Origin of the sequence: Lentzea atacamensis (assembly GCF_003269295.1) — a bacterium.
In the GTDB taxonomy this organism is placed as follows: domain Bacteria; phylum Actinomycetota; class Actinomycetes; order Mycobacteriales; family Pseudonocardiaceae; genus Lentzea; species Lentzea atacamensis.
The window spans coordinates 223,776-267,755 of record NZ_QLTT01000009.1; the positions used below are offsets into that span (position 1 = coordinate 223,776).

47 protein-coding genes and 1 pseudogene (1 of these 48 cut by a window edge) are annotated in these 43,980 nt (G+C 68.4%); 19 read left to right on the plus strand and 29 right to left on the minus strand.

The window, feature by feature from the left end:
* Positions 1 to 79 carry the end of a PheS-related mystery ligase SrmL gene (gene srmL / locus C8D87_RS34300; protein WP_109633928.1) on the plus strand. 950 nt of this gene lie to the left of the window's left edge, so the window shows 79 of its 1,029 coding nt (coding positions 951-1,029); its start codon lies beyond the left edge, outside the window; the stop codon is at positions 77 to 79.
* Here srmL and C8D87_RS34305 read toward each other — a convergent pair.
* Positions 52 to 903: an SAM-dependent methyltransferase gene (locus tag C8D87_RS34305; RefSeq protein WP_325049741.1), complete on the minus strand. Its 852-nt coding sequence runs from the start codon at positions 901 to 903 to the stop codon at positions 52 to 54. The genes srmL and C8D87_RS34305 overlap by 28 nt on opposite strands.
* Positions 904 to 1,004: 101 nt before the next feature.
* On the opposite strand from C8D87_RS34305, the gene lon reads away from it, so the two are divergent.
* Complete coding sequence (gene lon, locus C8D87_RS34310; RefSeq protein ID WP_109633930.1) at positions 1,005 to 3,353, plus strand: endopeptidase La; 2,349 nt, start codon at positions 1,005 to 1,007, stop codon at positions 3,351 to 3,353.
* A gap of 65 nt (positions 3,354 to 3,418) precedes the next feature.
* Here the strand turns inward: lon and C8D87_RS34315 are convergent, their stop codons facing one another.
* From C8D87_RS34315 to C8D87_RS34325, 3 genes are all read right to left on the minus strand, one after another.
* Complete coding sequence (locus tag C8D87_RS34315) at positions 3,419 to 3,889, minus strand: AMIN-like domain-containing (lipo)protein (RefSeq protein WP_112229882.1); 471 nt, start codon at positions 3,887 to 3,889, stop codon at positions 3,419 to 3,421.
* A gap of 64 nt (positions 3,890 to 3,953) precedes the next feature.
* Entirely contained in the window at positions 3,954 to 4,397 is a 444-nt protein-coding gene (locus tag C8D87_RS34320) for an AMIN-like domain-containing (lipo)protein (RefSeq protein ID WP_146771952.1), read from the minus strand.
* A gap of 25 nt (positions 4,398 to 4,422) precedes the next feature.
* Positions 4,423 to 5,079 carry a polysaccharide deacetylase family protein gene (locus C8D87_RS34325; RefSeq protein ID WP_407656873.1) on the minus strand — a complete coding sequence of 219 codons (657 nt, stop codon included), beginning with the start codon at positions 5,077 to 5,079 and terminating at the stop codon, positions 4,423 to 4,425.
* 201 nt (positions 5,080 to 5,280) lie between these two features.
* Between C8D87_RS34325 and C8D87_RS34330 the strand changes: the two genes are divergently transcribed.
* The 3 genes from C8D87_RS34330 to C8D87_RS34340 all read left to right on the plus strand — a co-directional run bounded on the left by C8D87_RS34330 (position 5,281) and on the right by C8D87_RS34340 (position 7,766).
* On the plus strand, positions 5,281 to 5,808 hold the full coding sequence (locus C8D87_RS34330) for a YbhB/YbcL family Raf kinase inhibitor-like protein (RefSeq protein WP_112229886.1): 528 nt from the start codon (positions 5,281 to 5,283) through the stop codon (positions 5,806 to 5,808).
* A 105-nt stretch (positions 5,809 to 5,913) separates the two neighbouring features.
* Positions 5,914 to 7,287 (plus strand): mycothione reductase, encoded by a 1,374-nt coding sequence (locus tag C8D87_RS34335; protein ID WP_112229888.1) that lies wholly within the window; start codon positions 5,914 to 5,916, stop codon positions 7,285 to 7,287.
* A 65-nt stretch (positions 7,288 to 7,352) separates the two neighbouring features.
* Entirely contained in the window at positions 7,353 to 7,766 is a 414-nt protein-coding gene (locus tag C8D87_RS34340) for an NADPH-dependent FMN reductase family protein (protein ID WP_112229890.1), read from the plus strand.
* Here the strand turns inward: C8D87_RS34340 and C8D87_RS34345 are convergent.
* Positions 7,763 to 8,167 carry a VOC family protein gene (locus tag C8D87_RS34345; protein WP_112229892.1) on the minus strand — a complete coding sequence of 135 codons (405 nt, stop codon included), beginning with the start codon at positions 8,165 to 8,167 and terminating at the stop codon, positions 7,763 to 7,765. The genes C8D87_RS34340 and C8D87_RS34345 overlap by 4 nt on opposite strands.
* 161 nt (positions 8,168 to 8,328) lie before the next feature.
* Positions 8,329 to 9,516, minus strand: a complete 1,188-nt coding sequence (locus tag C8D87_RS34350; protein WP_233442437.1) for an MFS transporter — start codon at positions 9,514 to 9,516, stop codon at positions 8,329 to 8,331.
* A 105-nt stretch (positions 9,517 to 9,621) separates the two neighbouring features.
* Here C8D87_RS34350 and C8D87_RS34355 point away from each other — a divergent pair, with 105 nt between their 5' ends.
* The 3 genes from C8D87_RS34355 to C8D87_RS34365 are packed head-to-tail and all read left to right on the plus strand — an operon-like array spanning position 9,622 to position 12,525.
* The gene (locus C8D87_RS34355) at positions 9,622 to 10,293 is read left to right on the plus strand and encodes a FadR/GntR family transcriptional regulator (protein WP_109635182.1); all 672 of its coding nucleotides are present in this window, start codon (positions 9,622 to 9,624) and stop codon (positions 10,291 to 10,293) included.
* Positions 10,294 to 10,336: 43 nt separating this feature from the next.
* Positions 10,337 to 11,440 carry an epoxide hydrolase family protein gene (locus C8D87_RS34360; protein WP_215732574.1) on the plus strand — a complete coding sequence of 368 codons (1,104 nt, stop codon included), beginning with the start codon at positions 10,337 to 10,339 and terminating at the stop codon, positions 11,438 to 11,440.
* Positions 11,437 to 12,525: a winged helix DNA-binding domain-containing protein gene (locus C8D87_RS34365; protein WP_112229894.1), complete on the plus strand. Its 1,089-nt coding sequence runs from the start codon at positions 11,437 to 11,439 to the stop codon at positions 12,523 to 12,525. Before C8D87_RS34360 ends, C8D87_RS34365 begins: the two co-directional genes overlap by 4 nt.
* Positions 12,526 to 12,536: 11 nt before the next feature.
* On the opposite strand, the gene C8D87_RS34370 is transcribed toward C8D87_RS34365, so the two are convergent.
* Positions 12,537 to 13,436: a LysR family transcriptional regulator gene (locus tag C8D87_RS34370; RefSeq protein ID WP_109633949.1), complete on the minus strand. Its 900-nt coding sequence runs from the start codon at positions 13,434 to 13,436 to the stop codon at positions 12,537 to 12,539.
* Positions 13,437 to 13,509: 73 nt separating this feature from the next.
* Between C8D87_RS34370 and C8D87_RS34375 the strand changes: the two genes are divergently transcribed.
* A complete protein-coding gene (locus tag C8D87_RS34375; RefSeq protein ID WP_112229896.1) occupies positions 13,510 to 14,403 on the plus strand; it encodes an EamA family transporter in 894 nt (297 codons plus the stop codon).
* Here the strand turns inward: C8D87_RS34375 and C8D87_RS34380 are convergent.
* Positions 14,327 to 15,826 (minus strand): cobyric acid synthase, encoded by a 1,500-nt coding sequence (locus C8D87_RS34380; protein ID WP_112229898.1) that lies wholly within the window; start codon positions 15,824 to 15,826, stop codon positions 14,327 to 14,329. The two genes, C8D87_RS34375 and C8D87_RS34380, sit on opposite strands and share 77 nt — an antisense overlap.
* Before the next feature lie 28 nt (positions 15,827 to 15,854).
* Between C8D87_RS34380 and C8D87_RS34385 the strand changes: the two genes are divergently transcribed.
* Positions 15,855 to 16,535, plus strand: a complete 681-nt coding sequence (locus C8D87_RS34385; protein ID WP_233439314.1) for an alpha/beta fold hydrolase — start codon at positions 15,855 to 15,857, stop codon at positions 16,533 to 16,535.
* On the opposite strand, the gene map is transcribed toward C8D87_RS34385, so the two are convergent.
* From map to dxr, 6 genes are all read right to left on the minus strand, one after another.
* On the minus strand, positions 16,522 to 17,379 hold the full coding sequence (gene map / locus C8D87_RS34390; protein ID WP_109635186.1) for a type I methionyl aminopeptidase: 858 nt from the start codon (positions 17,377 to 17,379) through the stop codon (positions 16,522 to 16,524). The genes C8D87_RS34385 and map overlap by 14 nt on opposite strands.
* A 62-nt stretch (positions 17,380 to 17,441) precedes the next feature.
* A complete protein-coding gene (locus tag C8D87_RS34395) occupies positions 17,442 to 19,232 on the minus strand; it encodes a penicillin-binding transpeptidase domain-containing protein (protein ID WP_233442438.1) in 1,791 nt (596 codons plus the stop codon).
* A gap of 18 nt (positions 19,233 to 19,250) precedes the next feature.
* Positions 19,251 to 20,102, minus strand: a complete 852-nt coding sequence (locus C8D87_RS34400; RefSeq protein WP_170154815.1) for a GNAT family N-acetyltransferase — start codon at positions 20,100 to 20,102, stop codon at positions 19,251 to 19,253.
* 240 nt (positions 20,103 to 20,342) lie between these two features.
* Positions 20,343 to 21,473 carry a flavodoxin-dependent (E)-4-hydroxy-3-methylbut-2-enyl-diphosphate synthase gene (gene ispG / locus C8D87_RS34405; protein WP_109635194.1) on the minus strand — a complete coding sequence of 377 codons (1,131 nt, stop codon included), beginning with the start codon at positions 21,471 to 21,473 and terminating at the stop codon, positions 20,343 to 20,345.
* Between the two features lie 45 nt (positions 21,474 to 21,518).
* Positions 21,519 to 22,730 (minus strand): M50 family metallopeptidase, encoded by a 1,212-nt coding sequence (locus C8D87_RS34410; protein ID WP_233442439.1) that lies wholly within the window; start codon positions 22,728 to 22,730, stop codon positions 21,519 to 21,521.
* A 5-nt stretch (positions 22,731 to 22,735) separates the two neighbouring features.
* On the minus strand, positions 22,736 to 23,866 hold the full coding sequence (dxr, locus tag C8D87_RS34415) for a 1-deoxy-D-xylulose-5-phosphate reductoisomerase (RefSeq protein ID WP_112229902.1): 1,131 nt from the start codon (positions 23,864 to 23,866) through the stop codon (positions 22,736 to 22,738).
* Positions 23,867 to 24,000: 134 nt separating this feature from the next.
* Between dxr and C8D87_RS34420 the strand changes: the two genes are divergently transcribed.
* A complete protein-coding gene (locus tag C8D87_RS34420; protein WP_109633961.1) occupies positions 24,001 to 24,267 on the plus strand; it encodes a GlsB/YeaQ/YmgE family stress response membrane protein in 267 nt (88 codons plus the stop codon).
* Positions 24,268 to 24,327: 60 nt separating this feature from the next.
* On the opposite strand, the gene C8D87_RS34425 is transcribed toward C8D87_RS34420, so the two are convergent.
* Both C8D87_RS34425 and C8D87_RS34430 read right to left on the minus strand, forming a co-directional pair.
* Positions 24,328 to 24,978, minus strand: a complete 651-nt coding sequence (locus C8D87_RS34425; RefSeq protein ID WP_109633964.1) for a response regulator — start codon at positions 24,976 to 24,978, stop codon at positions 24,328 to 24,330.
* Positions 24,978 to 26,576, minus strand: coding sequence for a sensor histidine kinase (locus tag C8D87_RS34430; RefSeq protein WP_146771953.1), 1,599 nt, complete (start codon positions 26,574 to 26,576; stop codon positions 24,978 to 24,980). The genes C8D87_RS34425 and C8D87_RS34430 overlap by 1 nt, the downstream gene beginning before the upstream one ends.
* A 202-nt stretch (positions 26,577 to 26,778) precedes the next feature.
* On the opposite strand from C8D87_RS34430, the gene C8D87_RS34435 reads away from it, so the two are divergent.
* Both C8D87_RS34435 and C8D87_RS34440 read left to right on the plus strand, forming a co-directional pair.
* Entirely contained in the window at positions 26,779 to 27,243 is a 465-nt protein-coding gene (locus tag C8D87_RS34435; protein ID WP_109633968.1) for a peptidase inhibitor family I36 protein, read from the plus strand.
* Positions 27,244 to 27,331: 88 nt separating this feature from the next.
* On the plus strand, positions 27,332 to 27,727 hold the full coding sequence (locus C8D87_RS34440) for a peptidase inhibitor family I36 protein (RefSeq protein WP_112229906.1): 396 nt from the start codon (positions 27,332 to 27,334) through the stop codon (positions 27,725 to 27,727).
* A gap of 6 nt (positions 27,728 to 27,733) precedes the next feature.
* Here the strand turns inward: C8D87_RS34440 and C8D87_RS34445 are convergent, their stop codons facing one another.
* The 4 genes from C8D87_RS34445 to C8D87_RS34455 all read right to left on the minus strand — a co-directional run bounded on the left by C8D87_RS34445 (position 27,734) and on the right by C8D87_RS34455 (position 30,445).
* Positions 27,734 to 28,147 carry an ArsR/SmtB family transcription factor gene (locus C8D87_RS34445; protein ID WP_170166691.1) on the minus strand — a complete coding sequence of 138 codons (414 nt, stop codon included), beginning with the start codon at positions 28,145 to 28,147 and terminating at the stop codon, positions 27,734 to 27,736.
* Positions 28,084 to 28,725, minus strand: coding sequence for a hypothetical protein (locus tag C8D87_RS46345; RefSeq protein WP_170166692.1), 642 nt, complete (start codon positions 28,723 to 28,725; stop codon positions 28,084 to 28,086). Before C8D87_RS46345 ends, C8D87_RS34445 begins: the two co-directional genes overlap by 64 nt.
* Positions 28,726 to 28,802: 77 nt before the next feature.
* On the minus strand, positions 28,803 to 29,609 hold the full coding sequence (locus tag C8D87_RS34450) for an ABC transporter permease (RefSeq protein WP_109633975.1): 807 nt from the start codon (positions 29,607 to 29,609) through the stop codon (positions 28,803 to 28,805).
* On the minus strand, positions 29,606 to 30,445 hold the full coding sequence (locus C8D87_RS34455; RefSeq protein WP_233439317.1) for an ABC transporter permease: 840 nt from the start codon (positions 30,443 to 30,445) through the stop codon (positions 29,606 to 29,608). Before C8D87_RS34455 ends, C8D87_RS34450 begins: the two co-directional genes overlap by 4 nt.
* Positions 30,446 to 30,489: 44 nt before the next feature.
* Between C8D87_RS34455 and C8D87_RS34460 the strand changes: the two genes are divergently transcribed.
* Together C8D87_RS34460 and C8D87_RS34465 are read left to right on the plus strand one after the other, a co-directional pair.
* The gene (locus C8D87_RS34460) at positions 30,490 to 31,035 is read left to right on the plus strand and encodes a TetR/AcrR family transcriptional regulator (protein ID WP_112229910.1); all 546 of its coding nucleotides are present in this window, start codon (positions 30,490 to 30,492) and stop codon (positions 31,033 to 31,035) included.
* Positions 31,004 to 32,137, plus strand: a complete 1,134-nt coding sequence (locus C8D87_RS34465; protein ID WP_112229912.1) for a cytochrome P450 — start codon at positions 31,004 to 31,006, stop codon at positions 32,135 to 32,137. Before C8D87_RS34460 ends, C8D87_RS34465 begins: the two co-directional genes overlap by 32 nt.
* On the opposite strand, the gene C8D87_RS34470 is transcribed toward C8D87_RS34465, so the two are convergent.
* Positions 32,124 to 33,263, minus strand: coding sequence for a polyamine ABC transporter substrate-binding protein (locus tag C8D87_RS34470; RefSeq protein ID WP_112229914.1), 1,140 nt, complete (start codon positions 33,261 to 33,263; stop codon positions 32,124 to 32,126). The two genes, C8D87_RS34465 and C8D87_RS34470, sit on opposite strands and share 14 nt — an antisense overlap.
* Entirely contained in the window at positions 33,256 to 34,395 is a 1,140-nt protein-coding gene (locus tag C8D87_RS34475) for an ABC transporter ATP-binding protein (protein ID WP_112229915.1), read from the minus strand. The genes C8D87_RS34470 and C8D87_RS34475 overlap by 8 nt, the downstream gene beginning before the upstream one ends.
* A 156-nt stretch (positions 34,396 to 34,551) precedes the next feature.
* Here C8D87_RS34475 and C8D87_RS34480 point away from each other — a divergent pair, with 156 nt between their 5' ends.
* Positions 34,552 to 34,809: a DUF2631 domain-containing protein gene (locus tag C8D87_RS34480; protein WP_109635199.1), complete on the plus strand. Its 258-nt coding sequence runs from the start codon at positions 34,552 to 34,554 to the stop codon at positions 34,807 to 34,809.
* Here C8D87_RS34480 and C8D87_RS34485 read toward each other — a convergent pair.
* The gene (locus C8D87_RS34485; RefSeq protein WP_112230090.1) at positions 34,806 to 35,711 is read right to left on the minus strand and encodes an NADP-dependent oxidoreductase; all 906 of its coding nucleotides are present in this window, start codon (positions 35,709 to 35,711) and stop codon (positions 34,806 to 34,808) included. The genes C8D87_RS34480 and C8D87_RS34485 overlap by 4 nt on opposite strands.
* Before the next feature lie 97 nt (positions 35,712 to 35,808).
* Here C8D87_RS34485 and C8D87_RS34490 point away from each other — a divergent pair, with 97 nt between their 5' ends.
* Entirely contained in the window at positions 35,809 to 36,177 is a 369-nt protein-coding gene (locus C8D87_RS34490; RefSeq protein ID WP_109635200.1) for a winged helix-turn-helix transcriptional regulator, read from the plus strand.
* A gap of 15 nt (positions 36,178 to 36,192) precedes the next feature.
* Here C8D87_RS34490 and C8D87_RS34495 read toward each other — a convergent pair whose 3' ends face one another.
* Entirely contained in the window at positions 36,193 to 37,767 is a 1,575-nt protein-coding gene (locus C8D87_RS34495; RefSeq protein ID WP_267899905.1) for a serine/threonine-protein kinase, read from the minus strand.
* Positions 37,768 to 38,030: 263 nt separating this feature from the next.
* On the opposite strand from C8D87_RS34495, the gene C8D87_RS34500 reads away from it, so the two are divergent.
* A complete protein-coding gene (locus tag C8D87_RS34500; RefSeq protein ID WP_233439319.1) occupies positions 38,031 to 39,098 on the plus strand; it encodes a ricin-type beta-trefoil lectin domain protein in 1,068 nt (355 codons plus the stop codon).
* A gap of 37 nt (positions 39,099 to 39,135) precedes the next feature.
* Here C8D87_RS34500 and C8D87_RS34505 read toward each other — a convergent pair whose 3' ends face one another.
* Positions 39,136 to 39,783, minus strand: a complete 648-nt coding sequence (locus C8D87_RS34505) for a hypothetical protein (protein ID WP_109633992.1) — start codon at positions 39,781 to 39,783, stop codon at positions 39,136 to 39,138.
* Between the two features lie 44 nt (positions 39,784 to 39,827).
* Entirely contained in the window at positions 39,828 to 40,934 is a 1,107-nt protein-coding gene (rlmN, locus tag C8D87_RS34510) for a dual-specificity RNA methyltransferase RlmN (RefSeq protein WP_109633995.1), read from the minus strand.
* A 77-nt stretch (positions 40,935 to 41,011) separates the two neighbouring features.
* Between rlmN and C8D87_RS34515 the strand changes: the two genes are divergently transcribed.
* The gene (locus C8D87_RS34515) at positions 41,012 to 41,515 is read left to right on the plus strand and encodes a PadR family transcriptional regulator (RefSeq protein WP_109633997.1); all 504 of its coding nucleotides are present in this window, start codon (positions 41,012 to 41,014) and stop codon (positions 41,513 to 41,515) included.
* A 1-nt stretch (position 41,516) separates the two neighbouring features.
* Here the strand turns inward: C8D87_RS34515 and C8D87_RS34520 are convergent, their stop codons facing one another.
* The 3 genes and pseudogenes from C8D87_RS34520 to C8D87_RS34535 form a co-directional block, all read right to left on the minus strand.
* Positions 41,517 to 42,494: an aldo/keto reductase gene (locus tag C8D87_RS34520; protein WP_112229917.1), complete on the minus strand. Its 978-nt coding sequence runs from the start codon at positions 42,492 to 42,494 to the stop codon at positions 41,517 to 41,519.
* 601 nt (positions 42,495 to 43,095) lie between these two features.
* Positions 43,096 to 43,758 (minus strand): polymorphic toxin-type HINT domain-containing protein, encoded by a 663-nt coding sequence (locus C8D87_RS34530; protein ID WP_109634004.1) that lies wholly within the window; start codon positions 43,756 to 43,758, stop codon positions 43,096 to 43,098.
* A gap of 17 nt (positions 43,759 to 43,775) precedes the next feature.
* Positions 43,776 to 43,980, minus strand: a pseudogene (locus C8D87_RS34535) (aldo/keto reductase); the annotation flags it as partial.

Here is a 43,980-nt window from a genome sequence, read left to right on the forward strand (position 1 = left end):
GGAACGCACCCTCACCGACCGCGAGACGAACGAGATGCGGGACCGCCTGCTTCAGGGCTTGCGGGCGACAGCGCCGTAGATGGCCGTGTGGTCCTCGAAGGAGTCCGGGCGCCAGTCGTTCACCGGCACGACGCCCGGTTCCAGCAGTTCGAGCCCGTCGAAGAACCTGCTCACCTCGGCGTGCGTGCGGATGGCGAGCTTGTTGTCGGAGCTGCTGTAGATCTTGGCGATCTCTCGGGCCTCCGCCCTCTCCTCATCGCTCAGGGTGTCCCAGGTGGCGTGCGTGATCGCCAGGTACGAGCCGGACGGCAGCGCGGCCATGTACTCGGCGACCTTGCCGTACGGATCGTCCTCGTCCGGAACGAAGTGCAGTGCCGCGATGATCAGCACGCCGACCGGGCGCGAGAAGTCGAGGTGCTCGCGGGCTCCGGCCAGCACCGTGGACGTCGCGCGCAGGTCGGCGAGGAGCGCGGTGGCATGGTCGTTGTCGGCCAGCAGGGCGTTGCTGTGCGAGACGGCGACCGGCTCGACGTCGACGTACACGACGCGGGCCGACGGGTTGTCCTGCTGGGCGATCTCGTGGACGTTGCCCACGGTGGGGATGCCGGAGCCCAGGTCGAGGAACTGGTCGATTCCCTCGGCGACGAGGTGGCGGACGACCCTGCGCAGGAACGAGCGGTTCGCCTGCGCGCTCTGCGCGACGCCCGGGAAGATCTGCTCCACCTGCTTGGCGGCAGCACGGTCGGCTTCGAAGTTGTGCGAGCCGCCCAGGTAGTAGTCGTACATCCGCGCCACGCTCGGACGTGTGACGTCGACCGTGGCCGGGACCCACTTCAGCTCTTCCATCACGGGCGCATCCTCGCTCGTGTGCACACGGGTGTCCACCGCCAGCCGAGTGTGCACGGATCGTGTCCTGGCTGCTCGCTGACAGCGAACACCTGAAGGGAACACCACCACGCTCCAGTTGGTTGAGCGGTACAGACTCAACTTTGGAGGGTGATGTGATGGGCGAGACGTTGGCCCTGCCGGTGCTGCCGCTCGACGACGTTGTGGTGCTCCCCGGCATGGTGGTGCCGATCCGCATCTCCGGTGCGGACGCCAGCGCCGAGGCCCGCGCGGCCGTCGACGCGGCCACGACCGCGGCAAATCATCAAGTGCTCCTGGTCCCGCGTCTGGACGGGAAGTACGCCTCGGTCGGCACACTGGCCGAGATCGAGCAGGTGGGACGCCTGCCCGGCGGCGAGCGCGCCGCCGTCGTGCGCGGCACCAAGCGCGTGCGCATCGGCACGGGCACGACGGGGCCGGGCGCGGCGCTGTGGGTGAACTCGACGATCGCGGACGAGTCCCCGATCACCGACCGGACGCGGGAGCTCGCGAAGCAGTACCGCGCGCTCGTGACGAACATCCTGCAGACGCGTGGCGCCTGGCAGATGGTCGACTCGGTGCAGCAGATCAGCGACCCGTCGGCGCTGGCCGACCTCGCCGGTTACGCCTCCTACCTCGACGAGAAGCAGAAGATCTGGCTGCTGGAGACGAGCGACGTCACCACCCGGCTGGAGAAGCTCGTCGAGTGGGGTCAGGCGCACCTGACCGAACTCGACGTCAACGAGACGATCGCCAAGGACGTCAAGGAAGGCGTCGAGAAGCAGCAGCGGGAGTTCCTGCTGCGCCAGCAGATGGCCGCGATCCGCAAGGAGCTGGCCGAGCTCGACGGCAAGCCGGCCTCCGAGCAGGAGGACTACCGGGCGCGCGTCGAGGCCGCGAGCCTGCCGGAGAAGGTCGAGAAGGCCGCGCTGGCCGAGGTCGACAAGCTGGAGCGCACCTCCGAGCAGTCGCCCGAGGTGGGCTGGATCCGGACGTGGCTCGACACCGTTCTCGAGATGCCGTGGAACGAGCGGACCGAGGACTCCTACGACATCAAGGCCGCGCGTGAGGTGCTCGACGCGGACCACGCCGGTCTGGACGACGTGAAGCAGCGCATCACCGAGTACCTGGCCGTGCGCAAGCGTCGTGCCGACCGCGGCATGGGCGTCGTCGGCGGACGTCGTTCCGGCGCCGTGCTGGCTCTCGTCGGCCCTCCCGGCGTCGGCAAGACGTCGCTCGGCGAGTCCGTGGCACGGGCGATGGGTCGCAAGTTCGTCCGCGTGGCGCTCGGTGGCGTGCGCGACGAGGCCGAGATCCGCGGTCACCGCCGCACGTACGTCGGCGCGCTGCCGGGCCGGATCGTCCGTGCGATCGGCGAGGCCGGTTCGATGAACCCGGTCGTGCTGCTCGACGAGATCGACAAGGTCGGCTCCGACTACCGCGGCGACCCCACGGCGGCGTTGCTCGAGGTGCTGGACCCGGCGCAGAACCACACGTTCCGCGACCACTACCTGGAGGTCGAGCTCGACCTCTCGGACGTGGTGTTCCTCGCGACCGCGAACGTGCTGGAGTCGATCCCGGCGCCGTTGCTCGACCGCATGGAACTGGTGCAGCTCGACGGCTACACCGAGGACGAGAAGGTCACGATCGCCAGTGAGCACCTGCTGCCGCGGCAGATCGAACGCGCCGGCCTCGAACCCGAGGACGTCACGTTCGACAAGCCCGCGCTGCACCAGCTGGCGAGCGAGTACACGCGGGAAGCCGGTGTGCGGCAACTGGAACGGGCCCTCGCGCGGATCCTGCGCAAGGTCACCGCGAAGGTCGCGCTGGGCGACTCGGAGCTGCCCGTCACGGTCGACCAGCCGTCGCTGAAGTCGTACCTCGGCAGCCCGAAGAACACGCCGGAGTCAGCCGAGCGCACCTCGGTTCCCGGTGTGGCAACGGGTCTGGCCGTCACGGGTGTCGGTGGCGACGTGCTGTTCATCGAAGCCTCGCTGGCCCCCAAGGACACCGGCGCGTCCGGCGTCACGCTGACCGGCCAGCTGGGCGACGTGATGAAGGAGTCCGCGCAGATCGCGTTGTCGTACCTGCGTTCGCACGACGACAAGGCGGCGGCCCTGGAAGGCCGTGGAGTGCACATCCACGTGCCGGCGGGCGCGGTGCCGAAGGACGGTCCGTCGGCCGGCGTCACGATGACGACGGCGCTGGCTTCGCTGCTGTCGGGCCGCCCGGTGCGCTCGGACGTGGCGATGACGGGTGAGATCTCGCTGACCGGCCGGGTGCTGCCGATCGGTGGCGTCAAGCAGAAGCTGCTCGCCGCCCACCGCGCGGGCATCACGACGGTGCTGCTGCCCCAGCGCAACGAGCCGGACCTGGAGGACGTGCCGGAGTCGGTGCGGGAGCAGCTGACCGTGCACTTCGTCTCGGACGTGGCCGAGGTGCTGGAGCACGCGCTCTCGAAGGAGGCCGTTGCCACCGTTGCGGCGTAACGGTTTCCAGCTGGAACCCCTCGTGGGGCAGTAGCGGCGACTACTGCCCCACGAGGCTTTTCCGCTTACAGGCCGACGTCGATGACGAGCCTGTTCGGGTTCGTCAGCGTGAAGACCCGGTGCCAGGCGTTGGCATTGGTGTAGCCGACGGCGATGCCCAGCGTGGCCTCGAAGTCGCACGTGAGCGCGACCCTGTTGACGGGGTTGAGGTTGGGCGTCGCGAAGTTCCGCGACCCGGTGTAGGTCGGGTTGCCGTTGTCGTCGTGCGCGGCGGCGCCGATGAGGGTGACCGCGAGGATCTCCGTGCTGCCCGGCATGTCGACCGGGTTGCCGGAACCGCAGTTCGCGACACTGGTGACCTCGCGGACCCGGTGTTCCGTCGGCAGGCCGGACAGGTCCAGCACCACCCGGCTGAAGCCGGGGTGCTGGCCGGTCCTGATGTTCGACAGCGTGGGCGTGCTCTGCGCCGACGCCAGCGGGACGAACGTGAAGACCGTCAGCACTGCCACCAACACCGCGACCAGACGTCTGTTCATCTTCGTGCCCCCTCTCAGGGCTCCTTGATACTCAATCAGACGTGTGACTCGGAACACAGTTGCGTCAGTGCTTGATGTCGACCACGTACCGGAGGGGGTTGTCCTGGAAGTAGGCCTCGTAGGTCGCGTTCCGGTGCCCCACACCGATCGCGATCGACAGGTCCGCCTCGAAGTCGCACGTGAACACGACGCTCTGCGCGGTCCCCAGTCCCGTCGTGATGTTGCGCGGCCCCGTGTAGGAGTGCCCGTCGGCCGGCTGCAGCCGCACCTCCAGGAACTCCACGCCCTTCGCCGTGATCGGCTTGCCGGAGCCGCAGCTCACCGGCTCGGCGATGGGCTGGACGCTGTCCTGCGGCTTGCCGCCCGTCAGGTCGAACACCACGCGGTCGAACGTCGGCTGGCGCTCCGTCCGGACGTTGGTCAGCTGTGCGTGGTCGGCCGCTGATGCCGCCGGAACGACGCTCAACGCCATCCCCGCGGCGATGAGCGCTGCTGCGATTCGCTTCATGAAGATCCCCCACTTCACGGTCCTGCTACCCCAGAAAGTCCTCCAGTGGCACTGGAGTCAGTCCATCTTGCTTGGCACGGTTCAGGAACGCGGTGAAATCCTCGACGAAAGTCGTGCGGAAGTGCATCAGCACGATGTCGCCCGGCTTGAGCTTGTCGCCCTGCTGGAACTGCACGCGCCCGTCGTTGACCGCGGCCGTCCAGTTGACCAGCGCCTTGAACCCGCAGCTCGCGGCGGCCTTGCGGGTGTTCTCGTCGTAGTTGCCGAACGGCGGCCGGAACAGCGTCGGGCGCCTGCCGTAGTCGGCGGCGAGGAAGTCGGCGTTGCCGCAGATCTCGTGCTTCTGGAACTCGAACGGCTTGCCCTGCATGTTCGGGTGAGTGGACGTGTGGCTGTGGATCGTGGCCGGCAGTTCCTTGAAGTAGTCCTTGTGCCCCTCGGCGTACTTCGTGTTGAGGAACAGCGACGGCCACACGCCCGCGTTGATCATCAGCTCGCGCGCCTTCGGGTGCTGCACCGCGCCGTCGTCGATCGTGATGAACACGTACGGTTTGTCGGTTGGAATGCGCGTGACCACGGGCACCATGCCGTCGACGGTCGCGGGCGCGTGGGCCTGCACCGTGCCGTAGGTGTACGGCGGCTCGAACATCCGCTTCGGCTTCTCGGACGTGGTCGTGGGCACCGGCGAGGACGTCGTGAGAACGGGCCCGCCCGGTTGCTCACCGGCCGGCTGTCCACATGACACCAGCCCGGCAACCAGCACAAACGCAGCAAAGAGCCGCAACCTGGACATCGAATTCCCCCTCCACGCGGAAGACGTCGCGCAGGTCTGCAAGGTTGCACGGGGATAGGCTCGAACTGATCACAAAGAGGAGGAGATCCGATGAGCCTCGAGCGCCCAGTCGCTCCCGACCCCTACCAGCTGCTCCCGAAGGTCGGCACCTTCGACGTCACCTCGGCGGACGTGCGCGACGGCGAACAGCTCCCCGACGCCCAGGTCTTCGAGGGCGGGAACACCTCACCCCAGCTCTCGTGGTCCGGCTTCCCCGCCGAGACGCGCAGTTTCGTGGTCACCTGCTTCGACCCCGACGCTCCCACCCCCTCCGGCTTCTGGCACTGGGTGGCCGTGAACCTCCCCGTCACCACCACCTCATTGGACACCGGTGCGGGCGCCTCGGACGCGACACTTCCGGGTGACGCCTTCCACGTGCGCTCCGACTACGGCACGCGCGCGTTCGGCGGCGCGGCACCGCCCAAGGGCGACCACCCGCACCGCTACTACTTCGTGGTGCACGCGGTCGACGTCGACAAGCTCGACGTGGACGGCGACGCCTCACCGGCGGTCGTCAGCTTCAACCTGGCGTTCCACACGCTGGCGCGCGCGATCATCACGCCGACCTACCAGCACTGAGCGGGCCGGTCCGGCGCACCTGCCCCGGTGCGCCGGGCCGCTCGTAAGGCCCGCGTAACACCTCATCCGGGAACACCGCCGCGGCCGAGGTGGTTGGATCGACACGTGAGGCACTTCGACCTGGTCATCATCGGTACCGGCTCCGGCAACTCCATCCCGAACGAGGCGATGGCGGACTGGCAGATCGCCATCCTCGAGAAGGGGACGTTCGGCGGCACCTGCCTGAACGTGGGCTGCATCCCCACCAAGATGTTCGTCCACACCGCCGACCAGGCCGCGGCGCCTGCGGGCGCGAAGAAGCTCGGCGTGGACGCCCACCTCGACGCGGTCCACTGGCCGCAGATCCGCGACCGCATCTTCGGCCGCATCGACCCGATCGCCGAGGGTGGCCGCAACTGGCGCGCCAACGAGAACGCGAACGTCACGGTCTACGAGGGCACGGCGAAGTTCATCGACGCGCACACGATCGACACCGGAACCGGCGAGACCATCACCGCCGACCGGATCGTCGTGGCGGCGGGCAGCAGGCCGACGATCCCCGAGATCGCCGACATCGAGACGACCGGCTTCCACACCAGCGACTCGATCATGCGGCTCGACGAGCTGCCGGAGAGCCTGATCATCCTGGGCAGCGGGTTCATCGCCGCCGAGTTCGCGCACGTGTTCAGCAGCTTCGGCGTGAAGGTCACCATGATCGCGCGCTCAGGCCTGCTGCTGCGGCACGAGGACCTGGAGATCGCCCAGCGGTTCACCGACGTCGCGAAGACGAAGTGGGACGTCCGCCTGCAGCGCAAGACGATCCGCGCGGAGAAGACCGAAACCGGTGTGCGCCTGCACATGGAGGGCCCGGACGGTGCGGAAACCGTTGAGGCGGACCAGCTTCTCGTCGCGATCGGCAGGCAGCCCAACACGGACCTGCTCGACGTGGCCAAGGCCGGTGTCGAGCTGCACGACGACGGCCGCGTCAAGGTCGACGAGTTCCAGCGGACCAGCCAGCAGCACATCCTGGCGCTGGGCGACATCAGCTCGGACCACCAGCTCAAGCACGTCGCGAACCACGAGGCGCGCGTGGTGCAGCACAACCTGCTCAACCCGGACGACCAGATCAAGAGCGACCACCGGTTCGTGCCGGCCGCGGTGTTCTCGAGCCCGCAGATCGCGAGCGTCGGGCTGACCGAGGAACAGGCCAAGGCGAAGGGAATCCGGTACGTCACCGCCAGCCAGGCCTACGCGTCCATCGCGTACGGCTGGGCGATGGAGGACACGACCGGTTTCGCGAAGCTGCTCGCGGATCCCGCCACCGGACAGCTGCTGGGTGCGCACATCATCGGGCCGCAGGCGTCGACGGTGATCCAGCCGCTCATCCAGGCGATGAGCTTCGGGCTGGACGCGAAGTCCATGGCACGTGGGCAGTACTGGATCCATCCGGCCATGCCGGAACTGGTCGAGAACGCTCTGCTCAACCTGCCGCTGGACTGAAAGGCCTTGCTCGGCAGGGACTTCCGCCGCTGCCGCCGGTCTCGCTGACCGAGCAGGATGCAGCGATGACCGACAGAGTCCTCGTCGCGTACACCTCGAAGATCGCCGCCACCGACGAGATCGCCCAGATCATCGGCACCGAACTCGCCGGCTGCGGGCTGAGAGTCACCGTGCTCTCCGTCGCCGCCGCCGACACGCTGCACGGGTTCGGTGCCGTGATCATGGGCGACGCCGCCGCACGCGATGCTCATCGGTTCGTGCGGCGGCACAAGGTTTCCCTCAGACGCACACCCGTGTGGTTGTTCCATCGCGGCATTCCGCCCGTACCGAACGATGTCACCCGCATGGTGCGGAAGCTGGGGGCCAACGGGCCGGTGAGCTTCGACGGTGCGGCACCGGACTGGAACCGGTCGAAGGCATGGGCCCGCTACCTCGCCGATCAGCTCACGGTGCTGCACCGCGGTTTCGCTTCCAACTAGACCTGGATGATGCGGACGTTGTTGCCGGCCGGGTCGCGGAACACGCAGTCACGCGCACCCCACGGCTGATCGGCCGGCTCCTGCACGACGTCGCCGCCGCCCGCCTGCAGCTTGTCGAACACGCCCTCGAGGTCAGGCGTGGACAGCTGGATGTAGCCGTACGAGCCGCCTTCGATCATCTCGGCGATGGCGGTCTTCTGCGCGTCCGTGAGGCCCTCGGCCATCGCCGGCGGTTCCAGCACGACGGAAGAGCTCGACCCGGCCGGGGCGACCGTGATCCAGCGCATCGTGCCCTTGCCGACGTCGCCGCGAACCTGCCAGCCGAGCAGGTCGCGGTAGAACGCCAGCGAGGCGTCGGGGTCGGTGTGCGGGAGGAACGTGGCGTGAATGTTGATGTCCATGCCGACAACGCTAGGACCAGCGCAGATGCGGCGCTTCTCGATTCCTGACCAGTGGCGCGTCCCGGAACGTTGGCGAGGTGATTCACGCTCAGCAGGGCACCTCGCGGCACCGATGCACCCGTCTGACCGCGAATTCCCCGGCAACGTTCCGGGCCACACCATTAGATGTACCGCGGCCGGCCGGCGATCATGCCCAGTCCGGTCAGCGCGGCGAGCAGCACGAGCTGCAGCACGAGCGAAACCGTCCACGAACCCGTGGCGTCACGCAGCAGGCCGAACGCGAACGGCCCCGTGGCCGCGATCAGGTAACCGAGGCTCTGCGCCATGGCCGAGAGCCGCGCGGTGTCCGAAGTGGACTTCGTGCGCAGCGACATCACGAGCAGGGCCAAGGGGAACATGCCCATGCCGAACCCGATCAGCACCACCCACAGGCCAGGAGCAGAAGCCGGCGCCACCAGCATCCCGAGCATGCCCGCAAACGACAGCACGCCCAGCGCCAGCACCATCGGCCCCTGGCTGGAGAAGCGCGCGGCGATCGGCGGCACGAACAGGCTGACCGGGACGCTCAGCAGCATCGAGACTGCGAGCAGCATGCCGGCGGTGTTCCGGTCCACCCCGGAGTCCACGAGCATGGCGGGCAGCCAGCCCATGACGGTGTAGGCGAACAGCGACTGCAGGCCGAAGAACACGGTGATCACCCAGGCGAGCGGGCTGCGCAGCAACGACCGCTTCCCGGCGGGAGCAACCGAACGGACCACCGTCGACTCGGCCCCGTGGCGGGCGCCGGCGAACCACACGACGATCGCGCCCAGCGACAGCAGCGCCCACGCACCGACAGCGAGGCGCCACGAGCCGAGCAGGTCCTCCAGCCGCGGCGTGAGAGCGGCGGCCAGCGCGGCACCCGCGGCGAGCGTTCCCGTGTAGACACCGGTGATCAGACCGACCTTGGTGGGGAAGGACGCCTTCACCACCACGGGGATCAGGACGTTGGACACCGCGATGCCCGCACACGCGATGAAGGTGCCGCCCAGCACGACCCACGGACCGTCGATCACGCGCAGCACCAGGCCGAGCGTGAGCACCCCCAAGGACAGTCCGATCGCACGTGCCATGCCGAGGCGGCGACCCAGCCAGGGGGCCGCGAACGCCGCGAAGCCGAAGCAAAGCGCCGGAACGGCCGTCAACGCGCTGGTCCAAGCGGCCGAAACCCCAAGGGCGGCGCGGACATCACCGAGCACCGAGGCCAGACTGGTCACCGCAGGGCGGAGATTCGCCGCCGCGAGGGCGACCCCGATCGCGAGCAGCGTGGACCCGACCAGCGGAACGTGACGATTCTTGACGACCGTCACCCTGCGACCTCGATCGGTGGCAGTCTGTGCGGCAACAGTCGTCTGTCGAATCGTCACGGGCACCACTATCGCAGACGTAGGATGTTCGGATGAAAGGATGACGCTGTGCCGTTGGCCACTACCCGGCGAGCAGGCCTCGTCGACCAGGTGATCGAGCAGATGAGGGGCGCGATCACCAGCGGCGAATGGCCCGTCGGGCAGCGCATCCCGCCCGAGCCCGAGCTGGTCACCGCGCTCGGGGTGGGTCGGAACACGGTTCGCGAGGCCGTGCGGGCGCTGTCGCACGCCGGCCTGCTGGAGGTGCGCCAGGGCGACGGCACGTTCGTCCGCGCGACCAGCGAGATCTCCGGCGCGGTCCGCCGCATGTGCGGGACGGAGCTCAAGGAGGTGCTCGAGGTCCGGCGCACCCTGGAGATGGAGGGCGCGCGCCTGGCCGCCAAGCACCGCACCGACGCCGAGCTGGCGCGCCTCACCGAGCTGCTGCACAAGCGCGACGCGGCGATGGAGGCCGAGCGGTGGGCCGAGGTGATCGAGCACGACACCGCGTTCCACGTGCTGCTCGTCCAGTGCTCGCACAACACGCTTCTGGCCGAGCTCTACCAGGGCTTGACCGAGGCGGTCAAAGCTTCGGTGGCGGCATCTGTCGACACCAGCCAGCCTGGACGTGACCAGGTGTCGCACACCGGGCTGCTGCACGCGGTGCGGGACGGCGACCAGGAGAAGGCGGCGATCGAGGCGGGCGGGTTCTTCGAGGAGCTGATCGAGAAATTCTGCTGATCGCGGACTGAACCTGTCCGCATGAGCTCATAGCGTGGGGGCCATGGAGATCACGCCGTTCCGCATCGAGATCCCGCAGGCCGAGGTCGACGATCTCCGCGCACGCGTGAGCAACACGCGGTGGCCGGAGGAGGACCTGCCGGGTGCCGGCTGGTCCTACGGCATCCCGCTGACCTACCTGCGCCCGCTCGCCGAGTACTGGGCGAACGGGTTCGACTGGCGCGCACAGGAGACGCGGATCAACTCCTTCCCGCAGTTCACGACCGAGATCAGCGGCCAGCGCGTCCACTTCCTGCACGTGCGGTCGCGAAAGCCCGACGCCTTGCCGTTGCTGCTGATCCACGGCTGGCCGGGCTCGTTCGTCGAGTTCCTGAACGTGATCGGGCCGCTGTCGGAGGACTTCCACCTGGTCATCCCGTCGCTTCCCGGCTTCGGCTTCTCGGGTCCGGTGCGGAAGACGGGGTGGAACGTCCTGCGCATCGCGTGGGCGTTCGCGAAGCTCATGGAGGGCCTGGGCTACGAGCGGTACGGCACGCAGGGCGGCGACTGGGGTTCCGGCATCGCGCAGGAGATCGGCCGGGTGTTCCCCGAGCAGGTCGTGGGCGTGCACGTGAACATGCTGCAGACGTTCCGGCCGCAGGGGGTCAACGACCTCACGCCGGAAGAGCTCAAGGCGCTGGAGTCGCTGGACCGCTACCAGAAGGAGCTCTCCGGCTACATGCACGTCCAGCGCACCCGGCCGCGCACGCTCGCTTACGGGCTGACGGACTCGCCGGTCGGGCAGCTGGCGTGGATCGCGGAGAAGTTCCACGACTGGACGGACAACGAGGGCCTGCCCGAGGACGCCGTGGACCGCGACCAAATGCTGACCAACGTGTCCGTGTACTGGTTCACCGGCACGGCGGGCTCGTCGGCGGCGCTGTACAAGGAACAGTCCGCGTCGTGGGGTCAGCAGCAGCCGACGACGGTACCGACCGGCGTGGCGGTCTTCCCGCACGACCTCAGCGCGCCCGTGCGGTCACTGGCGGAGAAGATGATCCCCACGATCGTGCACTGGACGGAGTTCGACCGCGGCGGCCACTTCGCCGCGATGGAGGAGCCGGACCTGCTGGTCCAAGACATCAGGAAGTTCTTCGGGTCGCTGTGATCACACTTTCGAACCGCACTCTCAACCGGACGCTCCTGGCGCGGCAGATGCTGCTGGAGCGGAGGGCGATGCCCGTCGTGGAGGCCGTCGAGCACCTCGGCGGTCTCCAGGCCCAGGCGCCCGTGCCGCCGTACCTCGCACTCTGGACGCGGCTCAAGCCGTTCTCGTTCGACGCGCTGAGCAAGCTCGTCCTCGACCGCTCGCTGGTGCGGATGACGTTGTGGCGCGGCACTTTGCACCTGATCTCGGCGTCCGACGTCCACCTGATGCGCACGGCGTTGCAGCCGGAGCTGAACAAGTGGGCGAAGGTCGCGATGCCACCGGCCGGCCGAGTCGAGATCGACCTGGACAAGCTCGCGCGCATCACCCGCGAATACGTCGACACCGAACCCCGCACGGTCGCGGAGATCGGCGCGTTCCTGGCGGAGCACTTCCCCGAGGCGAAGGCGCGCGAGCTGTCAACGCAGGCGCAGATGCTGGTGCCGATGGTCCAGGTGCCGCCGCGCGGGATCTGGGGCGTGGGCGGAGTTCCGCAGAACGTCGCGATGGCCACCTGGCTCGGCCGGGACCTGCCGGCCGAGGCCGCGGTGCCGGAGCTGGTCGAGCGGTACCTGCGGGCGTTCGGGCCGGCGACGCTCGCGGACATGCAGGCGTGGTCGCGGCTGACCGGGTTGAAGGCGCACGCGGCAGGCCTGGATCTCGTTGAGTACCGCAACGAGGCGGGCAAGGTGCTGCTCGACGTGCCGGACGGCGTGATCGTTTCCGAGGACACCCCTGCGCCGGCACGGTTGCTGCCCTCGTTCGACAACGTGCTGCTCGGGCACGCCGATCGGACCCGGATCATGAACGAGGAGGCGCGGTCGCGGTGGGGCGCCGTCCGCAACGGGGTCTTCCCGCCGACGTTCCTCGTCGACGGGTTCGTGCGCGGCACCTGGTCGATCGCCGAGACCAAGGACACCGCGACGCTGACGATCGAGCCCTACTTCAGGACCTCGGCCAAGGACATGAAGGGCGTGGTCCGCGAGGCCGAGGCGGTGCTGAAGGTGATGGTGCCCAAGAAGGAGCACGTGATCGCCGCCCCTTAGTGCGTCCTCGCTCAGCGTGCGAGGTCGACCTGCCTGATCACGTCCAGAGCGGCGGTGATCGCCGGCCGCCGCGACGCCTGAGTCCGCCACACCGCGTACAACCGCCGCGTCGGGGTCGGCCGCAACGGCACGGCCCGGACGTTGTCCGGCACCTCTCCCCTGCCCAGCCGCGGGATCAGCGCGACCCCGATCCCGTTGGCCAGCAACGCGAACTGCGTGCGGTACTCGTTGATCCGGTACGCCAGCTCCGGCTCGATACCCGCCGCGTGGAACGTCCGCACCAGCCAGTCGTGACAGATCGACCCCTCCGGCTGGCACATCCACCGCGCACCAGCCAGGTCCGCTGGCTCCAGGAACTCCCGCTGCGACAAGGGGTTCACCTCGGGGATGAGCACATCCGCGATGTCCTCGCAGATGGCCATGCGCGACAACGACTCCGGTACCGGCAACGGCGTGTTCTGCCAGTCGTGGACGATCGCGAGGTCGAGTTCACCGCGCGCCACCGCCTCGGTTGCTTCGGGTGGGTCGAGCTCCGTCAGCCGGACGTCCAACGCCGGGTGCTGCTCGCCCAGGCCGACCAGGACGTCCGGCAGCAGGCCTCGCGCGGCCGTGGCGAACGAACCGACGCACAAGCGGCCGATCGCGGTGCCGCGTTGTTCCTCCAGGGCCACCTCGGCCTCTTCGACCAGCTTGAGGACCTGCCCCGCCGTGTCGGCGAGCAGGAGCGCGGCATCAGTGAGGCGGACACCGCGGCCTTGCCGTTCCAGCAGCGTGGTGCGGGTCTCGCGTTCCAGCTTGGCGATCTGCTGAGAGACCGCGGACGGGGTGTAACCGAGCACATCCGCCGCGGCGCCGACCGTGCCGTATGCAGCCACGGCGTGCAGTGCCTTCAGCCTACCCAGATCAAGCATGTAGCAATGCTAAACCCACGAGCTTAGAAAACGGAACTGGTGCTTAATAGTTAGCCCACGCAAGCTTGGACCCATGAGTCCCCGCCACGCCTTGCTCGCCGCGCTCGTCGCCGCCATCTGGGGCTTCAACTTCGTCGTGCTGAAGATCGGCTTGGGCGAGTTCCCGCCGCTCCTGTTCTCCGCCCTGCGCTTCCTCGCCGCGGCGGTGCCCGCGATCTTCTTCGTGGGCCGGCCGACGGTGGCCTGGCGCTGGATCATCGCGGTCGGGCTGGTGCTGGGCGTCGCGAAGTTCAGCTTCATGTTCATCGCCCTCAGCGTGGGCATGCCTGCCGGGTTGTCGTCGCTGGTGCTGCAGAGCCAGGTGATCTTCACGGTCGTGTTCGCCGCACTGGTGCTGAGGGAACGGCCGCGGTCGGCGCAGATAACCGGGACAGCGCTCGCGGTGGCCGGAATCGGCGTGATCGCGTGGGACTACGGGTCGACCTCGCCGCTGCTGGGGTTCCTGCTCGTGATCGCGGCGGCGGTGTGCTTCGGCGCGTCGAACGTGTTGATGAGATGCGCGAGGCCGTCGGACACTCTGCGGTTCATGGTCTGGGTGAGCGCCGTGGCGGTGCTCCCGCTGTTCGCACTGTCCTTCCTGACCGAGGACGTGTCGGCGCTCGGGCGGCTGAACTGGACCGGAGTGGGCGCCCTCGGTTATGTCTCGTGGGTCTCGACGCTGCTCGGGTTCGGGATCTGGGGCTTCCTGCTGCGCAGGTACGAGGGGTCGGCGGTGGCGCCGTTCGCGCTGCTGGTGCCGGTGTTCGGGATGTTCTCGGCGTGGGCGTTCCTCGGCGAGGACCTGACCGTGCTGCGGGTGGCCGCCGGCGGAGTCGTGTTGCTGGGACTGGCTATTCCGCAGCTGGCGGGGCGCCGGGCGGCACGAACGGAAGTCCAGCTGGAGCCCCTCGTTCCAGCAGGTCGATGACGGCCTTGGTGTCCATGTTCTCCGCGACCAGGTCGCCGAGCAGGTCCAGCTGGGCCTCGCGGGCGGCGGAGAAGCTCACCTCCGCCGGTTCGAAGTCCCGGCCGGCGCGCTCGGCGGCCCAACGCAGGAACCTGCGTCGGAAGCCGTCGTTCTCCAGCAGACCGTGCCAGTGCGTGCCGAGGACGCGGTCGGTCTGGGCGCCCTCGTCGCCGACCAGCGGCTGCTCGGTGCTGCGGACGACCTGGCCGTGGTGGATCTCGTAGCCCGTCACGCGTTCGCCCCAGGCGACGCTTTCCGGCGTGGCCAGGGTCTTGCGCGGCTGGAAGCGGATGTCGACGTCGAGCAGGCCCAGACCGTCGACGGTGCCGTACCGGGACTCCACGTCGTCCTCGATGCGCCGGGACAGCATCTGGAAACCGCCGCAGATGCCGAGAACCGGGCCGTCGAACCGCGTGATGGCCTGCGCCAGGCCGGTTTCGCGCAACCAGCCGAGGTCGTCGACGGTGGCCTTGGAACCGGGCAGCACCACGAGATCCGCGTCCGCCAGCCGTGAGGGCTCGGTGACGAACCGCACGGAGACACCGGGTTCACACGCCAGCGCCTCGGCATCGGTGGCGTTGGAGATGCGCGGCAACCGGATCACCGCGACCCGCAGCCAGTCCTTCAGCGCCGGCCGCGGCCGGCCGATCACGCCGTCCGCGTTGTAGGACAAGGAATCCTCCGCATCGAGCCAGAGCTCCTCCCGCCACGGCAGCACGCCCAGCACCGGCCGCCCGGTGAGCTGGTTGATCTGCCGCAGTCCCGGTTCGAGCAGGCGGGGGTCACCCCGGAACTTGTTGACCACGAAACCGGAGATCAGCGCCTGGTCGGCGGCGTCCAGCACCGCGAGCGTCCCGAAGAGGTGCGCGAAGACACCGCCGCGGTCGATGTCGCCGACGACGAGCGTCGGGAGACCGGCACGGGTCGCGAGGCCCATGTTCGCGATGTCGTTGGCGCGCAGGTTGATCTCGGCAGGCGAACCGGCACCCTCGCAGATGACGACCTCGTGGTCGCGCCGCAGTCCGTCCAAAGTGGAGAGAACCTCGTCCAGCAGCTGCGCCTTGCGTTCGCGGTAGCTCATCGCCGACACGTTGCCCACCGCCTTGCCGTGCAGGACGACCTGGGACGTGCGGTCGCTGCCCGGCTTCAGCAGCACGGGGTTGAACCGCACACTGGGCTCCTTGAACGCCGCCCGTGCCTGCAGCGCCTGGGCCCTGCCGATCTCACCGCCGTCGAGTGTGACGAACGAGTTGTTCGACATGTTCTGCGCCTTGAAGGGGACGACGTCAACGCCCTGGCGTGCCAGAAAGCGGCACAAACCCGCGACCAGGACGCTCTTGCCCGCGTCCGAGGTCGTCCCACAGATCAACATCGAGCCCCGCATGGACGCCAATGCTGCCATCATCACCAGCATGCTCACCGTCGTGCTCATGCACAGCCCGTTCCTCGGCCCGTCGAGCATGCGCCCGCTCGCCGACGAACTGGCCTCCGACGGGGTGGCCGTGCTTCTGGTGGACCTGCAGATGACCGTCAACGAGGCCCCGGTGCACCAGCGGCTGATCGGCGCGTTCGCCGACGCCCTGGAAGACGCGGGAGTCACGGGACCACTGGTGCTGGTGGGCCACAGCGGCGCCGGGCCGCTGCTGCCCGGCTTCGCCGACGCCCTGGAGCTCGAGGTGGCGGGCCTGGTGTTCCTGGACTCCGACCTGCCGACGCCGGGCAAGGCGTGGCGCGAGACCGTCGACCCCGCCCTGGTCCGCCAGGTCAAGGCGTCGGTGCGGGACGGCAGGCTGCCGCGCTGGGACCGCTGGTTCGACACCGACCCGCTGCGGCTCGTGCCCGCCGGGCTGCGCGAGGAGATGCGGGACGAGGCCCCCGAGGTGCCGTGGGAGTTCCTGAAGGAGCAGCGCCCCGTCGTCGAGTGGTCCGGGGCGTGCGGGTACGTGCTGCTGTCGCCGGTCTACGAGGAGGCGGCCGCGCGGGCAGAGGCGCTCGGCTGGCCGGTGGAGCGCGTCGAGTCGCACCACCTGGCGGCGGCCACGTCGCCTTCGGCGGTCGCGGCCGCGCTGCGGTCCGTGATCAGCAGACTGTGAGGATCTCCGCGCCGTCGTCGGTGACGACGATGGTGTGCTCGAACTGAGCGGTCCAGCTCTTGTCCTTCGTGGTGACGGTCCAGCCGTCGTCCCACATGTCGTGCTCGTAGTCCCCGAGCGTGATCATCGGTTCGATCGTGAACGTCATGCCGGGTTCCAGCACCGTCTTCATCGACGGCTCGTCGTAGTGCAGGACCACGAGCCCGCTGTGGAACTGGCGGCCGATGCCGTGGCCGGTGAAGTCACGCACGACGCCGTAGCCGAACCGCTTGGCATAGGCCTCGATGACGCGGCCGATGACGTTGATCTCACGGCCGGGCTTCACGGCCCTGATCGCGCGCATCGTGGCCTCGTGCGTGCGCTCGACCAGCAGCTTGTTCTCCTCGGCGACGTTGCCCGCGAGGAAGGTGGCGTTCGTGTCGCCGTGCACGCCGCCGATGAACGCCGTCACGTCGATGTTCACGATGTCGCCGTCCTCGACGACCGTGGAGTCCGGGATGCCGTGGCAGATCACCTCGTTCAGCGAGGTGCAGCACGACTTCGGGAAGCCGCGGTAGCCCAGCGTCGACGGGTACGCGCCGTTGTCGCACAGGAACTCGTGCGCCACCGCGTCGATCTCGTCCGTCGTCACGCCGGGCACGACGACCTTGCCGGCTTCCTGCAGTGCCTGGGCGGCGAGACGGCCGGCGACGCGCATGGCCTCGATGATCTCCGGCGTCTGCACCCACGAGTCGGTGCCGCGCTGCGGCGCGGGCTTGTCCACGTACTCGGGACGCACGATGCGAGACGGCACCTGACGCCGCGGCGACTGGACACCGGGTTGCAATGGAGCACGAACAGCCATGCTCTCCAGATTAGCCGTGCGCGCGTCGCCGGCCTTGAGCCTGGTCCCCGGCGCGACGCTCATCACGGCACCGCCTTGAGGAACCTCGCCGCCACCTCCACGGCCGGCGTCGAGGTCTCTCCGCTGAGCACGAGCGTCGCGAACGCGAGATCGCCCCGGTAGCCCATGAACCATCCGTGCGAGTGCACGCCGTCGCCGAACTGCGCGGTACCGGTCTTGCCGCGCACGTCCCCGTACGGCTTGAGCTGTGGCGCGGTGCCGTAGTCGACGACCTCGCGCATCATCTGCCGCACCGGGTCGAGCGAGGCAACGGCGGGAGCGGTGGGCTGTTTGTCCGCTTTGGTCTCCTTGCCGCGCACCAGCTGCGGCACCGGCATCGAGCCTTTCGCGATGGACGCCCCGACCAGCGCCATCCCGAACGGCGACGCCAGCACCTTGCCCTGGCCGAACGCGTCCTCCGCCCGTTCCACGACGTCGGTCGCGGGCGGCACGGAGCCGGTGATCGTGGTCAGGCCGGGGATGTCGAAGTCGGCGCCCAGACCGAGCGACAGAGCCGTGTTCGTCAGCAGGTCGGCCGGCATGTCGACCGCGAGCTGCGCGAACGTGGTGTTGCAGGAGAACGCGAACGCCGACCGCAGCGGGATCGTGCCCTTGTCGAACTCGCTGGAGTTCGGCACGATCCGCCGCCCGTCGATGATGGTCTTGCCGGGGCACGGCAGCGGCGTCTCGGCGTTGACCTTGCCGGACTGGATCGCGGCGAGCGCGGACACCGCCTTCATCGTGGAGCCCGGCGGGAACCGGCCGGTCAGCGAGATGGCGCCCTGGGCGTCGGCGGGGTCGTTCTGCGCGACGGCCAGGATGTCGCCGGTCGACGGCTGGATCGCGACGAGCACCGTGGGCTGCTGGACGGGCTCGACGGCGTCCTCCGCGGCGGCCTGGATCGCGCGGGACAGCGCGATGTTCACGGCCTTGGCGGGCTCGGGCGCCTTCGAGAACAGCTCGTCGATCTCAGTGCCCTGCGCGTCGATCGTGGCGATGCGGAAGCCGGACTGACCGGCGATGTCGTTCTCGACCAGCTTGCGCACCGCGGGCAGCACCTGCGAACCGAAGTTGCGGCTCGGTGCCAGCAGCGACGTCTGCGTGGTGAACCGCACGCCGGGCAGCTCGTAGATCTTCGGCTTCACCGACTGGTAGTCGGGATCCCGCAGCGCCGCGACCTGGTAGGCCTGCCCCTCCGGGGTCTTGCCGACGCCTTCGGCGATCGACTGCTGGGTGATGCCCTTGTCCAGCGGGTTCAGCGCGTCGGCGAGCGCCTTCGTGACGGCGCCGACGTCACCCGCCTCCTTCGCGACGAGCAGCACGGAGACGACGCGTTCGGGGGCGAGCAGCGGCGTGCCCTCGCGGTCCAGCACCGGGGCGGGGTCGGGCTTGAGCTCGGTGACCTTGATGGACTGCTGCGGCGCGAGCTTCGGATGCACCACCGACGACGCCCAGTGCACCTTCCAGAAGTCGCCCTCCTGGCGCACGTCGAACTTCGTCGGGTAGGTCCAGTGCCGGTTCTTGCCGAGATCCCAGTCGAGCGAGACGCTCGCCTCGGACGCGGTCTCACCGTTCTTGCGCATCTGGTCGACCTTGCTGCTGAGCCCCTCCGGCTTCAGCGCACCCCGGAACTTCTCCAGGGTCTCCTTGGCCTCGTTCGGGTTGTCTGTCAGCCCGGCCGCACCCTGCACGTCACCGGACGCGAGCTTCGCCAGGAAGTCGTTGGTGATCTCCGGCGCTCCGGGTTCTGACTTGAACAGCCCGCAGCCGCTCAGCGTGATCGTCAGGGCCGTGATCGTCACGAGAAGGCGCACCCGCGCGAGTATGCCCGTTCAGAACAGGACAGTCGCGTACTGACCCACCTGTTCGAAGCCGATTCTGCGGTAGGCGGCCTGGGCGACGTGGTTGTAGCCGTTCACGTAGAGGCTCGCGGTGCGGTTGAGGACGCGGACGAGGCGGTCGGCCACGGCGGCTGTTCCCGCGGTGCCGATGCCCTCGCCCCTGCGGTCCGGGCGAACCCAGACGCCCTGGATCTGGCCCACTTTGGACGACATCGCGCCGATCTCGGCCTTGAAGACGACCTCGCCGTTCTCGAACCTCGCGAAGGCTCGGCCTGCTGCGATCAGCTCGGAGACCCTGGCTCGGTAACCCGCGCCGCCGTCTTCCGCGCACGGGTCGATGCCGACCTCCTCGATGAACATCGAGATCGCCGCGGGGAGGTAGCGGGACAGTTCGCTCGGGCGGACCTGGCGGACCAGTGGGTCCGGGGTGACCTTCGGAGGGCTGGAGATCGCCATCAGGGGCTGGTCTCCTCGTACTTCCCTGGCCGGGCCCCAGTCCGGTTGCAGTTCTTCCCAGAGGGTTAAGACCTGCTCGGCTGGGCCCACGAGGCTGGAGCACATGCGGCCTCGGCGTCGTGCGCGGTCGGCGAACATGCGCATGGCGCTCGGCGTGCCTTTCAGGGGGATCAGGTTGGGGCCTGAGAAGCAGAGGCCGTCCACTTTGCCCCTGATCGGCCTGGAGTCCGAGCCCCACATCTCGCCGCCCAGGCGCCAGGGGTCCAGGCCGGCGACTTCCACCCTTGCGGCGACCATGCACGCGGCTACGGGGTCGTTGTCGAAGACCCCGCGCACGTCGATCAGGTCGCGCTCGTCGAGTACACGCGCTCCGGCCAGCCTCAGCACGTCACCTAGCGTGCCAGATCGGGTGGGTGGGTGGCATCAGCCAACCGTGCGGAGGGGTGGTGACGGTGCGCACGGGGTCCGCAGGTGGTCGGGTGCCGTGCTCATGTGGTGCTGGCGGCCGGGCGTGGGGGCGTCTGCAAGTACTGCCAACGCATGATCAAAACGCCTGCAACTACCGCCAACATGCGCTGAGGGGCGCGTTCCCCGGCGGGAAGCGCCCCTCAAGGCTCGTGTGGAGCGTCAGCCGACCGTGACGGCGGGGGCTCCGCCCTCCACCGGCTCCATCTCCTCGGCGAGGCGCATCGCCTCTTCGATCAGGGTTTCGACGATCGCGTGCTCGGGCACGGTCTTGATGACCTTGCCCTTCACGAAGATCTGGCCCTTGCCGTTGCCGCTCGCCACGCCCAGGTCGGCCTCGCGGGCCTCGCCGGGGCCGTTCACGACGCAACCCATGACGGCTACGCGGAGCGGGACCTCCATGCCCTCCAGGCCGGCGGTGACCTGCTCGGCGAGCGTGTACACGTCCACCTGGGCGCGGCCGCAGGACGGGCAGGACACGATCTCCAGCTTGCGCGGGCGCAGGTTGAGGGACTGGAGGATCTGGTGGCCGACCTTGATCTCCTCCACCGGCGGGGCGCTCAGCGACACCCGGATGGTGTCGCCGATGCCCTGGCGGAGGAGGGCGCCGAAGGCCACGGCCGACTTGATGGTGCCCTGGAAGGCGGGACCGGCTTCCGTGACGCCGAGGTGCAGCGGGTAGTCGCACTGTTCGGCGAGGATCTCGTAGGCGCGGACCATGATCACCGGGTCGTTGTGCTTGACCGAGATCTTGATGTCGTGGAAGTCGTGCTCGGCGAAGAGCGAGGCCTCCCACAGCGCCGACTCGGCCAGGGCTTCCGGGGTGGCCTTGCCGTACTTGGCCATCAGGCGCGGGTCCAGGGAGCCCGCGTTGACGCCGATGCGGATCGGGGTGTTGTGGTCGCGGGCCGCCTGGGCGATCTCCTTGACCTTGTCGTCGAACTTCTTGATGTTGCCGGGGTTCACGCGGACGGCCGCGCAGCCGGCTTCGATGGCGGCGAAGACGTACTTCGGCTGGAAGTGGATGTCCGCGATCACCGGGATCTGCGACTTGCGCGCGATCGCGGGCAGGGCGTCCGCGTCGTCCTGCGACGGGCAGGCGACCCGGACGATGTCGCAGCCGGCCGCGGTGAGTTCCGCGATCTGCTGCAGCGTCGCGTTGACGTCCGACGTCAGGGTCGTCGTCATCGACTGGACGGAGACGGGGAACTCGCTGCCGACACCGACGTTGCCCACCATCAGCTGCCGGGTCTTGCGGCGTTCCGACAGCACCGGCGGCGGCAGTGCCGGCATTCCGAGCATCACGCCGTCACTCATGGGTTTTGCACCTTTCGTAAATCACTGCAACCTGATCGGGTTGACGATGTCGGCGGTCACGGTCAGCAGCGTGATGGCGCCGCCGATGAAGATGACCACGTAGGTGAGCGGCAACAGGCGCATGTAGTTGACCGGGGCGCCGGCGGGCTTCCCGCGCAGCTTCCTGATCCAGTCTCGCACCCGTTCGTAGAGGTTGACGGCGATGTGACCACCGTCAAGCGGGAGCAGCGGCAGGAGGTTGAACACACCCACGAAGAAGTTCAGGCCCGCGAGCATCAGGATGAAGAACGCCCAGAGTCCTCGTTCCGCCGCGTCGCCGCCCAGGCGGGAGGCGCCCACCACCGAGATCGGGGTGTCGAGTTCGCGCTCGCCGCCACCGATGGCCTTGACCACGGCCGGGATGCGCTCCGGGAAGCGCAGGAGGCCCTTCCAGGTGTTCACGAACATGTCACCGGTGAAGGACACGGCGGCCGGGATCGCGTCGATCGGGCCGTAGGTGAAGGACTGCTGGACGATCACGCCGATCGCGCCCACCTCCTTGACCTCGACGCCGCCCTTGCCGTCGGAGATCTGGCGCGTGACCTTGGGCACGTCGACGGTGAGGGTGATCTCCTTGCCGTCGCGCAGCACCTTGAACTCGGTCGGGCCGCTGAGGTCGCGGGTGACCTTCTGCATGTCCGACCAGGTCGCGATCGGCTTGCCCGCGATCGAGACGATCTCGTCGCCGGGCTTGAGCCCGGCGTTCTTCGCCGGGGCCGGGGCGCCCGCGGGGCACGGCGCGTCGTAGGCGACCGTGTGGTTCTGCACGCAGTTCGAGACCTCCGCGAGCACCGGGAGGTCCTTGTTGTTCGGCAGGCCCAGCGACATCGCGAGGATCAGCAGGATGATGAAGCCGAGGATGAAGTGCGTGATCGAGCCCGCGGAGAGCACGACGACGCGCTTCCACACCTTCTGGTTGTAGAAGGCGCGCTTGCGGTCGTCCGGGTGCACGTCCTCGAGGGCGGTCATGCCGGTGATCTCGCAGAAGCCGCCGGCCGGGATCGCCTTCAGGCCGTACTCGGTCTCGCCCTTGCGGAACGAGTAGAGCTTCGGGCCGAAGCCGATGAAGTAGCGGGTGACCTTCATGCCGAAGGCCTTGGCGGTCGCCAGGTGCCCGAGCTCGTGCAGCGCGATCGACACCGCGATGCCGAACGCGAACAGCAGCACCCCGAGGATGTTGATGAATGTGTTCACGGAGCTCAGTTCCTTCCAACCAGCTCGCGGGCACGTGCACGTGCCCAGTCCTCGGCGGCGAGCACCTCCGCGACGTCCGCGGGGTCGCTCCGCCAGTCATTCGCCTCGCCGAGAACCTGGCCGATGGTGTCCACGATCGACAGGAACGACGTCTTGCCCGCGACGAAAGCAGCGAGTGCCTCCTCGTTCGCCGCGTTGTACACCGCGGGGAGACAGCCACCGCCGCTGCCCGCCTGCCGCGCTAGCTCGACCGCCGGGAACGTGACGCTGTCCACCGGTTCGAACGTCCACGAGGTGGCGGTGTCAAAGGTACAGGCGGCCGCCGCACCGGCTACGCGCTCGGGCCACCCGAGGCCCAGCGAGATCGGCAGGCGCATGTCCGGCGGCGACGCCTGCGCGAGCGTCGAGCCGTCGGTGAACGTCACCATCGAGTGAATGATGGACTGCGGGTGCACCACGACGTCGATGCGGTCGTACGGCACCCCGAACAGCAGGTGCGCCTCGATCAGCTCGAGGCCCTTGTTCACCAGGTTCGCCGAGTTGATGGTGACGACCTGGCCCATCGACCACGTCGGGTGCGCCATGGCCTGTTCGACCGTGATGCCGGCGAGGTCCGCGCGCGTCCTGCCGCGGAACGGCCCGCCGGACGCCGTCAGCACCAGCTTGTGCACCTCGTGCGGCGCGCCACCGCGCAGGCACTGCGCGAGCGCCGAGTGCTCCGAGTCGACCGGCACGATCTGGTCGGGCTTGGCCGCCTTCAGCACGAGCGGCCCGCCCGCGATGAGCGACTCCTTGTTGGCGAGCGCGAGCGTGGCGCCGCTCTCCAGCGTCTTCAGCGACGGCTCGAGCCCCCTGGACCCGTCCATGCCGTTGAGCACGACGTCCGCGGGGCAGGCCTCGATCAGGTCGACCATGCTGGTCAGCGTCTTGACGCCGGGCACCTCGGTGCCGTTGGCCACGGCGACCACCGGTACGTCGAACTCGGCTGCCTGCTGCTTGAGCAGGTCCAGCTGACGCCCACCGGCGCCGAGCCCGACGACGCGGAAGCGGTCGCGGTTGCGCCGGATGACGTCGAGCGCCTGGGTGCCGATGGAGCCGGTCGATCCCAGGATCAGGACAGTGCGTGGAGTACTCATCGCCCCTCATTGTTCCGGAGAGTGCCTGAGAGCCCGGCACAGCCCGTTACTTTGATAACGGAGTGGTTTTGGAGGCGTGAAGTCGCCACTTCGGGGGCATTCCTTCCTCGACAGCTGATGGAAGGAGACTCTCCGTGGGCATCCTGGGATGGATCGTGCTCGGTCTGCTGGCCGGCGCCATCGCCAAGGCCATCATGCCTGGTAACGACCCCGGCGGTTTCATCATCACGATGCTGCTCGGCATCGTGGGTGCGATTCTGGGCGGATTCATCGGATCCGCGCTCTTCGGGACCGATCTCGGGTCCTTCTTCGACCTGAGGACGTGGCTGCTGGCCATCGTCGGATCGCTGATCCTGCTCGGCATCTACCGCCTGGTAACAGGCCGGAGGGCACATACCTAGTCCAGTGAGACGTTTGAGGCCGTTCGGGTGTCACCCGGACGGCCTCTCACGTTGCGATGACTAGCTGGCGATCCCCGCGTCCCGGGCGAGCAACGCCGCCTGCACCCGGTTCGTCAGCCCCAGCTTCGCGAGCAACCGCGACACGTACGTCTTCACCGTCGCCTCGGACATGTGCAGCTTCGCGCCGATGTCCGCGTTCGACATGCCCTGCCCGAGCAGCGCGAGCACCTCCACCTCGCGCTCGGTGAGCCCGGCGACCGCCTTCTGCGCCTCCTGCCGCTTCGGCTGCCCGGACGTGGCGACCATGCCGACCACGCGCGACGTGACCATCGGCGACAGATACGCCTCGCCGTTGTTCACCGCGCGCACGGCACGCAAAAGCTCCTCGGGCGCGGAGTCCTTGAGCAGGAACCCGGCCGCGCCGTCGGACAGGGCTCGCACGATGTTCTCGTCCTCGCCGAACGTCGTCAGCATCACGACCCGCACGGAAGGCGCGACGACTCGCAGCTCCTTGGCGCACGCCAGGCCGTCCATCCGCGGCATGCGGATGTCCAGCACCGCCACGTCGACGCGGCGCTCGCGCACGATCTGCAGCGCCTCGCGGCCGTCGCCCGCCTCCGCCACCAGCTCGATGTCGTCGGCGGTGCCGAGAATGGCCTTGATGCCGGCCCGCATGAGCGGCTCGTCGTCTGCGATGAGCACCCGGATCATCAACCAGTCCTCTGCACGTGGATCTTCTTCTCGACCAGCTTGCCGTCTCGGAAGCAGAAACGCACCACCCGTGTGCCCTCGTCGCGGTAGGACTGCTCGTCGGTGATGTGGTAGACGCAACGCGCGCCCGGCGGCTCCGGTGCGGCGTGGGACTTCCGTTCACCGTCGCCCACCAGGGGTTCGTCGCCGGACGGCAGCAGCGCCATCACCTCGGCCTCCGGCTGTCCCTCCTGGATCCGGTCGAGGTTCTGCTGCGTCACGACCTCGGTCACCGGCTGGGCGCCGAGCACCGTGAAGCCGCCGATGATGAGCGTCAGCACGATCGACGCGCCCGCGATCGACCCGACGCCCGCCCACTTGCGGATCTGCCGCCTCGGCTCGGCCTCCTCCTGCTCGTCCTCCGGTTCGGGCAGCGCCGTCTCCTCGTACGGCAGCACCGCGGCGATCCGGAAGCCACCCGACGGCAGCGCGCCGACGTGCAGGATGCCGCCCGCCACGCGCACGCGTTCGGAGAGCCCGATCAGTCCGACGCCGGGCTCACCGGTGGGCGAGCCGTTGCGCGACGGGTTGTTCCGCACCTCCACCACCAGCGCGTCCGGCTCGTACTTCACCGTCACCTGCACGGCGGCGCCCGGTGAGTGCTTGGCCGCGTTGGTCAGCCCCTCCTGCGCGACGCGATAAGCCGCGTGCGACACACGTGACGGCAACGGGTGCGACTGCCCGCCACGAACCAGACTGACCAGCACACCGGCCTTCCGCGCGTCACTCACCAACGAGTCGATGGACTCCACGGTCCGTGTCGCGGGGTCGTCGTCGGGACCGTCCTCGGCCCGCAGCACCCCGATGATCGCCCGCAGCTCTTCCATGCCGGTCAACGCGGCCGAGCGCAGCACCCCGATCGCCTCGCGCTGCTTGTCCCCCAGTGACGGGTCCATCGCCAGCACACCGGCGTGCACGGAGATCAACGACAGCCGGTGGCCGAGGCTGTCGTGCATGTCCTGGGCGATGCGGCTGCGTTCACGGAGCCGCACCTGCCGGGAGATCATCCGGTGCTCGATCCGCATCCGGGCTTCGCGGTCCTGCATCGCCTGCACCAGCGCCTCGCGTTGCGCCAGGTACCGGCCGACGAGGAACGGCAGCGCCACGCCCACGCCGAAGATCGTGATCAGGATGAGCATGCCGTAGACGGGTTCGATGTCGATCGGCCTCGCGTCCCAGTCCCACGCGAGCACCACGACGACGAACGTGAGCGTCGTCGACACCACGGCCTTGACCCACGACGTGATCCGCCGGCCCGCGGTGTAGCTCAGCACGACCATCAGCGCGGGCCCGAGGAACGGGATCGCCGCGCCCCCGATCATGACGGTCGCCGGCAGCACGTGCCGCAGCGGCAGCAGCACCAGGTACACGGCGGCGAACCCGACGAGCGCCCAGCCTGAGGTCTTGTGCTCGGCCCACGGCCCAGGCCACAGGTCCAGCAGGATCGTGGCGATCATGACGATCACGTCGCCGATGACCCGCACCGGGGTCAGCGCCTTGAGCCGGGCCAGGGTGTCGGCGACGAGCGCCTCGGCCCTGGTCCGCACAGCAGTAATCACGCTCTCAAACTACGAGACGTCCGATGTCCGCGCGGCACGCTGGAGTATCGAACTCGCGCGACGAAAGTTGACGGCTGGACCACCTCAGCGGTTGATCCCCAGCCACGTGGAAGCGTTTCGACCAGGTTCGAAGGACCCTCCCGGCCCATGATCGTCTCGGCATACTTCGCGCCGTGCACATCAATTTCTCTCAGGGGGAAAAATGAGAAAAGCGTTGTGTGTGTTGTTCGCGACCGTCATGGCGATGTTGACGTTGCTGGGGAGCGCGTCGGCGGCGGACGCGAAGCCGACCGAGATCAACCTGGGCAGCCCCGTCGAGGTGGGGGCATCGGCGCAGCACGACGCGTCGGCTCTGGCCTTGTCGTGCGGTGCCGGCAACCTGTGCGTGTGGCCGGTCGCCGACGGCAGCAGCAGCCGCTGCAGCTGGGGCAGCGCCGACCCCGACTGGTGGGGCGGATCCGTCAGGTGTTCATGGTCGAACTCCCGCGCCGTGCGCGCCGCTTACAACAACGGGCAGAACACGTCCTACACCAGGGTGTGCCTGTACCCGGGCGCGAACTACACCGGCAGCGTCGCCTACTACGTCTACCGGGGCCAGCAGCTCACGAACTGGCCGAACGTGATCATCCGCTCCCACAAGTGGGTCACCGGCACCACCTGCTGGTGATCAGCTGACGACTGAGGGCCATCCGGCGGTGTCCTGATCGGACACTGCCGCGGTGGCCCTCAGCCGCATTCGTCTTCCAGGGGAAAACATGAGAAAAGCGTTGAGTGTGCTGGTGGCCGCCGCCTTCGCACTGTCGTCGGCGGGTACCGCGTCGGCGGAACCGCCAGTCTCTGCTCAGGCTTTGTCCTGCGCTGCCGGCAACCTGTGCGTGTGGCCGGTCGCCGACGGCAGCAGCAACCGCTGCACCTGGGCGGAGAACAGCCCCGACTGGGGCAGCGGCCCGGTCAGGTGTTCGTGGTCGTCGTCGAGGCGGGTGATGGCCGCCTACAACAACAAGACCGACTCGAGATATGTCGGGGTGTGCCTCTATTCGGGCACGTACTACCGAGGCGACACCGTCCATTTCATCCCTCCGCGCCAGGCCGTCACCTGGCCGGCGGGCGTGATCGTCCGCTCCCACCGGTGGGTCACCAGCACGTGCTGAGCGCGTTCACCGATCGGCGGCGAGCACCCGCAACCCCAGCGGCGTGATCAGATGCCGCGCGAAGTTCTCCTCGCGCTCGGTGGCGATGAGACCCGCGTCGCGCAGCACGCCGGTGTGGTGGCTCACCGTGGCGGGGGCCACCCCCACCTGCTTCGCCAGCCTGGTGGTGGTGCTCCCGCCGACCACGGACCGCAGGATCGAAGCCCTGGTGGCGCCCAGCAACGCCGTCACGTGGTCACCTCCCGCACGCCCGCCGGACAGGAGCCGGGACTCGGTCCGGATCGGAAACGCCAGCACCGGGCGCAACCGCGGATCCGCGAGCGCCACCGGGTGGTGCAGGGCGAAGTAGCAGGGGATCAGCACCAGTCCCCTGCCGTCGAGACGCAGGTCGCGATCGTGCGGGTAGTCGACGGCCAGCACGGGCGGATCCCACCGGGCCGCCGGGCCGAGCGCGCCCAGCAGCGCTTCCGGACCCCGTTCAGGTACTGCTGGATCCAGGGCGCCACATCGGTGCACAGCCTTTCCTCGATCGTCGGCAGGTGCGGCTCGATGACGGACCTGAAGTAGACGCGGAGAGCGTCGCGGAGCTGCCGGAGCGCGGCGGATCTCCCTCTGGCGAGGTCGTCCAGCCAGCTCGCCCCCGGACCGTCCGCGGGACGGATCCGGTCGATCTCCTCACGCAGACGTCGTGGCGGCGTGGAAAGAACCGCGTCGGTGCACTCGTCGATGCCGGACGTGTCCTCGGGCGGTGTGAGGAGATCGGGGAAATAGGCGGCGTGCGGCGCCACCGTCAGAAGCGTGCGCAACGCCGTCCTCAAGTCCGCGTCGTGACCGGCGAGCTCGCGAACGTGGCGGCGCCACGGAGCGAAGAACAGGTCACCGTCTTTGTGCTGCAGGATCTGGGCGCTGCTGACGATCTCCCACATCAGATCGGTTTCCAGTTTGATGCGGGTGCGTGCGATGTCCAGGTCGGTGAAGTGAATGCGCAACTGCGGCATGTCGCCCCCCAAGAGCTGCCGGTGTCACACCTCGGAAGTCGGCCGCCCGGGGGCGGAGATACCGCCCTGGCTCGAAGTTACGCCAGCTGCGCGACGGATCCCGCCTTACGCGCGCGCCAGGACGCGACCATCACGCCGATGATCAACAGCAGCGCGGTCGCCGTCACCATCAACGTCGACAGCGCGACGATCTCCGGCGAAACACCGCGCTTCGAGGCCTGCGCGTAGACGAACACCGGCAACGTCGTCGACCCGACACCGGTCAGGTACGAGGAGATCACCACGTCGTCGAACGACAGCAGGAACGCGAACGCCGCACCGGCCACCACCGCGGGGGCCACCAACGGCAGCGTGACGGTGCGGAAAGCGACGGACGGCGAAGCTCCGAGATCCGCGGCGGCCTCCTCCATCCGAACGTCCATTCCGGACACCCGCGACCGCACCACGACGACCACGAAGCTCAGCGAGAAAGCCACGTGCGCGAAGAGCAGCGCGCCGAACCCGAGTGGAATCCCGGCGATCTTCACGAAGAACCCCAGCATCGCCACACCCATGACGACCTCGGGCACCACGAGCGGCAGCGACAGCAGCACCGTCCAGACCCCGCGACCGGGAAACGCCCTGCGCAGCCCGAACGCCGCCAGCGTCCCGATCACCGTCGAGATCACGGCGGACGCCAGCGCCAGCTGCAGCGTCAACCGCAACGACTCCAGCACGCGTGTGTCCTCGAACAGCTCGGCGTACCACTGCGTCGACAGGCCGCTGATCCGGCTGAGCGACCGCGACGAGTTGAACGACGCGATCGCCAGCCACGCGATCGGCGCGTACAGGAACACGAAGACCAGGGCGGCAACGAGCCCGAGGGCCCACGGGCGGCGGTTCACAGCACGTCCTCCCCACGCCGCCCGCGCAGGATCAGCACGAGCACCACCAGCACGAGCAGCAGCACGGCCATCGCCGAGCCCAGCGGCCAGTTGTTGCCGCCGCGGAACTGGTCGTCGATCACCGAACCGAACGTCGACTGGTCGACCCCGCCGAGCAGCTTCGGCGTCACGAAGTCACCTGCCGCGGGCACGAGCACCAGCAACGAACCGGCCAGCACGCCGGTGAGCACACCGGGCAGCACCACGCGGAAGAACGTCGACGTGCGCCCGTGACCGAGGTCGTACGACGCCTCCACGAGCCGGAAGTCGAACCGCTCGCACGCCACGTACAGCGGCAGGACCATGAACGGCAGGAAGCCGTAGGTGAGCCCGAGGATCACGGCGCCGTGCGTGAGCAGGAACCCGCCATCGCGGTCCAGGCCCACCCATCCGAGCATCGTGTTGACCAGGCCCTCGCCGTCCAGCAGCGCCTTCCACGCGTAGATCCGCGCGAGGTAGCTCGACCAGAACGGGATCAGCACCGCCGCGAGCAGCACGGTCCGGTAGCGGCCGCCGTGCCGCGCGATGAACCACGCCAGCGGGAATCCCAGCAGCAGACAGGCGATCGTCGTCGCGCCGGCGTAGACCAGGGTCCGGCCGAAGATCGGCAGGAACGCCGGGTCGAGCGCCGTCAGGTAGGCCTGCGTCGTCCACGGCAGCACCGCGCGGGCGACGCCGGTGTCCCGCGTGGCGAAGCTGAACTGGACGACGATCGCGAGCGGCGCGATCAGGAAAATCCCCAGCCACAGCCCGGTGGGCGTGAGCAGGGCGTTGGCCTTCAGCCAGCGTCGTGACACAAACGCAGATGATGCCATGTGAACATTCATGTACCGTTGCGAACATGAGTGTTCACCTCCTGCAAACGGCGACGTCAGTGTTGCTGAAGGACCCGACGGCGTCGCTGGGTGACGTCGCGAAGGCGGCAGGTGTCGGCAGGACCACACTCCACAAGCGCTTTCCCACCCGCACGGCACTGATCCGCGCACTCGCCAACGACGCGCTGGACCTGGTCGAGTCCGTGCTGTCCCAGGTGGACTTCGAGGCGGACGACGCGATCGAGGACCTGGTGACGCGGCTTCTCGCACTCGGCCCGCGGATCGAGTTCCTGATGCGCTTTCCCGGACTGGAGCGGGACGAGGAGCTGGCCGTCCGGCTCCTCGCGATGGACCCGCCGCTGCTCGACCTGATCACCCGGCTGCAGGGCACGCGCCTGCGCCGCGACCTGCCCGCGTGGTGGATCCTGCACAGCCTCTACGCCGGGCTTTACCTCGCCTGGGAGTCGATCGACGCGGGCCGGCTGGCGCCGCTCGACGCTCCCCGGTTCGTGCTGTCCACGCTGTTCGAGGGGGTAAGTGATGTCGATCGTGCATCTGACCGGCCAAGATGACCCGTATCCGGTCTACGAGGCGATTCGCGCGAAGGGGGCCATCGCGGAAGACGGCGGCATGTTCATCACGACGTCGCACGCGGTGTGCAACAAGATCCTGCGGGACCGCCGGTTCGGGGTGCGGTTCAGCGACGGTTCCCTGCCGGCGATGAACAGCGTCGGTCTGGCGCCGCCGTCGTTCCTCGAGTCGGACCCGCCCGACCACACGCGGCTGCGCAGGCTGGCCGCGCCGGCGTTCAGCCCGAAGATGATCGACTCCTACCGCCCGCGCGTCGAGAAGCTCGCGGAATCGTTGCTGGACAACGACTCCATGGATCTCATCGAGGGGCTCGCGACGCCGTTGCCGATCATGGTCATCAGCGATCTGCTCGGAATCCCTGACAAGGACACGAGGTCGTTCGCCGAGTACGGGATGCTCGTCGCGAGCAGCGACACCGCGCAGTCGCCCGGGCCGCTCAACCAGGCGACCGGGCGGATCACGGCGTTGTTCGAGCGGCTGATCGACGAACGCAGGCGCAGGCCGGGGGACGACGTGATCAGCTCGCTGGTCGCCTCCGAGGGCGAGCAGAAGCTCACCGTGCGGGAGCTGATGGGCACGCTGTTGTTGCTGCTGGTCGCCGGGTTCGAGACGACGGTGAACCTGATCGGCAACGGCACCATGGCGTTCCTGGACCACCCGGACCAGTGGGACCTGCTCAAGCGCAACCCCGACCTGGCACCCGCGGCGGTCGAGGAGGTGCTGCGCTGGGCGCCACCGGTGCACTACACCGGCCGCGTGGCGCACCAGGACGTGCCGGACGTCCACCACAGGTTGAAGCGGGACAACGGGATCTACCTGGTCCTCGCGGCGGGCAACCGCGATCCGGAGGTCTACCCCGACCCGCACCGGTTCGACATCACCAGGACCGGGCAGCCCGAGCACCTCGCATTCTCCAGCGGCATCCACTACTGCCTCGGTGCGTCGCTCGCCCGGATGGAGGGTGACGTCGTCTTCCGCGTGCTGGCACGGAAGTGGCCGCGCATCACGCAAACGGCGGCGGCCACGTTCCGCGACTCCACGACGATCAGGGGCTTCGCGTCCCTGCCGGTCAGCCGGTCTTGACCTTCGTCCAGGCGTCGGCGTACCTCGCCTCGACGTCGCCGCCGAGATCCTTGGTGAACGGGAGCTTCTTCAGCTGGTCGTCCGAGGGATAGACCAGCGGATCGTCCAGCAGCTCCTTGTCGATCAACGGCTTGGCGGCGGCGTTGGGGCTGCCGTACCGCACCGCGTTGGACAGCGCCGCACCCGTTTCCGCACCGAGGATGAAGTCGATGAACCGGTGCGCGTTCTCGGCGTGCGGCGCGTCCTTCGGGATGACGAGGAGGTCCACGTAGGACAGTCCGCCCTCGGCGGGGATGGCGTAGGCGACGTCGTCGTTGGTCTCGCGGGCCTGGAACGCGTCGCCGGAGTACGCCTGCGCCAGCCGCACCTGGCCCGAGGTGAGCGGCTCGATCACGTCGGAGGTGATCTGCCCGAGCTTCTTCTTCAACGACAGCAGGAAGTTCGCCGCGTCGTCGATCTGCTTCGGGTCGGCGGTGTTCGGGTCGTGGCCGAGCTTGAGCAGACCGAGCGCCATGCCGTCGCGTGCCTCGTCGAGGATCGTGCTGCGCCCCTGGGCGTTCGGCAGGTCGTAGGCGGAGAACCCGGTGACGTCGCCGCCGATCTGCGACTTCGAGTACGCGAGCCCCGTGGTGCCCCAGGCCCACGGCACCGAGTACCTGTTGCCGGCGTCGTAGTCGGCCTCGACGAACCGCTTCTCCAGGTTCTTGAGGTTCGGGATCGACGAGTGGTCGAGCGGCTGCAGCAGGCCGCTGCGCAGGAACCGGCGCAGGAAGTTGTCGCTCGGCACGACCAGGTCGTAGCCCGCCTGGCCGGACGCGATCTTGGCTTCCATCTCGTCGTTGGTGGAGAAGTTGTCGTAGGTGACCTCGATGCCGGTCGCGGTCTTGAAGCCCGGCAACGTCTCCGGCGCGATGTAGTCGGTCCAGTTGTAGAAGTTGAGCTTGGGCTCGTTCTTCAGGTTCGTGGCCTTCGCGGCGGTCGAGGAGCCACCGCTGTTCGTCGGCGCCTCACCGACGCCGCAGGCGGCGAGCGCGAAGAACGTCATCGAGCCCAGCATCGTGCGCCGGGTCACCCGCGGGCTGTCGACGTCCCACAGCCGGGCGATCCGAACCTTCTCGTCAGTCATCAGCCTTCTCCAGCAGCACGGTGAACTCGGGATCCCACGCCATCCGCACCGGCTGCCCCGGCGCGCCCGCGTCGTCGATGCGCTGGGCGTTCTGCACGAACGCCACCAGCTCGCCACCCGGGGTATCCACGACGAACTGGGTCGACACACCCGTGTAAACCACGTCGTGGACCACGCCCTGCAGCACGCACCAGCCCGTGGGCGGCTCAGCGGTCTCGTTGAAGAGATGCACCTTCTCCGGACGCACGGTGGCGGAAACCTTCTGGCCGTGGCTGACACTGCCGGAGAACTTCGCGCGCAGGTTCGTGGCGCCGGGAGCCGTCAGCGCGGCGAACTCACCGTCCACACCGGACACCTCGGCGTCCAGGATGTTGGACGTGCCGATGAAGCCGGCGACGAACCGGGTGGCCGGCCGCTCGTAGACGTCCTCCGGGTAGCCGACCTGCTCGATCCTGCCCGCGTTCATCACGGCGATGCGGTGCGAGAGGACCAGCGCCTCTTCCTGGTCGTGCGTGACGTAGAGGAACGTCGTGCCGACCTCGCGCTGGATGCGCATCAGCTCGATCTGCAGCTCCTTGCGGAGCTTGGCGTCGAGGGCGCCCAGCGGTTCGTCCAGCAGGAGCAGCTGCGGCCCGGCGGCGAGCGCACGGGCGATGGCGACACGCTGCTGCTGACCACCCGAAAGCTGCGCAGGCCTGCGTTTGGCGAACTGGGACAGCCGCACGAGCTCGAGGTGCTCCCCGACGCGCTTCTTCAGCTCGTCGCCGCGGATCTTCTTGCGCTTGAGCCCGTAGGCAACGTTGTCCCACACCGACATGTGCGGGAACAGCGCGTACGACTGGAAGACGGTGTTGACGTCCCGCCGGTACGGAGGGACGCCCACCATGTCGTTGCCGTCGAGCTCGATGCGGCCCTCGTCGGGGTCGACGAAGCCGGCGATCATGCGCAGGATCGTGGTCTTGCCGCAGCCGGACGGGCCGAGCACCGAGAAGAACTCGCCCTCGTGGACGTTGAGCGAGACGCCGTCGACCGCCACCTGGTCGGAGAAGCGCTTGCGCACCCCGTGGAGACCGATCTCGACGGGGGCGAACGTGTCCGGGGTGGAGGCCTCAGCGGGAGAGAAGCCGGTCAAGTCGAGGCGCCTTCAGAGATCGGATGGGTGTGTCCGCGCCGAGCGTAGACGCCGCACGACCCCGCCGGTAAGTCGTGCGCGCGCGACCTCACACATCCGTGCTCACTCACATGTGCGACGATGACCTCGTAATCCGGATGAGCAGTGGAGGAAACCGTGGCTTCGTCCTCGGAACTGGACAAGCGTCCTGCCGTCGACCCTCACGAGGAGCCGTCGCACGAGTGGGGCTGGCACGGCACGCTGCCCAAGGGCACCCGGATCGCCGGCTGGCTCTCCGCGATCTTCTGCTTCCTGATGCTGATCGGCAACCACCACGGTCAGACCGAGAACATCTACCTCGTCGTCACCGGTGTGGTCATCATCGCGCTGCTGGTGTGGGACGCCGCGCGTCGCAAGACGTCCTGGCGCCGCTAGAGCGTTTCGAGCACGATCTTGCCCCGGGTGCGGCCCGTCTCGCCCAGGGCATGTGCTTTTCCGGCCTCTTCGAGCGGGAACGTCGCGTCGACGTGAACCCTGAGCTCACCGGACTCGACGAGCGCGGCGATCGCCTCCAGTCCCGCCCGGTCGGGCTCGACCAGGATCGGGCTCGTCCTGATGTCGTCGCGGATCGCGCTGTCCACTCCGGACGGGACGCCGACGAACAGGCCCCCTCCGCGCACCGGGGCCGGTGACGCGCCGCCGACCAGGTCGACCAGCACGTCGACGTCGGTACCCGCGTAGCCGCCCTTCGTGTAGTCGATCACATCGTCGGCGCCGAGGTCCTTCAGGAACGCGTGCTTGGGCTCGCGCGCGGTGCCGATGACGTACGCGCCGCGGGCCTTCGCGATCTGGACCGCGAGGTGGCCGACGCCGCCCGCCGCGGCTGTGATCAGCACTTTCTGCCCCGGCTGCACGTCGGCGGTGTCTTTCAGGATCTGCCACGCGGTGAGCGCGGCCAGCGGCAGAGCGGCCGCCTCGACGTGGGTGAGACTCTCCGGCTTCTTCGCGAAGTGGCGGGACGGCGCGGTGACGTACTCGGCGTAGGCGCTCGCGGCGTGCGGGAAGCGGGGCATGCCGTAGACCTCGTCGCCCGGCTTGAGCGTCGTCACACCGAAGCCCACCTCCTCGACGACACCGGAGACGTCCCAGCCGAGGACGAGCGGCATGGTCTGCAGACCGGCCATGCCGCCGCCCGCGCGGGTCTTCCAGTCGACCGGGTTGACTCCGGCCGCGTGCACCCTGACCAGCACCTCCGTCGGCAGCGGGGCTGGCTTGGGCAGGTCGGTGAGGGTGAGAACTTCCGGTCCGCCGAACTCGTTCTGGGTGATCGCTCGCATGCGCACCAGCCTCGGAGATCTGGTCTCTGTTGGCAATCAGGCACTAGTTTGTGCACTAGGTACCTGGTAGAAACTAGGTGTGATCAGGGACGTTTACATGAAGATGTGCCCGTGCCGCGACCTGCTGGACATGGTCGCGTCGAAGTGGACGGCGCTGGTCATCGGCGCGCTGGAAGACGGGCCGAGGCGATTCGGTGAGCTGAAGCGCCGGTTGGACGGCATCAGCCAGAAGATGCTCACGCAGACGTTGCGCACGTTGGAGCGCGACGGGCTCGTCACGCGCACGGTCTACCCCTCGGTGCCGTTGCGCGTCGAGTACGAGCTGACGGAGCTCGGGCGCAGCGTCACCGAGCCTCTGGCCGCGTTGCGGTCGTGGGCGCAGCAGAACTACGAGTCGGTCGCCGAGGCGCGGGAGACGTTCGACTCCTCCGAGCCGCTCGGACTGGAGCCCGCCACGGCCCGGTGAGGACCCGGCCGTCGATCACGGGATCACCCACCCCTGCGTGAACTCCGTTTTGTAGCCCTCGCAGCCCTCGTGCAGCGAGTCGAAGTGGTGGCCACCGGCGTTGCAGCGGTACAGCTTCACCGTGTGCACGTCCGTTGGCGGCGCGGTGAAGACGTAGCCGAGCAGGCCGTTGTCGTAGATCGTCTGACCCTCGCAGTTGGCCGCGGAGGAGGTCATGCGGTCTTCGGAGTTGTTGATCTTGCAGGAGTACACGGGCTTCGTGTTCGCCTCCGGGTTCGCGAGCAGCTTTCCGAGGTAGCCGGGCTTCTCCTGGGTGAACCCTGCGGGCACAGGAAGACGCGAGGTGCCGCTGTAGTGCCAGCCGCTGCCGCTGATGTAGCGAGAGAACGCGAGCGTCTCCCTCGGGGGCTTCGGCTGCGTAGTGGTGGCCTGCGGCTGGTTCGGTTGCGTGGCCTGCGTCGGTTTCTGGCTGCTCGCAACCTGACTGCTGCTGGGGGCCGCGCTGCTGCTCGGCGCCGCACTGCTGCTGCTCGGCGCACTGGAGGCGGTGCTGCTGGTCTGCGACGCCGGCTGCTCGTTGCTCGCGCCCTGCTGCGCCGCTGCCATGCCCGGCGTCTGCGGCTTGATCAGGAAGACGGCGGCGAGAGCGATCACCACGACGGCTGCCGCCACACCGGCGAAGACGCCGATCTTCCTGCGGGACTTGGGCTTCTCGTCGTCCCACTCCTCACGCGTGACGGCCTGAGGCGCGACGTACGTGGTGACGGGTTCGATGACGACGGTCTGCTCGGACGGCGGAGCAGCCACCTGCTTGGTGCGGTCACTGAGCCGTGCTCGCAGCTGGGCCGCGGTGGGACGCTGGATGTCGTCATGGGTGAGCAACGCCATGATCGCGGCGGCGAGCGGGCCAGTGGTGCGTTGCAGCACCGGCTCCTCGTACATGATCGCGTGCATGGTGGCCGCGGTCGTGTCGCGCTGGAACGGTGCCCGGCCCTCGATCGCGTGGAACATGGTGGCGCCCAACGCCCACAGGTCGCTCGCGGGCGAGGGAGGCTTGCCGGCGAACAGCTCCGGCGCCATGTAACCGGGCGAGCCCATGATGCCGCCCGTCGCCGTGAGACCGGGGTCGTCCATCGCACGGGCGATGCCGAAGTCGGCAAGCTTCACACGCCCGTCGGGCAGCACCATGATGTTGCTGGGCTTGACGTCCCGGTGCACGATGCCCGCCGCGTGCGCCGCCTCCAGCGCACTGAGCGTCTGCAGGCCGATGTCCGCGACCTCGTCCTCACTGAGCGACCTGCGCGTCATGACCTCGGACAGCGTCGGCGCCTCGACGAGCTCCATCACCAGGTACGTGACGCCGTGCTCGACGATGACGTCGTAGAGGCCGACGACGTTCGGGCTGTTCAGACGCCCTGCCGTGCGAGCTTCGCGCAGCACGCGCTCGGTCTCGGTGGTCCGCAGCTCCTTGAGCGCGACCTGGCGTCCGATGACCCGGTCCTCCGCCAGCCAGACGACCCCCATGCCGCCCCGGCCGAGCTCCCTGATCGTCGCGTATCTGCCCGCGACCAGCCTCGTCGGTTCCCCCACGACGCGGCATGGTAGCCGGACGGTCGCATCGGCCGGTTTTCTGTCCGGTTCTGTCCGCTGACAGCGCGTGCCCGCTTCGCTACGGTTTTTATTGGTCTAGACCGCTTCCCTGTTCTTCACCAGCAAGGCGGTCAGTCATGTCCCTTGGCGTTTTGCTAGCAGCGTTATCCCTGCTCAGCCCGCATGTAGACGACCTGCCCGACGAATTCCGGCGCCCTTCCGCCGAGGCGTCGATCCAATCGGTCGTGTGCGACGGCGACGGCGTGAGCGGCAAACGAGTGCAGGCCGTCTACGTGCGCGGCGACCAGTCGGCGGACCGGTACCCGCAGCTCGTGGCCCAGTTCCAGACCTTCGCCGACCAGATCGACAACGCCTTCGTCGAGGCCGCCTCCAGACTGGGTGGCGGCGTGCGGCACGTCCGCTTCGTGACCAACTCGGCGTGCCGCGCAACCGTGGACAACGTTGTCGTGCCGCAGTCGGCCATGTCCTCCCCCTCAGCCATCGCCGACCAGCTCGCTTCGAGGGGCTACAACCGGACCGACCGCAAGTACCTGTTCTGGCACGACTCCGCCGGCTGCGGCCTGGCCTGGGGCGCACCGGGCGACGACCGCCCGGGCGCCGACAACGGCTACAACTCCGGACCTTCTTACGCCGCAATGGGTACCGGCTGCTGGACGTGGCAAGCCAGCGCCCACGAACTGCTGCACACCCTGGGCGCCGTGCAACGTTCCGCACCGCACGCGACTCTGCACGGCCATTGCTGGGACGACCAGGACATCATGTGTTACAACGACGGCGGCATCCCGAACCCGCCAGGCGGCCTGGTGAACGTGTGCCCCGGCGCACCCGAGAACCAGCTCGACTGCGGCGGCGACGACTACTTCCACACCAACCCGCCCGCGGCTTCCTACCTGGCAACGCACTGGAACGTCGCGCGCAGCCAGTACCTGGTGTCGTCCGGTTCTGGCGCCATCGTGGGCATCGGCGGGAAGTGCGTTGATGTCAACGGTTCCGGCACCGCCGACGGCACGGCAGTGCAGCTGTGGGGTTGCAACGGCACGGGCGCCCAGCAGTGGTCACGCACCGGGGACACGTTGCGCGCCTTGGGAAAGTGCATGGACGTCAACAACTCCGGCACCGCTGACGGAACCGTCGTACAACTGTGGACTTGCAACGGCACCGGCGCCCAGGTGTGGTCGCGTGTGGGGACCACGTTGCGCAATCCCCAGTCCGGTAAGTGCCTGGACGCGTCCGGTGGTTCGTCGGCCGACGGCACCCGGCTGGTGATCTGGACGTGCACGGGCGGTGCGAACCAGAACTGGCAGCTCTAGACGTACCGGCCCTCGCTCGCGTCCGAGCGGGGGCCTTTCACCTAGCGGTGACCCGGTGGTCGTCGCAGTACACGACGTGCAGCCACTTCCAGTGCCACCGATCTTCGGTGATCTCAGCGCAGCAGTGCGTGCCAGGGCTCTCGTGCATGTGCCGGGGACACTCCTCGACCAGCTCCCGCAACGCCTGTCCCCCGACCTGGAACGCGGGCCTGCTCCCCACGACGAACACGGTGTCGGCCACGATCTCGCCCCGCAGCAGATCCCGGTTGTCCCGGTGACGCAGCCGCTCGTAGTCGGGCTCCTCCTGGAGCCCCCGGCAGACCACGGTGTGCGGCCGCCCCACACCCCGCAGCCTGGCGCGCACCTGCTTCCACTTCGAGAGCCGAAACCCGAGGCTGTGGTGCAACAGCACCAGATCCAGCACCGGCCCGTCGCTCCAGCGGCACGCGGAATCGCTCTGCCGCAACGGCAAGTACACCAACGTGCGCGGCGAACGCATCGCGAACTCCCACGCCATGGCAATGCCGCGCGCGGATGCTTTGTCCACGCACGCCTCGACGCCCAGGTACCCCTCGTACAGCGGCGCGTGCGACAACGGCCGGGCCGGCTGCACCACCCGGTACTCGTCACGGCCCAGCCGCACGGTGCTGACGAGCGTGCGCCAGCGTTCCCCTTCCAGCTTCATCGCGGGGAACGGTAGAGGTCGCCGGCCGGCTTCAGCGACCGATTTCAGCCCTCGGCGGCGAGCTGACCACAGGCCGCCGCGATCTCCTGCCCACGCGTGTCCCGCACGGTGCACTCGACACCCTGCTCCCGCACCCGCCGCACGAACTCCCGCTCCACCGGCTTCGGCGACGCGTCCCACTTGCTGCCCGGCGTCGGGTTCAACGGGATCAGGTTCACGTGCACGAGCTGCCCCAGGTGCTTGCGCAGCTTCTTGCCCAGCAGATCCGCACGCCAGCCCTGGTCGTTGATGTCCCGGATCAGCGCGTACTCGATCGACACCCGCCGCCCGGTCTGGTCCGCGTAACCCCGCGCCGCCTCCAGCACCTCGGAGACGTCCCACCGGGTGTTCACCGGCACCAGCGTGTTCCGCAGCTCGTCGTCCGGCGTGTGCAGCGACACCGCCAGCCGCACCTGCAGCTTCTCCTCGGTCAGCTTGCGAATCGCCGGCACCAGCCCGACCGTCGACACCGTGACAGTGCGCTGCGAGATCCCCAGCCCGTCCGGCGCCGGCGCGGTGATGCGGTGCACGGCCTCGATCACGCGCTTGTAGTTCGCGAGCGGCTCGCCCATGCCCATGAAGACGATGTTCGACAGGCGACCGGGACCGCCAGGCAGCTCGCCGTCGCGCATGGCCGCCGCACCCAGGCGCACCTGGTCCACGATCTCCGCGGTCGACAGGTTGCGCTGCAGGCCGCCCTGGCCGGTCGCGCAGAACGGGCACGCCATGCCGCAGCCGGCCTGCGACGAGATGCACAGCGTCGCGCGGTCCGGGTAGCGCATCAGGACGCTCTCGATGAGCGTGCCGTCGTGCGCCCGCAGCAGAGTCTTGGCGGTGGTCCCCTCGTCCGTTGTGACCTTGCGCACGACCGTGAACAACGGCGGCATCAGGTCGGCCACGAGCTTGTCGCGCGTGGCGGCCGGAATGTCGGTCATCTCGGCGGGGTCGACGGTCAGGCGGCCGAAGTAGTGGTTCGACAGCTGCTTGGCGCGGAACGGCTTCTCGCCAAGCGCCGCAACGGCTTCCGCGCGCTGCGCGGGCGTGAGGTCGACCAGGTGACGCGGCGGCAGGCCGCGTTTGGGCGCGTCGAAGACAAGGGGAAGCGAGGTCATAGCACATCTAGTGTCCCACGAACCCAGCGTCTACAAGACCGTTGCATCGCGATAGATTCCGATATATCGTTAACGGCATGATGATGAAACCACACCACAGGAACCACCACCACAGGCATCGCCACGGACCCTTCGGGGGCGGTGGCAGGGGCGGCCGCCAACGGCGCGGCAACGTCCGCGCGGCGGTTCTGTCCTTGCTGGCAGAACGGCCGATGCACGGCTACGAGATCATTCAGGAGATCGCCAGGCGCACCGGCGGCGCGTGGAGCCCGAGCCCCGGCTCGGTCTACCCGACGCTGCAGATGCTCGCCGACGAAGGCCTCATCTCCTCGGAGGAAGAAGGAGGCAAGAAGTTGTTCACGCTCACCGACCACGGCAGGACGGAGCACACGGCCCCGCCCTGGCGCGACATCAACATCCAGCTCGACCCGGTCGACGGCGAACTGCGCTCGGCGATCCGGCTGCTCGGCAGCGCGATGGAGCAGATCTCCCACGCGGGCACGCCGGAGCAGAAGGCCCGAGCCGTCGAGCTCTACAACGAGCTGCGGCGCAAGCTCTACGCCATCCTCGCCGAGGAGTGACCTACCACCGGTCGTGCACGTGCGGCCGGACCAGCTCGTCGTACACCGCCGCGACGGCCTTCCCGTCCACCGGCTGCAGATCAGCGGCCCCTGAGTTGGCCCGAGCCTGCTCCACGTTGCGAGCACCGGGGATCACCACCGTGACACCGGGCTGGTCGATGATCCACCTGAGTGCGAACTGCGCCATCGTGGCACCCTCGGGAACCAACGGCCGCAACCGCTCGACGGCTTCCAGGCCGACCTCGTAGGGGACCCCGGAGAAGGTCTCGCCGACGTCGAACGCCTCGCCGTTGCGGTTGTAGTTGCGGTGGTCGTCAGCACCGAAAGTCGTTGCCTTGTCGTACTTCCCGGACAACAACCCGGACGCGAGCGGCACCCGCGCGATGATCGCGACCCCGGCCTCCGCCGCAGCCGGCAGCACGTCCTCGAGAGGCTTGAGCCGGAACGCGTTCAGGATGATCTGCACGCTGGCCACGTGCGGACGCTTGATCGCCTCCAGCGCCTCCTCGACCTTCTCCACCGACACGCCATAAGCAGCGATCCGTTGCTGCTCAACCATCTCGTCCAAGGTGTCGTACACCTCGTCACGGCTGTACACCGCAGTGGGCGGGCAGTGCAGCTGCACGAGATCCAACGTGTCGACACCCAGATTGCGGCGGCTCCGGTCGTTCCACGCGAGGAAGTTCTCCCGGTTGTACCCCTCCGTGGTCTGCGCCGGCAGCCGCCGCCCCATCTTCGTGGCGACGAACACGCCGTCGTCCTTGCGCTCCTTGAGGAACCGTCCGACGAGCGTCTCACTGCGACCGTCGCCGTACACGTCCGCGGTGTCGAAGAAGCCGACACCCGTGTCAGCCGCGGCGTGCAGCAACGCGAGCGCGTCGCTCTCGTCCACCTCGCCCCAGTCGGCGCCGAGCTGCCAGCAACCCAGCCCCACGACGCCTACCTGGCGGTTCAACCTGCCTGCGATTCGCTTCTCCACGAACCAGAGCCTAGTCCGGGTTCAGGTCTCACCGCAGTCCGAGAGAGCGTTCCCACAAGCCTAATGACGCCCTCGAGTCTTCAGACAGGCGCTCGCGATAACCGGCGAATTCTCTCAGCACGAACCGAATTCGCTGGAGCTGAAGACCACGGACCGGCGAAACCGACCTGGGCCCGGCCGCTTGGATCGACGACACCTCCAACCGCAGGTCATCCAGGACTTCACCTTCTTCAGTCACGCCACGGACGTAGTCCGCCCAAATTCCGTCCAAGCCGGTCCGAACCAGCTCGCTCTCGATCCCGACAGAAATCATGGCCAGCTTGGCGACAACCTCACGGTGGAGCGTCTCCTCCCAAGGCAGCCCTCCACTCCTCCGTGCGGCCTCGAGTGCCCGCAGAAGAACCTCTCCCCATTCCAGCATTTCTCGACCACCAGGCTCCGTGGCCGCGAAGCCCGAGGAACATGATGAGACCAGCGCGGTCCACCACGAAAAGGACGGCACCACCTCGCCCGCAGTTCGAAGAAACTCCGCCGCTTCAGCAGGCTGAGATGCGGACATAACCCGTTCGACACTCGGAAGCTCTGGAACTCTCACAGCACGTCACCCCCTCGGGACCGTAATGGTCTCGATCCCGGCTCTACCGAAAGCCGCCTCAGCTATCCCCATCAGTTCCTCTCCAGGCTCGAAGTGACCACTCCAGTTGTTGATCGATGCCATTTGGAAAAGATCATCCAGGTTACCTGAACCAGCGGAGAGTACCTTGCCTTCGAAACCGGCGAGAACGGTGTGCGCCATTTCCATTCTGGGCCAGTCGCCAGCACTTCTGCCGCCCGCGTACGCCGGCATCACCCGCAATTCGTGGCTGCCTGCCTCGCCAGCCACAACAGCCCACTTGAAGTCCGTCTCACCACCAAGGGCATCTCGAAGTCCACCGTACCCAGTTCCTTCCCTCATAACCGCCGGCGTCACATTTCGCTTCTGGGCGGCGTCGATTTCGAGTCGCTGCTTCTCTGGCGAGGCATTGTTCGACAGGCCGCAGTTGTGGACCAGGACCGAAGCGTCACCTGCCTGCACATAGTAGGTGTGCAGGCCGTCAACCGTCAGGTTGTACACCGTCAGGTGCTCGGTCCGACGAGCGGTGGCGGTGACCTTCGACGACCGATCTTCCGCAGTGCGTATGTCGTCACCCGGCACCAGGTCCTTCGCTTCGACCCACGCAGCCTTGTCGCTGACCCAGAAGGGGTGACCACCTGTGGCCGTCACGACGTCGGTCTTGTCGCCCGCCGCCCCATCTTCGTGGCGACGAACACGCCGTCGTCCTTGCGCTCCTTGAGGAACCGTCCGACGAGCGTCTCACTGCGACCGTCGCCGTACACGTCCGCGGTGTCGAAGAAGCCGACACCCGTGTCAGCCGCGGCGTGCAGCAACGCGAGCGCGTCGCTCTCGTCCACCTCGCCCCAGTCGGCGCCGAGCTGCCAGCAACGA

Bases quoted from the DNA above. Each gene is read 5' to 3' on its own strand.
- C8D87_RS34315 (WP_112229882.1), bottom strand. From the start codon at position 3,889: ATGAACAGACGTCTGGTCGCGGTGTTGGTGGCAGTGCTGACGGTCTTC.
- C8D87_RS34370 (WP_109633949.1), bottom strand. From the start codon at position 13,436: ATGCTTGATCTGGGTAGGCTGAAGGCACTGCACGCCGTGGCTGCATAC.
- C8D87_RS34375 (WP_112229896.1), top strand. From the start codon at position 13,510: ATGAGTCCCCGCCACGCCTTGCTCGCCGCGCTCGTCGCCGCCATCTGG.
- C8D87_RS34505 (WP_109633992.1), bottom strand. From the start codon at position 39,783: ATGAAGCTGGAAGGGGAACGCTGGCGCACGCTCGTCAGCACCGTGCGG.
- C8D87_RS34320 (WP_146771952.1), bottom strand. From the start codon at position 4,397: ATGAAGCGAATCGCAGCAGCGCTCATCGCCGCGGGGATGGCGTTGAGC.
- C8D87_RS34345 (WP_112229892.1), bottom strand. From the start codon at position 8,167: ATGGACATCAACATTCACGCCACGTTCCTCCCGCACACCGACCCCGAC.
- C8D87_RS34435 (WP_109633968.1), top strand. From the start codon at position 26,779: ATGAGAAAAGCGTTGTGTGTGTTGTTCGCGACCGTCATGGCGATGTTG.
- C8D87_RS34380 (WP_112229898.1), bottom strand. From the start codon at position 15,826: ATGCGGGGCTCGATGTTGATCTGTGGGACGACCTCGGACGCGGGCAAG.
- C8D87_RS34465 (WP_112229912.1), top strand. From the start codon at position 31,004: ATGTCGATCGTGCATCTGACCGGCCAAGATGACCCGTATCCGGTCTAC.
- map (WP_109635186.1), bottom strand. From the start codon at position 17,379: ATGGCTGTTCGTGCTCCATTGCAACCCGGTGTCCAGTCGCCGCGGCGT.
- C8D87_RS34385 (WP_233439314.1), top strand. From the start codon at position 15,855: ATGCTCACCGTCGTGCTCATGCACAGCCCGTTCCTCGGCCCGTCGAGC.
- C8D87_RS34330 (WP_112229886.1), top strand. From the start codon at position 5,281: ATGAGCCTCGAGCGCCCAGTCGCTCCCGACCCCTACCAGCTGCTCCCG.
- lon (WP_109633930.1), top strand. From the start codon at position 1,005: ATGGGCGAGACGTTGGCCCTGCCGGTGCTGCCGCTCGACGACGTTGTG.
- C8D87_RS34440 (WP_112229906.1), top strand. From the start codon at position 27,332: ATGAGAAAAGCGTTGAGTGTGCTGGTGGCCGCCGCCTTCGCACTGTCG.
- C8D87_RS34460 (WP_112229910.1), top strand. From the start codon at position 30,490: ATGAGTGTTCACCTCCTGCAAACGGCGACGTCAGTGTTGCTGAAGGAC.
- dxr (WP_112229902.1), bottom strand. From the start codon at position 23,866: ATGAGTACTCCACGCACTGTCCTGATCCTGGGATCGACCGGCTCCATC.
- C8D87_RS34470 (WP_112229914.1), bottom strand. From the start codon at position 33,263: ATGACTGACGAGAAGGTTCGGATCGCCCGGCTGTGGGACGTCGACAGC.
- C8D87_RS34485 (WP_112230090.1), bottom strand. From the start codon at position 35,711: ATGCGAGCGATCACCCAGAACGAGTTCGGCGGACCGGAAGTTCTCACC.
- rlmN (WP_109633995.1), bottom strand. From the start codon at position 40,934: ATGACCTCGCTTCCCCTTGTCTTCGACGCGCCCAAACGCGGCCTGCCG.
- C8D87_RS34360 (WP_215732574.1), top strand. From the start codon at position 10,337: ATGGAGATCACGCCGTTCCGCATCGAGATCCCGCAGGCCGAGGTCGAC.
- C8D87_RS34340 (WP_112229890.1), top strand. From the start codon at position 7,353: ATGACCGACAGAGTCCTCGTCGCGTACACCTCGAAGATCGCCGCCACC.
- C8D87_RS34490 (WP_109635200.1), top strand. From the start codon at position 35,809: ATGAAGATGTGCCCGTGCCGCGACCTGCTGGACATGGTCGCGTCGAAG.
- ispG (WP_109635194.1), bottom strand. From the start codon at position 21,473: ATGCCGGCACTGCCGCCGCCGGTGCTGTCGGAACGCCGCAAGACCCGG.
- C8D87_RS46345 (WP_170166692.1), bottom strand. From the start codon at position 28,725: ATGCCGCAGTTGCGCATTCACTTCACCGACCTGGACATCGCACGCACC.
- C8D87_RS34515 (WP_109633997.1), top strand. From the start codon at position 41,012: ATGATGATGAAACCACACCACAGGAACCACCACCACAGGCATCGCCAC.
- C8D87_RS34425 (WP_109633964.1), bottom strand. From the start codon at position 24,978: ATGATCCGGGTGCTCATCGCAGACGACGAGCCGCTCATGCGGGCCGGC.